General features: G+C 64.1%; 53 protein-coding genes, 2 pseudogenes and 1 riboswitch. Of the genes and pseudogenes, 21 read left to right on the top strand and 34 right to left on the bottom strand.

The window, feature by feature from the left end; genetic code table 11:
- Positions 1-232 precede the first annotated feature (232 nt).
- Both cra and ACLEJP_RS13060 read left to right on the top strand, forming a co-directional pair.
- Positions 233-1,228, top strand: a complete 996-nt coding sequence (gene cra, locus ACLEJP_RS13065) for a catabolite repressor/activator (RefSeq protein ID WP_225780446.1) — start codon at positions 233-235, stop codon at positions 1,226-1,228.
- Between the two features lie 2 nt (positions 1,229-1,230).
- Entirely contained in the window at positions 1,231-2,007 is a 777-nt protein-coding gene (locus tag ACLEJP_RS13060) for a TatD family hydrolase (RefSeq protein ID WP_440806957.1), read from the top strand.
- A gap of 57 nt (positions 2,008-2,064) precedes the next feature.
- On the opposite strand, the gene ampE is transcribed toward ACLEJP_RS13060, so the two are convergent.
- The 3 genes from ampE to ACLEJP_RS13045 form a co-directional block, all read right to left on the bottom strand.
- Entirely contained in the window at positions 2,065-2,895 is an 831-nt protein-coding gene (gene ampE, locus ACLEJP_RS13055) for a regulatory signaling modulator protein AmpE (protein ID WP_440806955.1), read from the bottom strand.
- Positions 2,892-3,464 (bottom strand): 1,6-anhydro-N-acetylmuramyl-L-alanine amidase AmpD, encoded by a 573-nt coding sequence (gene ampD / locus ACLEJP_RS13050; RefSeq protein WP_440806954.1) that lies wholly within the window; start codon positions 3,462-3,464, stop codon positions 2,892-2,894. The genes ampE and ampD overlap by 4 nt, the downstream gene beginning before the upstream one ends.
- 88 nt (positions 3,465-3,552) lie before the next feature.
- Positions 3,553-5,712: a DUF1631 domain-containing protein gene (locus tag ACLEJP_RS13045; RefSeq protein WP_440806953.1), complete on the bottom strand. Its 2,160-nt coding sequence runs from the start codon at positions 5,710-5,712 to the stop codon at positions 3,553-3,555.
- 243 nt (positions 5,713-5,955) lie between these two features.
- Here ACLEJP_RS13045 and nadC point away from each other — a divergent pair, with 243 nt between their 5' ends.
- A complete protein-coding gene (nadC, locus tag ACLEJP_RS13040) occupies positions 5,956-6,804 on the top strand; it encodes a carboxylating nicotinate-nucleotide diphosphorylase (RefSeq protein ID WP_170028295.1) in 849 nt (282 codons plus the stop codon).
- A 125-nt stretch (positions 6,805-6,929) separates the two neighbouring features.
- Here the strand turns inward: nadC and trxB are convergent, their stop codons facing one another.
- Complete coding sequence (trxB, locus tag ACLEJP_RS13035) at positions 6,930-7,892, bottom strand: thioredoxin-disulfide reductase (protein WP_440806950.1); 963 nt, start codon at positions 7,890-7,892, stop codon at positions 6,930-6,932.
- Positions 7,893-8,222: 330 nt separating this feature from the next.
- On the opposite strand from trxB, the gene cysZ reads away from it, so the two are divergent.
- Entirely contained in the window at positions 8,223-8,951 is a 729-nt protein-coding gene (cysZ, locus tag ACLEJP_RS13030) for a sulfate transporter CysZ (protein WP_440806949.1), read from the top strand.
- A gap of 52 nt (positions 8,952-9,003) precedes the next feature.
- On the opposite strand, the pseudogene ACLEJP_RS13025 reads toward cysZ, so the two are convergent.
- Positions 9,004-9,423 (bottom strand): annotated as a pseudogene (locus tag ACLEJP_RS13025) (methyl-accepting chemotaxis protein); the annotation flags it as partial.
- A gap of 174 nt (positions 9,424-9,597) precedes the next feature.
- A pseudogene (locus ACLEJP_RS13020) lies at positions 9,598-10,191 on the bottom strand (PAS domain-containing protein); the annotation flags it as partial.
- A 307-nt stretch (positions 10,192-10,498) separates the two neighbouring features.
- Between ACLEJP_RS13020 and ACLEJP_RS13015 the strand changes: the two are divergent.
- Positions 10,499-11,689 carry a glycosyltransferase family 4 protein gene (locus ACLEJP_RS13015; protein ID WP_440806948.1) on the top strand — a complete coding sequence of 397 codons (1,191 nt, stop codon included), beginning with the start codon at positions 10,499-10,501 and terminating at the stop codon, positions 11,687-11,689.
- A gap of 97 nt (positions 11,690-11,786) precedes the next feature.
- On the opposite strand, the gene ACLEJP_RS13010 is transcribed toward ACLEJP_RS13015, so the two are convergent.
- The gene (locus ACLEJP_RS13010; RefSeq protein WP_170028290.1) at positions 11,787-12,269 is read right to left on the bottom strand and encodes a glutathione peroxidase; all 483 of its coding nucleotides are present in this window, start codon (positions 12,267-12,269) and stop codon (positions 11,787-11,789) included.
- Between the two features lie 143 nt (positions 12,270-12,412).
- Complete coding sequence (locus tag ACLEJP_RS13005; RefSeq protein ID WP_170028289.1) at positions 12,413-12,898, bottom strand: FKBP-type peptidyl-prolyl cis-trans isomerase; 486 nt, start codon at positions 12,896-12,898, stop codon at positions 12,413-12,415.
- Here ACLEJP_RS13005 and ACLEJP_RS13000 point away from each other — a divergent pair.
- Positions 12,897-13,199 carry a DUF3565 domain-containing protein gene (locus ACLEJP_RS13000; protein WP_289133858.1) on the top strand — a complete coding sequence of 101 codons (303 nt, stop codon included), beginning with the start codon at positions 12,897-12,899 and terminating at the stop codon, positions 13,197-13,199. The genes ACLEJP_RS13005 and ACLEJP_RS13000 overlap by 2 nt on opposite strands.
- 31 nt (positions 13,200-13,230) lie before the next feature.
- Positions 13,231-15,318 carry a phosphate acetyltransferase gene (gene pta, locus ACLEJP_RS12995; protein WP_440806946.1) on the top strand — a complete coding sequence of 696 codons (2,088 nt, stop codon included), beginning with the start codon at positions 13,231-13,233 and terminating at the stop codon, positions 15,316-15,318.
- A 33-nt stretch (positions 15,319-15,351) separates the two neighbouring features.
- Here the strand turns inward: pta and ACLEJP_RS12990 are convergent, their stop codons facing one another.
- From ACLEJP_RS12990 to ACLEJP_RS12955, 8 genes are all read right to left on the bottom strand, one after another.
- Entirely contained in the window at positions 15,352-16,071 is a 720-nt protein-coding gene (locus ACLEJP_RS12990; RefSeq protein WP_225780436.1) for an OmpA family protein, read from the bottom strand.
- A gap of 108 nt (positions 16,072-16,179) precedes the next feature.
- On the bottom strand, positions 16,180-16,824 hold the full coding sequence (locus tag ACLEJP_RS12985) for an MBL fold metallo-hydrolase (protein WP_440806942.1): 645 nt from the start codon (positions 16,822-16,824) through the stop codon (positions 16,180-16,182).
- Positions 16,825-16,923: 99 nt separating this feature from the next.
- Positions 16,924-17,616, bottom strand: coding sequence for a sensor histidine kinase (locus tag ACLEJP_RS12980; RefSeq protein WP_440806939.1), 693 nt, complete (start codon positions 17,614-17,616; stop codon positions 16,924-16,926).
- Entirely contained in the window at positions 17,613-19,220 is a 1,608-nt protein-coding gene (locus tag ACLEJP_RS12975) for a tetratricopeptide repeat-containing response regulator (RefSeq protein ID WP_289133855.1), read from the bottom strand. The genes ACLEJP_RS12980 and ACLEJP_RS12975 overlap by 4 nt, the downstream gene beginning before the upstream one ends.
- A gap of 159 nt (positions 19,221-19,379) precedes the next feature.
- The gene (locus tag ACLEJP_RS12970) at positions 19,380-22,097 is read right to left on the bottom strand and encodes a LuxR C-terminal-related transcriptional regulator (protein WP_440806937.1); all 2,718 of its coding nucleotides are present in this window, start codon (positions 22,095-22,097) and stop codon (positions 19,380-19,382) included.
- 277 nt (positions 22,098-22,374) lie between these two features.
- The gene (locus tag ACLEJP_RS12965) at positions 22,375-23,739 is read right to left on the bottom strand and encodes a DUF1329 domain-containing protein (protein WP_440806936.1); all 1,365 of its coding nucleotides are present in this window, start codon (positions 23,737-23,739) and stop codon (positions 22,375-22,377) included.
- 25 nt (positions 23,740-23,764) lie between these two features.
- Positions 23,765-25,651, bottom strand: a complete 1,887-nt coding sequence (locus ACLEJP_RS12960) for a DUF1302 domain-containing protein (RefSeq protein ID WP_440806933.1) — start codon at positions 25,649-25,651, stop codon at positions 23,765-23,767.
- Between the two features lie 332 nt (positions 25,652-25,983).
- The gene (locus ACLEJP_RS12955) at positions 25,984-27,666 is read right to left on the bottom strand and encodes a fatty acid--CoA ligase (RefSeq protein ID WP_440806932.1); all 1,683 of its coding nucleotides are present in this window, start codon (positions 27,664-27,666) and stop codon (positions 25,984-25,986) included.
- 225 nt (positions 27,667-27,891) lie between these two features.
- Between ACLEJP_RS12955 and ACLEJP_RS12950 the strand changes: the two genes are divergently transcribed.
- From ACLEJP_RS12950 to ACLEJP_RS12940, 3 genes are all read left to right on the top strand, one after another.
- Positions 27,892-28,857, top strand: a complete 966-nt coding sequence (locus ACLEJP_RS12950) for a 2-hydroxyacid dehydrogenase (protein WP_440806929.1) — start codon at positions 27,892-27,894, stop codon at positions 28,855-28,857.
- Between the two features lie 52 nt (positions 28,858-28,909).
- Complete coding sequence (locus ACLEJP_RS12945; protein ID WP_440806928.1) at positions 28,910-29,908, top strand: methyltransferase; 999 nt, start codon at positions 28,910-28,912, stop codon at positions 29,906-29,908.
- A 39-nt stretch (positions 29,909-29,947) separates the two neighbouring features.
- A riboswitch (yybP-ykoY riboswitch) is annotated at positions 29,948-30,087 on the top strand.
- An 87-nt stretch (positions 30,088-30,174) separates the two neighbouring features.
- Positions 30,175-30,759 carry a TMEM165/GDT1 family protein gene (locus tag ACLEJP_RS12940; protein ID WP_186673688.1) on the top strand — a complete coding sequence of 195 codons (585 nt, stop codon included), beginning with the start codon at positions 30,175-30,177 and terminating at the stop codon, positions 30,757-30,759.
- Positions 30,760-30,849: 90 nt separating this feature from the next.
- Here ACLEJP_RS12940 and ACLEJP_RS12935 read toward each other — a convergent pair whose 3' ends face one another.
- From ACLEJP_RS12935 to ACLEJP_RS12920, 4 genes are all read right to left on the bottom strand, one after another.
- Positions 30,850-31,665, bottom strand: a complete 816-nt coding sequence (locus tag ACLEJP_RS12935; protein ID WP_440806925.1) for a M48 family metallopeptidase — start codon at positions 31,663-31,665, stop codon at positions 30,850-30,852.
- 114 nt (positions 31,666-31,779) lie between these two features.
- Positions 31,780-32,400, bottom strand: a complete 621-nt coding sequence (locus ACLEJP_RS12930; protein ID WP_440806924.1) for an SOS response-associated peptidase — start codon at positions 32,398-32,400, stop codon at positions 31,780-31,782.
- A 15-nt stretch (positions 32,401-32,415) separates the two neighbouring features.
- Complete coding sequence (locus ACLEJP_RS12925) at positions 32,416-32,676, bottom strand: putative signal transducing protein (protein ID WP_440806921.1); 261 nt, start codon at positions 32,674-32,676, stop codon at positions 32,416-32,418.
- A complete protein-coding gene (locus tag ACLEJP_RS12920; protein ID WP_176516808.1) occupies positions 32,676-32,861 on the bottom strand; it encodes a CPXCG motif-containing cysteine-rich protein in 186 nt (61 codons plus the stop codon). The genes ACLEJP_RS12925 and ACLEJP_RS12920 overlap by 1 nt, the downstream gene beginning before the upstream one ends.
- Positions 32,862-32,983: 122 nt before the next feature.
- Between ACLEJP_RS12920 and ACLEJP_RS12915 the strand changes: the two genes are divergently transcribed.
- Entirely contained in the window at positions 32,984-34,153 is a 1,170-nt protein-coding gene (locus ACLEJP_RS12915; protein ID WP_289133848.1) for a 1-acyl-sn-glycerol-3-phosphate acyltransferase, read from the top strand.
- Between the two features lie 33 nt (positions 34,154-34,186).
- On the opposite strand, the gene ACLEJP_RS12910 is transcribed toward ACLEJP_RS12915, so the two are convergent.
- A complete protein-coding gene (locus tag ACLEJP_RS12910) occupies positions 34,187-34,447 on the bottom strand; it encodes a hypothetical protein (RefSeq protein ID WP_289133847.1) in 261 nt (86 codons plus the stop codon).
- A 156-nt stretch (positions 34,448-34,603) separates the two neighbouring features.
- Between ACLEJP_RS12910 and ACLEJP_RS12905 the strand changes: the two genes are divergently transcribed.
- The gene (locus ACLEJP_RS12905; protein WP_440806920.1) at positions 34,604-34,810 is read left to right on the top strand and encodes a hypothetical protein; all 207 of its coding nucleotides are present in this window, start codon (positions 34,604-34,606) and stop codon (positions 34,808-34,810) included.
- A gap of 103 nt (positions 34,811-34,913) precedes the next feature.
- Here the strand turns inward: ACLEJP_RS12905 and ACLEJP_RS12900 are convergent, their stop codons facing one another.
- On the bottom strand, positions 34,914-35,498 hold the full coding sequence (locus tag ACLEJP_RS12900) for a YajG family lipoprotein (RefSeq protein WP_170028271.1): 585 nt from the start codon (positions 35,496-35,498) through the stop codon (positions 34,914-34,916).
- Between the two features lie 145 nt (positions 35,499-35,643).
- Here ACLEJP_RS12900 and ACLEJP_RS12895 point away from each other — a divergent pair, with 145 nt between their 5' ends.
- Positions 35,644-35,877 (top strand): hypothetical protein, encoded by a 234-nt coding sequence (locus ACLEJP_RS12895; RefSeq protein WP_440806917.1) that lies wholly within the window; start codon positions 35,644-35,646, stop codon positions 35,875-35,877.
- Between the two features lie 599 nt (positions 35,878-36,476).
- On the top strand, positions 36,477-37,985 hold the full coding sequence (gene mqo, locus ACLEJP_RS12890; RefSeq protein WP_440806916.1) for a malate dehydrogenase (quinone): 1,509 nt from the start codon (positions 36,477-36,479) through the stop codon (positions 37,983-37,985).
- Positions 37,986-38,163: 178 nt separating this feature from the next.
- Here the strand turns inward: mqo and ACLEJP_RS12885 are convergent, their stop codons facing one another.
- The 4 genes from ACLEJP_RS12885 to ACLEJP_RS12870 all read right to left on the bottom strand — a co-directional run bounded on the left by ACLEJP_RS12885 (position 38,164) and on the right by ACLEJP_RS12870 (position 40,095).
- On the bottom strand, positions 38,164-38,454 hold the full coding sequence (locus ACLEJP_RS12885; RefSeq protein WP_170028268.1) for a PA4642 family protein: 291 nt from the start codon (positions 38,452-38,454) through the stop codon (positions 38,164-38,166).
- 68 nt (positions 38,455-38,522) lie between these two features.
- Positions 38,523-38,993 carry a hypothetical protein gene (locus ACLEJP_RS12880; RefSeq protein ID WP_440806914.1) on the bottom strand — a complete coding sequence of 157 codons (471 nt, stop codon included), beginning with the start codon at positions 38,991-38,993 and terminating at the stop codon, positions 38,523-38,525.
- Positions 38,994-39,061: 68 nt separating this feature from the next.
- Positions 39,062-39,535, bottom strand: coding sequence for a WbuC family cupin fold metalloprotein (locus ACLEJP_RS12875; RefSeq protein WP_440806912.1), 474 nt, complete (start codon positions 39,533-39,535; stop codon positions 39,062-39,064).
- 2 nt (positions 39,536-39,537) lie between these two features.
- Positions 39,538-40,095, bottom strand: a complete 558-nt coding sequence (locus ACLEJP_RS12870) for a hypoxanthine-guanine phosphoribosyltransferase (RefSeq protein WP_225780413.1) — start codon at positions 40,093-40,095, stop codon at positions 39,538-39,540.
- A gap of 158 nt (positions 40,096-40,253) precedes the next feature.
- Between ACLEJP_RS12870 and upp the strand changes: the two genes are divergently transcribed.
- Complete coding sequence (gene upp / locus ACLEJP_RS12865; RefSeq protein WP_225780412.1) at positions 40,254-40,892, top strand: uracil phosphoribosyltransferase; 639 nt, start codon at positions 40,254-40,256, stop codon at positions 40,890-40,892.
- Between the two features lie 2 nt (positions 40,893-40,894).
- Positions 40,895-42,166: a uracil-xanthine permease family protein gene (locus ACLEJP_RS12860; RefSeq protein ID WP_440806907.1), complete on the top strand. Its 1,272-nt coding sequence runs from the start codon at positions 40,895-40,897 to the stop codon at positions 42,164-42,166.
- A 64-nt stretch (positions 42,167-42,230) separates the two neighbouring features.
- Here the strand turns inward: ACLEJP_RS12860 and hemH are convergent, their stop codons facing one another.
- Positions 42,231-43,247, bottom strand: coding sequence for a ferrochelatase (hemH, locus tag ACLEJP_RS12855; RefSeq protein WP_440806906.1), 1,017 nt, complete (start codon positions 43,245-43,247; stop codon positions 42,231-42,233).
- A gap of 13 nt (positions 43,248-43,260) precedes the next feature.
- Complete coding sequence (locus ACLEJP_RS12850; protein WP_440806903.1) at positions 43,261-44,166, bottom strand: TIGR01777 family oxidoreductase; 906 nt, start codon at positions 44,164-44,166, stop codon at positions 43,261-43,263.
- Positions 44,167-44,353: 187 nt separating this feature from the next.
- Between ACLEJP_RS12850 and ACLEJP_RS12845 the strand changes: the two genes are divergently transcribed.
- From ACLEJP_RS12845 to ACLEJP_RS12825, 5 genes are all read left to right on the top strand, one after another.
- Positions 44,354-45,340, top strand: coding sequence for an NAD(P)/FAD-dependent oxidoreductase (locus tag ACLEJP_RS12845; protein WP_440806901.1), 987 nt, complete (start codon positions 44,354-44,356; stop codon positions 45,338-45,340).
- A 97-nt stretch (positions 45,341-45,437) separates the two neighbouring features.
- Positions 45,438-46,406 carry a YbgA family protein gene (locus tag ACLEJP_RS12840; protein ID WP_440806899.1) on the top strand — a complete coding sequence of 323 codons (969 nt, stop codon included), beginning with the start codon at positions 45,438-45,440 and terminating at the stop codon, positions 46,404-46,406.
- Positions 46,396-47,295 (top strand): MerR family transcriptional regulator, encoded by a 900-nt coding sequence (locus ACLEJP_RS12835; RefSeq protein ID WP_440806896.1) that lies wholly within the window; start codon positions 46,396-46,398, stop codon positions 47,293-47,295. Before ACLEJP_RS12840 ends, ACLEJP_RS12835 begins: the two co-directional genes overlap by 11 nt.
- Positions 47,286-48,722, top strand: coding sequence for a deoxyribodipyrimidine photo-lyase (gene phrB / locus ACLEJP_RS12830; RefSeq protein WP_440806895.1), 1,437 nt, complete (start codon positions 47,286-47,288; stop codon positions 48,720-48,722). Before ACLEJP_RS12835 ends, phrB begins: the two co-directional genes overlap by 10 nt.
- On the top strand, positions 48,719-49,429 hold the full coding sequence (locus tag ACLEJP_RS12825; protein WP_440806893.1) for an SDR family oxidoreductase: 711 nt from the start codon (positions 48,719-48,721) through the stop codon (positions 49,427-49,429). Before phrB ends, ACLEJP_RS12825 begins: the two co-directional genes overlap by 4 nt.
- A 41-nt stretch (positions 49,430-49,470) precedes the next feature.
- Here ACLEJP_RS12825 and ACLEJP_RS12820 read toward each other — a convergent pair whose 3' ends face one another.
- From ACLEJP_RS12820 to hemA, 6 genes are all read right to left on the bottom strand, one after another.
- Entirely contained in the window at positions 49,471-49,989 is a 519-nt protein-coding gene (locus tag ACLEJP_RS12820; protein WP_440806890.1) for an acyloxyacyl hydrolase, read from the bottom strand.
- Positions 49,990-50,094: 105 nt separating this feature from the next.
- Positions 50,095-50,892 (bottom strand): glutamate racemase, encoded by a 798-nt coding sequence (murI, locus tag ACLEJP_RS12815; RefSeq protein ID WP_440806889.1) that lies wholly within the window; start codon positions 50,890-50,892, stop codon positions 50,095-50,097.
- The gene (locus ACLEJP_RS12810) at positions 50,885-51,640 is read right to left on the bottom strand and encodes a molybdopterin-synthase adenylyltransferase MoeB (RefSeq protein WP_289133827.1); all 756 of its coding nucleotides are present in this window, start codon (positions 51,638-51,640) and stop codon (positions 50,885-50,887) included. The genes murI and ACLEJP_RS12810 overlap by 8 nt, the downstream gene beginning before the upstream one ends.
- Positions 51,634-52,464 (bottom strand): peptide chain release factor N(5)-glutamine methyltransferase, encoded by an 831-nt coding sequence (prmC, locus tag ACLEJP_RS12805; RefSeq protein ID WP_440806888.1) that lies wholly within the window; start codon positions 52,462-52,464, stop codon positions 51,634-51,636. Before prmC ends, ACLEJP_RS12810 begins: the two co-directional genes overlap by 7 nt.
- A complete protein-coding gene (gene prfA / locus ACLEJP_RS12800; RefSeq protein WP_170028253.1) occupies positions 52,464-53,546 on the bottom strand; it encodes a peptide chain release factor 1 in 1,083 nt (360 codons plus the stop codon). The genes prmC and prfA overlap by 1 nt, the downstream gene beginning before the upstream one ends.
- A complete protein-coding gene (gene hemA / locus ACLEJP_RS12795; RefSeq protein ID WP_440806885.1) occupies positions 53,543-54,820 on the bottom strand; it encodes a glutamyl-tRNA reductase in 1,278 nt (425 codons plus the stop codon). Before hemA ends, prfA begins: the two co-directional genes overlap by 4 nt.
- Positions 54,821-55,047: the final 227 nt, after the last annotated feature.

Raw genomic sequence — 55,047 nt, 5'->3', positions numbered from 1 at the left:
CCACAGGAACGGCCAGTTCGACAGCCTTGCACGAATGGCAGCCGAGGCAGAAAATTCGGCAGCTGAAACGTTTAACCTGACCAGGCGGCCACGTTACTCGATAATCTGCCGGGGAAAAAGCCCCATCCTGTCGGACAATTGCGACAATGGTCGTCTGCGCGTGGCGCCGCTGCCGGGTCAAACTACCCGGTCAGGCTTCACAGCCAGCCCCGGTAATAACAAGGAAAATTCGGTGAAACTCAGCGATATCGCCCGTCTGGCCGGTGTGTCCGTGACCACTGCCAGCTACGTCATCAATGGCAAGGCCGAACAACAGCGCATCAGCAACAGCACCGTCGAGCGGGTACGTGCGGTGGTCGAGGCCCATGGCTTCACCCCCAACCCGCAGGCCGCTGGCTTGCGCAGCCGGCACACCCGCACCCTGGGCTTCATTCTCCCCGATCTGGAGAACCCCAGCTACGCCCGCATCGCCAAGCAGCTCGAACAAGGCGCCCGCGCCCGTGGTTACCAGTTGCTGATCGCCAGCAGCGACGACCAGCCCGACAGCGAGCGCCAGTTGCAGCAGCTGTTCCGCGCACGCCGGTGCGACGCACTGTTCGTCGCCAGCTGCCTGCCCCCGGGAGACGACAGCTACCGCGAGCTGCAAGAGAAAGGCTTGCCGGTGATCGCCATTGACCGCCGCCTGGACCCGGCGCACTTCTGTTCGGTCATCAGCGACGACCGCGATGCCAGCCGCCAGCTGGCCGCCAGCCTGCTCGCCACCAGCCCGCGCAGCATCGCCCTGATCGGCGCTCGCCCGGAGCTGTCGGTCAGCCAGGCCCGTGCCGGCGGCTTCGACGAAGCCCTGCAAGGTTATGCCGGCGAAGTTCGCCGCTACCAGGGCGAAGCATTCAGCCGAGAATGCGGCCAGCGCCTGATGCAACAGCTGATCGACGACCTTGGCGGCCTGCCGGACGCCCTGGTGACCACCTCGTACGTGCTGCTGCAAGGGGTGTTCGACACCCTGCAGGCGCGCCCGGCGGACTCCCGCCAGCTGCAGTTGGGTACCTTTGGCGACAACCAGTTGCTCGATTTCCTGCCACTACCAGTGAACGCCATGGCCCAACAACATGGCCTGATTGCCGCCACCGCCCTGGAACTGGCACTGGCCGCGATCGAGGAAAAACGTTACGAACCTGGCGTGCACGCAGTCGGTCGAACCTTCAAGCAACGCATCACAGCGGCCTGAACATGCGCCTGATCGACACCCACACCCACCTCGACTTTCCCGATTTCGACGCCGACCGCCCGCGTCTGCTGGCCAGTGCGGCGGCGCGCGGGGTGGAGCGAATGGTGGTGCTGGGGGTGTATCAGGCGAATTTCCAACGCGTGTGGGACCTGGCTTGCAGCGATCAGCGCCTGTTCGCCGCGCTCGGCCTGCACCCGATCTACCTCGACCAACATCGCCCGGAGCACCTGGCGCAATTGCGCGAGTGGCTGGAGCGCCTGCGCGGCCACCCCAAGCTCTGTGCCGTGGGCGAATTCGGCCTGGACTATTACCTCGAAGGCCTGGACAAGGCGCGCCAGCAAGCCCTGTTCGAAGCGCAACTGCAAATGGCCTGCGACTTCGAGATGCCTGCCCTGCTGCATGTGCGCCGCAGCCACGCCCAGGTGATCGCCACGCTCAAGCGCTACAAGCCGGCGCGGGCGGGGGTGATTCATGCCTTTGCCGGCAGTTACGAAGAAGCCCGGGAATACATCAAGCTGGGCTTCCGGCTTGGGCTGGGCGGAGCCGGTACCTGGCCGCAGGCGCTGCGGCTGCGCAAGACCCTGGCGCGCCTACCGCTGGACAGCGTGGTGCTGGAAACCGATGCACCGGACATGGCCCCGGTGATGTACCCGGGAGAGCGCAACAGCCCGGAGCACCTGCCGGAGATTGCCACGGTGCTGGCAGAGGTCATGGAAGTGGACGTCAGCGAGCTGGCAGAAGCCAGTAGCCGCAATGCGTGCGAGGTGTTTGGCTGGTAGCCGCTGAATCGCCCCTGTCCCGGGATTTCACGCTCCGACAAAGGGACGCGTCTGGCTTCAGGCCAGTACCGTCCACAGGGCAAACCCGGCATACCACAGCACTGCACAGCGCAGCAGCAATTCCCACAGGCTGTCCAAGCGCCCCAACCCACGCTGGTCGTCTTCTTCCTCGGGAATGTCATCGGCAATGCGCCCCACCCGAGCCACCAGGTGCGCGGCGCTGATGTGCCAGTTCAGCAATTCACGCAGCATCACCCGCGTCACCGCGACGAAATTGCCCACCAAGGCAAAGCTCAACGCCAGAACCCGCACCGGCAGCCAGTCCATGGCATGCCGTAGCTGCTCGGCACGTGCCTTCAGCGCCGGCTGCCTGCTGTGCTCACCACACAGCGCCAGCAGGCGGTAGGCCAGCGCTGCACCCGGGCCGAGCACGAAGTACCAGAAGATCACCGCGAAAAAGCCCTGGTACACCTGCCACAACAGGTTGCCCTGAACGCTCACCAGCAGGCTGCGTGAATCGTCGGCGGCCAGCCCCAGGTCGCGCTCTGCCACGTGCAACGCAGCCTGGTCATCGCCCCTGCGCCAGGCATCGCGGAACGGCCCCAGCGATGCCTTGGCATCGCCGCGGCCCAGGCTGTATATCAGCACCAGCAGGTGCACCGGCAAGGCCAGCAGGCCATAGGCCACAGGGTCCAGCACGTGCAACAGCAACACCAGCAATGCGACCGGGGCCAGCACCAGAATGGCCAGCGTCCACCACGGGTGTACCTTGCCGCTACGCTCCAGGCGCACCAGTTCGCCGATGAAGAACCCGTCACGCTGTACCTGATGACGCAAGGCCGAGAACTTTTCGACCCACAGCGCCAACAACAACACCAGAAAACTCATGCCTTGTCCTCGTTGTGCAGCAGCGCTGCGCGGTAACGCGGCCAGTCGAAGGCCGGGCCAGGGTCGCTCTTGCGTTGCGGGGCAATGTCGCAATGGCCCTGGATGCGGTCCAGGCCGATGGCCGGCCAGGCGCGGCGGATATGCCGGGTAAGTTGCTCCAGCACCGCGTACTGGGCATCGGTGTAGGGCAGGTGGTCGGTGCCCTCCAGCTCGATACCGATGGAGAAGTCGTTACAGCCCTCGCGCCCGTCGAAGCACGACACGCCGGCATGCCAGGCACGCTCGAGCAATGACACGAACTGGGTCACCGCACCGTCGCGCTCGACGAACAGGTGTGCCGACACGGTCAGGTGGTTGATGCTGGCGAAATAGGGATGCTCGTCAGGGTCCAGGCGGTTCTGGAAGAACTGCTGGACCTTGCCGGTGCCGAAACAGGCCGGGGGTAGGCTGATGTTGTGGATCACCAGCAGGGAAATCGATTCGCCTTCGGGGCGGGCATTGAAGTTCGGCGAGGGGCAGTGGGTGATTCCGTTTCCGTGGAACCAGCCAGTGGCACGGTCCAATTGCATGAGGCGAATCCTGAAAGTGCCGTGAACAGAGCACCAGTATGCCCTGCGGCCAAGGCCGTTTGCATGTGAATGATTGTAATGTTTACGCCTACAGGCCCCGTGCTTGGCGCAGCTCGTCGAGCACCGCCTCCAGCGCACGCTCGAACAGCAAGCCGTCGTCCAGCACGCGCACCTCGCCCCGGTGCAATGCCTGGGCCAGGCTGGCGGCGTTCCACTCCCGCACTTTCATGCCGGTGCGGTTGGAAAACACCAGCCTGTCGCTGCTGTCGACGCGCGCCACCAGCTTGCACCGCAGCGGCTCATCCTCGTCGAGCACCTCGACCCAGGTACCGATGCGCAGGCGCTGCACCTGGCGCAACGCAGCGGCCTGGCCATGGGCAATGTGCAACGGTGCGCAGGCAGGTTCTTCGGCAATGGCCAGCACGATGTCCTCGGCCACCAGCACTTCACCCAGGCGCTGGCCTTCCCCACCAGGCTGCCCGGTTGTACCTGCGCAGGCCCGCAGGTGCAATTGCTCCAGTTGCAGGAAGAATTCGCGGGTCGCAGCTGAGTCCAGAGCCACGCTGGCCAGGCCATCGCGCAATGCCTTGAGCAGGCCCGGCACCTTTTGCAGCAAGGCTTGTGGCTCCTGCGGCGGGGTGATGCTGGCCAGCAGCGTGTCCATGGTCTGCAACGCGTCCCGCCAGGCCTGGGAAGCCGCGCCCTGCTTGAGCCAGGCCAGCAGCAGTACCTGGCTCCACGACTGCACCAGCATCTGCACCACCACCTGCGGCCACACCTGGCCGCGCAGGCGCCGGTTGAGCGCTTGCTGCACCTGTTGCCTGGCCTGCTGGGCACGGGCACGGCCTTCTTCCGCATCGCGGGTGCGTTGTTCGAGCAGTTCGTTGCGCCGACGCTCGTCCTGGTTGAAGGCCAGGAAGTCTTCAAGCAACTCGGCAAACAGGCTGGTGTCTTCGGCAAAATCATTGAGCAGGCGCTGGATGGTCCGCTCCACCCGCAAGTGCAGGCTGTCGCGCAGGCTGGTGCCGGTGCATTCCCAGCCAATGGCTGCGCCGGCGATCTCGTTGAGCAGCCGCCGGGCCGGATGACTGGCCCGGCTGAACAACCCCTTGTCCAGCAGGGCGACTTTCAGCAGCGGAATATGCAGGCGCACGATCAACGCGCGCAGGCTGGCTGGCAGGTTGTCGTCGTTGCGGATGAACGCGAACAGCAGCCCTACCAGGTTGATCAGGTCCTCGTCGGCCACCTCGATGCGCCGACGGGTGCCGCTGCGCACGCTGACCCGCAACAGCAACTGTTCAAGCTGCTGGCCGAGTTCGAAATCTTCATCTTCGTGGGTAGCCGGCACGTAGTGCTGCAAATGCGACAGCAGGCGCAGCAGGTCGGCGGTGCTGATCGGCTGGGCCGTGGCCACGGCTTGCAGGCGAGGCGCGAACTGCCCGCGCAGCGGCGCCAGCAGGGTTTGCAGCGAGGCGAAGAAGGCCTGCCCTGCCGCGTCCGCGCCGACTTCCTGGCCCAGCTTCGCCGCCCCACGTCGGGCCCGCATGCGCCGGTCCTCGGCGCGCCGGCGCAGGGCCGGCGGCAGCTCGGGCAGCACGCCCGCAGCCGCCAGCAACTGGTTGGCCTCGCCATAGATGATGTCGGCATCGCGCAGTACGTAGCGCTCGAACAGTTTGAGCAGCACCAGTTTCACCCGCAGGCCAACCCCCAGGTTACGTCCTGCCTCGAGGAAGTAGCCACACAAGGCGGCAGGCCCAAGCGGGTTGTGCTGCTCGTACAGGGGGCGGTCGAGCAGTGCCTGCAAGCGCAGGCCCAGTTGCTGCAGGGCGATGCCGTCGCGCGACAGTACCCGCGCGACCATGCCTTCGATCGCGGCGGCGCGCTCTACCTGGGCCTTGCTGCGCAAGTCGCCGGGCTCGGCCAGGTGTGCCAGCAGGTCGACCTGGCCCATACGCGCATAGGCATCGTAGAAGGTATCGAGAAAGCCACGCTCGATGCTCTTGCGCTTCAGGCGCAGGTCGCGCATGGCCTCGAAATAGAGGTTCTGGTCACCGCGGTCGAACGCCTTGTCGGCCATCTCGAAAAGGGTATCGTCAGCGTTGTCGAACAGGTCCTGCAGCCCTTGGCGCAATTGCAAGGCCGCCTTGTCGCGCACCTGCAGCAGCAATACCGGAAGGCAAGGGAGAGGCGTACGCCCCCCTCGATCGATGGTTGCCACCAAGGGCACCACCTTGCCTTCTTTTTGCATCCTGGACTCCTTGCAGGGTGTCTCGCCCTAAGGGGCTGGAGATCGTCAAAGCTATGACGCCAAATACTGGTCGCCATTATCGGCAAAAATCCGTATCGCTGCCAGCGCCGTTTCCACTCGTTGGCTAATGACCCTGATTTGCCTCATTTGCTCAATGCCACTGACCAAAGGTCGCTGCCAGGGCGGCTGTACACAAAAGCCCCCTGCCCTATAATCGCGGGCATCTAGCTTGTGGAGCCGACCATGCCGAACCTACGCCTCGCCGACCTGACCGCTGAAATCGAAGCCAACGTGCGCCGCGCGCTGTTGGAAGATATCGGCAGTGGCGATATAACCGCGCAGTTGATCCCGGCCGAGCGCCTGGCCAAGGCGACCATCATCACCCGGGAAGACTGCGTGATCGCCGGCACTGCCTGGGTCGATGCGGTGTTTCGCCAACTCGACCCGCGCGTGGCGGTGCATTGGCAGGTAGCCGATGGGGAACGCGCCACGGCCAACCAGGCGTTGTTCCACCTGGAAGGCCCGGCACGCTCGCTGCTCAGCGGTGAGCGCAGTGCGCTGAACTTCCTGCAGTTGCTGTCGGGGGTGGCCACCCGTGCCCGCTTCCTCGCCGACCTGGTGCAAGGCACCCAGGTACGCCTGCTGGATACTCGCAAGACCTTGCCCGGCCTGCGCCTGGCGCAGAAATATGCCGTCACCTGTGGCGGTTGCGACAACCACCGCATCGGCTTGTACGACGCCTTCCTGATCAAGGAAAACCACATTGCCGCCAGTGGCGGCGTGGCCGAGGCAGTGGCCGCCGCGCACCGTATTGCCCCGGGCAAACCGGTGGAAATCGAAGTGGAAAGCCTGGACGAACTGCGCCAGGCGCTGGCCGCCGGTGCGGACATCATCATGCTCGACGAGCTGAACCTCGAGGAAATGCGAGAAGCAGTGCGCATTACTGCCGGCAAGGCCAAGCTCGAGGCCAGCGGCGGGGTCAACGAGCAGACCTTGCGCGTGATTGCCGAGACCGGGGTGGACTACATCTCGATTGGTGCCATGACCAAGGATGTGAAGGCAGTGGACCTGTCGATGCGACTGAGCCTGTAATCGAATTGCAGGCAATAAAAAAACCGGCCTGTGGCCGGTTTTTCATGCGACATCCGGGGCGTAGCCATTCTGCAGGAGTGGCCTTGTGTCGCGATGGGCCGCAAAGCGGCCCAGGCATCCCCGGATCAGAACGAGGCGTTGGCCAGACCGTCCAGGTAACGTTCGACGTCCAGCGCCGCCATGCAACCGGCACCGGCCGAGGTGATGGCCTGACGGTAAACGTGGTCAGCCACGTCACCGGCGGCGAACACGCCCTCGACGTTGGTGGCGGTGGCATTGCCTTCACGGCCACCGTTGACCACCAGGTAGCCGTCCTTCAGGGCCAGCTGGCCTTCGAACAGCGAGGTGTTCGGGGTATGGCCAATGGCGATGAACACGCCGTCGACCTTGATTTCGTCGCTGCTGCCGTCGTTGTTCTTCAGGCGCGCACCGGTTACCCCCATGTTGTCACCCAGGACTTCATCCAGGGTGGCGTTGAGCTTGAGCTCGATCTTGCCTTCGGCGACACGTGCATGCAGCTTGTCGACCAGGATCTTCTCGGCACGGAAGGTATCGCGACGGTGCACCAGGGTCACCTTGCTGGCGATGTTGGCCAGGTACAGCGCCTCTTCAACGGCAGTGTTGCCGCCACCAACCACGGCAACCGGCTTGTTGCGGTAGAAGAAGCCGTCACAGGTGGCACAGGCCGAGACACCTTTGCCCATGAACGCTTCTTCGGACGGCAGGCCCAGGTAGCGGGCGCTGGCACCGGTGGCGATGATGAGTGCATCGCAGGTGTACTTGCCGCTGTCACCCTGCAGGGTGAAGGGCTTGTTGGCCAGGTCGACAGCGTTGATGTGGTCGAAGACGATCTCGGTTTCGAAACGCTCGGCGTGCTCCTGCATGCGCTGCATCAGTGCCGGGCCGGTCAGGCCATGGGGGTCGCCCGGCCAGTTGTCGACTTCGGTGGTGGTGGTCAGCTGGCCGCCGGCCTGCATGCCGGTGATCAGCAGCGGCTTGAGGTTGGCCCGGGCGGCGTACACCGCGGCGCTGTAACCGGCAGGGCCGGAACCGAGGATGATGACGCGCGAATGACGTACTTCAGACATGTCGAACTCCTGTCGAGCGGGCCGCATGGGCCGGCATCGTGTGCGCCGGCTGCGCCAGCTGGAATTTAAAAAGGACCCACGCAGCACTTGGGGAAGGCTACTACGCGCAGGCCCGAAAAGCGGAAAGTTGAACGCACTGTAGCGAGGTGGCAAAGATTAAGGAAATATCCTTAGACAATCCACCTCATAGGCATCGCCTATCCACCGATTTGTTCGGATAGCCATGGGCTGCCCTTTTGTTACACCCCGTTTCCCTGCCGCTGCCCGCCTTTCGTCGGCGCGGCAAACTCGGTAAGGTCAGCGCGTTTAACTTCTCTGCGGAGTCTCCCGATGCAAGCCCCTGTCCTGTCCGGCCCCCAGTACCTGCGCGAAGGCCTGAAACTGGTGCTGAGCCCCAACCTGCGGTTGTTCGTACTGCTACCCCTGGCGGTCAACCTGCTGCTGTTCGGTGGCCTGATCTACTTCGCCGGCCACCAGTTCAGCCTGTGGGTGGACGCCCTGATGCCCACCCTGCCGAGCTGGCTGAGTTTCCTCACCTACATCCTCTGGCCGCTGTTCGTCGCCCTGGTGGTGCTTATGGTGTTCTTCACCTTCACCCTGGTGGCCAACATCATTGCCGCGCCGTTCAATGGCTTCCTGGCGGAAAAGGTCGAGGTGGTGCTGCGTGGCCAGGACAACTTCCCGGCCTTCAGCTGGGGCGAGCTGGTCGCCATGGTGCCACGCATCTTCGGCCGCGAAATGCGCAAGCTGGGCTACTTCCTGCCACGGGCCATCGGCCTGTTCATCCTGTCGCTGGTACCGGTGGTCAACGTGGTGGCGGCGCCGCTGTGGCTGGTCTTCGGGGTCTGGATGATGGCGATCCAGTACATCGACTACCCGGCGGACAACAACAAGATGAGCTGGCAGGACATGCTCGCCTGGCTGCGCAGCAAGCGTTGGCAGTCGCTGGGCTTTGGCGGCATCACCTACCTGGCACTGATGATACCGCTGGTCAACGTGCTGATGATGCCGGCGGCGGTGGCCGGCGCCACCTTGTTCTGGGTGCGGGAGCGCAACTGATCGCGCTGTAACGCCGCCCCTGTGGGAACGGCTTCACCCGCTCCCACAGGCTTCACTGCCCCAACCGGCTGGAGAACTGCCCCACCACGTCTACCACCCGCTTCGCGCCTTCCTGGATCTCGACAATCACCCCGCCGGTTTCATCAGCCAGCGCCAGCCCCTGCTCGGCCTGGCGCTTGCTGGTGTCGATGATGGCCACCGCCGCCTGGGCCAGCTGCTCGTTCTGCTGCACCACCCGGGCGATTTCCTCGGTGGCGGTGCTGGTGCGCGAGGCCAGCTGGCGCACTTCATCGGCAACCACGGCAAAGCCACGGCCCTGCTCGCCAGCGCGGGCCGCTTCGATGGCCGCGTTCAGCGCCAGCAGGTTGGTCTGCCCGGCAATGTCGCTGATGGTCTTGATGATCGAGCCGATCACCCGCGATTGAGTGTCCAGTGCCTGGATGCCTTCGGCCGCTTCTTGCATCGAGGCTTCCAGGCCGCGCATCACGCTGACGGTCTGGGTGACCACTTCGGTGGCCTTGCGCGCACTGGCGTCCGTGCCTACCGAGGTGTTGAAGGCCACGTCCGCCGCCTCGGCCACCGCCAGCTCCTGGTTGACCTGGTCGGTAATCACGGTGGCAAACTTGACCACTTTGTAAAGCACGTCGTGGGCGTCGAAGATCGGGTTGTACGAAGCTTCCAGCCAGATCACCCGCCCGTGGGCATCGATACGCTTGAAGCGATCGGCAATGTACTCGCCGCGGCGCAGCTTTTCCCAGAAAGCCTGGTAGCCCGCCGAATTGACCTCCTCCGGCTCGCAGAACATGCGGTGATGCTTGCCACGGATCTGTTCCAGGCGATAGCCGACGGTGGCCAGGAACCGTTCGTTGGCGGTGAGGATGGTGCCATCGAGGTCGAACTCGATCACCGCGGTCGAGCGCATCAGCGCCTTGATCAGGCTTTCATGCTCGCGCGAGGTCTCGATGGTGCGGGTAAGGTCACTGGAGTGCAGCGTGAAGTACTTGATACGCCCGTCACTGTTCTTGACCGGCTGCAGGATCGAGCGCAACCAGGCTTCCTGGCCGTTGCCACGCAGCAGACGGAAGGCGCCGTTGAGGTGTTCACCGCGGCTGATTGCGCCTTTCATGCGCTGGTAGAAATCCAGCGACTTCACGTGTGCCGGGACAATTTCCTCGATGTTGCGGCCAAGCAGTTGATCGGCACGGTAAAGCATTTCGCTTTCGAAATTGCCGTTGACCATCTCGATCCGCCCCTGGGGGTCGAGTTGCAGCACCAACATCTCGTTGTCGAGACTACTCTTGACCTGTTCGATGGACATCAGGTCTTCGCGCAACTGGCGGATTTCTTGCTTGAGCTTGTTGTTGAACATCACCGCTCTCCCGGAGCGCATCAGGTCGTCGAATGCATCTTCATCGGCTGCCCGTGAAGCCTTCTTGAGCGCCCTGAAAGGAAAATTTCACAAAGCGAAAGGCGTCAGCGAGCAGGCGTCATCTGGACGTCACGCAGCGGTCACATCGGCGCAACCTGGCAGGTGGAAACTTTTTGTCATGAATACACCCGCCCTACGCATTACCCTGGTCAGCGAAACCTTCCCACCCGAAATCAACGGCGTGGCCAACACCCTTGGCCGCCTCAGCGAGGGCCTGCGCCAGCGCGGCCACAAGGTCGAGGTGGTGCGCCCGCGCCAGGCCGGTGAAGGGCCGCTGTACGACGCCCCTGAGCTGATGCTGTGCCGTGGCTGGCCGCTGCCTGGCTACCCTGGCTTGCAGTGGGGCGAGGTATCGATGCACAAACTGTTGCGGCATTGGCGCCGGCAACGCCCGGACGTGCTCTACATCGCCACCGAGGGGCCGCTGGGGCTCAGCGCCCTGCGCGCCGCCCGCCGCCTTGGCGTGGCAGTGGTGAGCGGCTTTCATACCAATTTCCCGCAATATTCCGGCCAGTACGGGCTGGGCCTGCTGACACGCTTGCTTACCCATTACCTGCGCTGGTTCCATCGGCGTACAGCCATCACCCTGGTTCCCAGCCTCAGCCAACGCCTGGAGCTTGAACGCCGTGGTTTCGAACGCCTGGCGCTGTTGGCCCGCGGGGTCGATGCCTGCCTGTTCAGCCCGGCGCGGCGTCGCCAGGCATTGCGCGACAGCTGGGGACTTGGCCCGGACGATATCGCCGTGCTGCATGTCGGCCGCTTGGCAGTGGAAAAGAACCTGGGCTTGCTGCGCCCCTGCCTCGATGCCTTGCAGAAGGCTTATCCACACAAGCGCCTGCGCCTGATACTGGTGGGCGATGGCCCGCAACGCACCGCCCTCCGCCAGCAGCTGCCCGAGGCCGTGTTCTGCGGCGCCCAGCGCGGCGAGCTGCTGGCCGAGCACTATGCCAGCGGTGATCTGTTCCTGTTCCCGAGCCTGACCGAGACCTTTGGCAATGTGGTGCTCGAAGCCATGGCCTCGGGGTTGGCGGTGGTCGCCTATGACGAGGCGGCCGCAGCGCAGCATATCCGCCATGGCCACAGCGGTGCACTGGCCATGCCGGGGGACCCGGCGGCATTCGTCGATGCCGCCTGCTGGCTGCTGGAAGAAGCGGAAACCTTGCGTCGGGTGCGCCTGAACGCACGGCAGCACGCCAGCCGCCAGGGCTGGCCGGCGATTGTCGAGCAGTTCGAGGGGTATCTCCATGCAGCCCGGAACCCGGCTGCGAGTTCACCAGCTTCGAGGCTGGGCTCTACGCGATCCGTGTAGCAGCGGCCTGGTGTCGCGACCGGGCTGCAGAGCAGCCCCTCGCACTTCGCGGCCCGGTCACGACACAAGCCGCCCTGCATACATCGCGTCAGGCGCTTCAGGCCAAGGCTTTCTCGATGGCCTGCACCACCGCTGGGTCATCCGGTGCCGTGCGCGGCGAGAAGCGCGCCAGCACCCGCCCGTCCTTGCCAACCAGGAATTTCTCGAAGTTCCAGGTGATGTCGCCGGGGAACTCGGCGCCCTCGCCGGCCAGCAGGCGATACAGCGAATGGCGGTGTGGCCCGTTGACTTCCAGTTTGGCCCCCAGCGGGAAGCTCACACCATAGTTGAGGCTGCAGAACTCCTGAATTTCCTTTTCACTGCCCGGTTCCTGACCGGCAAACTGGTTGCACGGCAGGCCAAGCACGTTGAAGCCCTTGTCCTTGTAGTCCTGGTAAAGGTTTTCCAAGGCCTTGTATTGCGGCGTCAGGCCACACTTGGAAGCAACATTGACCACCAGCACCACTTGGCCCTTGAAGGGTGCGAGAGGCAGCTCCCCGCCGTTCAGCGCGTCCAGTTTCAGGTCGTGAAATGCACTCATGATGAATCCCTCTCAGGTTGCCGGTTGCCGCGCAGGCGAATTCCGCCCACTAAAAAGGCGCTCGTCCAAGCCGTCCACCTCCCGAAGGAAGGCAAATCGGCTTGCCCGAGCGCCTGGCGACTTTCTGAGCTTAGCGCAGAAAATCAGTGGTGATGGCCACCTTCACCGTGGATGTGACGGTGAGCGATTTCTTCGTCGCTGGCGTCACGCACGTTGACTACCTTGACCTGGAAGGTCAGGCGCTGGCCGGCCAGCGGGTGGTTGCCGTCAACAGTGATGTCATCGCCGTCGATGTCGCGAATAGTGACGATCTGCATCTGGCCATCCGGCGCCGAAGCGTGGAACTGCATGCCCACTTCCAGCTCGTCGACGCCTTCGAACAGGCTGCGGTTCAAGGTGCTGACCAGCTCGGCCAGGTATTCACCGTAGGCATCTTCCGGCTCGACGGAAACGTTCAGCTCGTCACCGGCCTGCTTGCCTTCCAGGGCCTTTTCCAGGCCCGGGATGATGTTGCCGGCACCGTGCAGGTAAACCAGCGGCGCGCCACCGGCGGAGCTGTCGATGGTCTCCCCGGCGTCGTTGGTCAGGGTATAGTCGATGGAGACAGCCTTGTTGGCGGCGATCAGCATGGGGCAAGACCTTTTGCAAAAGAATGTAGAGCGGACAAGTGTAACCAAGCCATCGTCCGATTGCGACCGCACTGCGGATGAGCAGCGGCCCATCAGTCGGATCACCGGCTTCCACCAGGATGAGGAAGGCCACTGGGTGGCCGAACTGTCCTGCGGCCATACCCAGCATCTGCGCCACCAGCCGCCGTGGCAGGCACGCCCCTGGGTGCTGGACCCGGCCCAGCGCGCGCAACGCATCGGCCAGCCTTTCGCTTGCGGCTGGTGCGCACAGGGGGCCGATAGCGCTACCCTTGGCCGTTAATTTCTTGCACCGCTTATTTCGAGAAGCACGCATGCAGACATTTTTCATTGCGCCGACCGACTTCGGTGTCGGCCTGACCTCCATCAGCCTCGGCCTGGTACGCACCCTGGAACGCGCCGGCCTGAAGGTTGGCTTCTTCAAGCCGATCGCCCAGCCCCACCCCGGTGATACCGGCCCCGAACGCTCCACCGAACTGGTCGCCCGCACCCACGGCATCAAGCCACCGGTACCGCTGAGCCTGGCCCACGTCGAGCGCATGCTCGGCGAAGGCCAGCTGGACGAACTGCTCGAGGAAATCATCCGCCTGTACCAGCAAGCCTGCATCGGCAACGACGTGGTAGTGGTCGAAGGCATGGTGCCCACGCGCCATGCCAGCTATGCGGCGCGGGTCAACCTGCACCTGGCCAAGAGCCTGGATGCCGAGGTGATCCTGGTCTCGGCGCCGGAAAACGAAGTGCTCAGCGAGCTGTCTGGCCGGGTCGAACTGCAGGCGCAGCTGTTCGGCGGCCCGCGTGACCCGAAAGTGCTCGGGGTAATCCTCAACAAGGTGCGCACCGACGAAAGCATGGCGGAGTTTTCCGCGCGCCTGCGCGAGCACTCGCCGCTGTTGCGCGGCGACGACTTCCGCCTGCTCGGTTGCATCCCCTACCAACCGGAACTGAACGCCCCGCGCACCCGCGACGTGGCCGAACTGCTCGGTGCCCAGGTACTCAACGCCGGTGACTACGAGCAGCGGCGCATGAGCAAGATCATCATCTGCGCACGCACCGTGGCCAACACGGTGCCGCTGCTGACTTCGGGCACGCTGGTGGTGACCCCGGGCGACCGCGACGACATCATCCTCGCCGTCAGCCTCGCGGCGATCAACGGCGTACCGCTGGCCGGCCTGCTGCTGACCAGCGACAGCAAGCCTGACGCGCGCATCCTGGGCCTGTGCCGTGGCGCCCTGCAGGCCGGCCTGCCGATCCTGTCGGTCAGTACCGGTTCGTACGACACCGCCAACCAGCTCAACTCGCTGAACCGGGAAATCCCGGTGGACGACCGCGAGCGTGCCGAGTTCATCACCGATTTCGTCGCCAGTCACCTCGACGCGGCCTGGTTGCACCAACGTTGCGGTACCCCGCGCGAACTACGCCTGTCACCGGCGGTGTTCCGCTACCAGTTGATCCAGCGCGCGCAGCAGGCCAACAAGCGTATCGTCCTGCCGGAAGGCGCCGAGCCGCTGCTGGTACAGGCTGCGGCCATCTGCCAAGCCCGCGGCATCGCGCGCTGCGTGCTGCTGGCCAAGCCCGAGGACGTCGACGCCGTGGCACGTGCGCAGGGCATCACCTTGCCGCCAGGCCTGGAAATCCTCGACCCGGAGCTGATCCGCGGGCGCTATGTGGAACCGATGGTCGCACTGCGCAAGAGCAAGAACCTCAATGCGCCGATGGCCGAGCAGCAACTGGAAGACCCGGTGGTGATCGGCACCATGATGCTGGCGCTGGACGAAGTGGATGGCCTGGTCTCGGGCCTGGTGCACTCGACTGCCAACACCATCCGCCCGGCCTTGCAACTGATCAAGACCGCACCCGGTTCGAGCCTGGTGTCATCGGTGTTCTTCATGCTGTTCCCGGAACAGGTGCTGGTGTACGGCGACTGCGTGATGAACCCGCACCCGAGCGCTGCCGAACTGGCCGAAATCGCCCGGCAAAGCGCCGACTCGGCGCAGGCGTTCGGCATCGCCCCGCGGGTGGCGATGATCAGTTACTCAAGCGATTCGGCCAGCGATGAGGAAGTCGAGAAAGTGCGTGAAGCGACCCGCCTGGCGCAGGCCGCGACAGAGGCGCTGCTGATCGACGGGCCGTTGCAGTATGACGCCGCCGCCAACCCGGCGATTGCCCGGGAGCTGGCGCCAGAAAGCCCGGTGGCCGGGCGTGCCACGGTGTTCGTGTTCCCCGACCTGAATACCGGCAACACCACGCACAAGGCGGTGCAGCGCAGCACCGATGGCGTCAGCCTGGGGCCCATGCTGCAGGGGCTGCGCAAGCCGGTGAACGACTTGCCGCGTGGGGCCCAGGTAGACGATATCGTGCATACCATCGCCCTTACGGCGATTCAGGCCAGCGTGACGGGTTAGAAACCGGGGCTGCGCTGCAGCCCCAGGTATTGGTCAGGGATACTGCTGAACCTGACCCTGCTGGTCATATTGCTGGCCGGGAATCGGCTTCAGGTTCACTTCCACCCGACGGTTCTGCGCACGGCCGTTGGCATCGGCGTTGCTGGCGATCGGCTGATCCGGGCCCATGCCACGTACCGAAATACGCGAGGCGTCCACGCCCTGCGAGGTCAGGTAGGTGCTGACCGCCTGCGCGCGACGCTGGGACAGGTCCATGTTGTGCTGGCGGCTGCCGGTGCTGTCGGTGAAGCCGACCACTTCGATGGTGTTCTGGTTGAACTGCTTGAACGAGCTGGCCAGGTTGTTAAGCGGCGAGTAGAAGCTTGGCGCGATGTTGGCCGAGTCGGTGGCGAAGGTGATGTTGCCCGGCATGATCAGCTTGATCTGGTCACCCTGGCGCTGCACTTCCACACCGGTGTTGGCCATTTGCGCGCGCAGCTCGGCTTCCTGCTTGTCGGCGTAGTAGCCATAACCGGCTGCAGCGGCACCCACGGCAGCGGCGCCGATCAGCGCACCCTTGCCGCGGTTGTTGTGGTCGATGGCGGCACCGGCAATGGCGCCGGCCAGCGCGCCCAGGCCGCCGTATTTGGCGGTCTTGCTCATCCCTGTGGAGCCCTGCGCCTGGCCCTGGCTGTCATAAGGGTTCTGACCGGCACAGCCAGTCATCAGGGCAGCGGCGGTTGCGACGATAATCAGACGACGCATGGTGAACATGGACAAGCTCCTACTGAATTCATGAATGCGGCAGATCGCGAACGGATCTATGCCAGCCTTGGATTGCACAGGCAACGAAAAATTCCATGAAAGTGCCTTCATGTGCCATCACGCACGTACGAAGGGGTTTTCACGCATCTCGTCACCCAGCCGGGTATCGGGCCCATGGCCCGTCACCACGATGGCTTGTTCATCCAGCCGGTACAGCCGTTCCTTGATCGAACGCACGATAGCCCGCTGGTCGCCGCCCCACAAATCGGTGCGGCCGATGCCACGGCGGAACAGGGTATCACCGGCGATCAGCAGCTTGGCATCGGCAAACCAGAAACTCATCGAGCCGGGGGTGTGGCCTGGCGTGTGCAGGGCTACGCCACAACCGCAGGCCAGCTCTTCGTCGTCACCCAGCCAGCGGTCGGGCGCGGGTACCGGGGTGTAGGGCACGCCGAACATCTGGCATTGCATTTCCAGGTTGTCCCACAGCACCTGGTCGTCCTTGTGCAGGTGCAGGGTCGCGCCGGTCAGCTCCTTGAGCTTGCCGGACGCCAGGAAATGATCGAAGTGCGCGTGGGTGTGAATGATGCTCACCAGGATAAGGCCATGGGCCTGCAGGCGGGCAAGAATCTTCTCTGGATCACCGCCCGGGTCGACGACGATGGCTTTCTTGCTCAGCGGGTCGCCAATCAGGGTGCAATTGCATTGCAAGGGGCCGACAGGGAAGGTTTCGCGAATAAGCGCTGACGAAGGATTCTGCATGGGAGTATAGAGACCGGTTAGGCGAAGAACGTTTGCACGTGTGTCAGTGCGTCGAGCATGACAAATTCGCAAGAAGTTCGCACTGCAATCCTGCCCGTTTCACGGCAGGAACAGTTTGAACAGCCCGCCTCCAAGCGCCCCACCATTGGCGATCTCGATGCGCCCGCGCACCCCACCACTTTCATGCAACGCCGCGATGCGCGCGGCAAAATAAAGGCCAAGGCCAGTGCTGCCGCTGTTCGAATCGATGCCCTGGATGAACTCTTCCTGGCGTTCAAGCATGCGCTGTGGATAACCCGGGCCGTCATCATTGACACAAATAGCCAGCTGGTTGTCCGCTTCCTCGATGGTGATCAGCAAGGCATGCGCAGCGAAGCGGGTGGCGTTGGTAATGACGTTGGAGACCACCGAGGCCACCAGTTCGCGGTCGAAGAAGCCCAGTGGGTTGTCAGTGTCGATGCGCCAGGTGGCAAGGATGTCCTTGTGCCTGAGCACTTCCTCGTGGGCAGCCAGCTGGGCCTCGATGAAGTCGTCAAGTTCGTGGTAGTCCGGGCACACCGGCAGCTGGTTGACACCCAGCTTGTACAGCCCCAGCAGCTGCACCAGCATGCCGTTGAGGTGACGAAACTCGTGCTCCATCACACCCTGCTCGGTGCCCCCGCGCAGCTCCTCGGGCAAGCGCTCCATCCACTGGTTGTGCGACTGGATCAGCGCTGACAGGGAATTCTTCAGGTCGTGCACGGTGGAGGCGATCACCGTGGAAAAATCCAGCCCCTGGTTGTCTTGATTCATGCGCCGAACACCCGGATATGCAATTTGCGGTAACGGTCGTAACGGTTGTCGCTGGCAGGGATACCGGCCACGCTGGTCAGGGCGTCGCGACACTCCTGCATGATTGCCGCCTGCGGGTTGTCACCGCCGATGCGCAGCAGCGCCTGGGCAGTATTCAGGGCGATACTGATGTTCTTCGGCTGCAACCCCAGCGCCTTGCGGAACAGCTGCAGCGCCTCGCCGAGCTGCCCGCCCTGGTAACTGCGCACGCCCTGACGGTTGAGGGTGACCGCTTCGGTAATGGCGTTGAGCACGCTCGGGTCGTCGGTCAGCTTGCCCACTTTCTCCATGACCTTGGGGTCGTCGCCGTAACTTTCCACACAGCCCCTCAGCACGCCGATGGCGGCGGCTTCCTGACCCATGGCCTGCAATTGCGCGGCGACGGTCAGGGCCGAATCGACCGAGAAGAACTGGTTCATCTTGTCCAGGCGCTGGATCGCCTGTTCGGTCAGCTTGGCCGCCGTTTCCGGGTCCCCGGCCTGTTGCAGGCTGGCGGCCTTCATCATCCGCGCGCGCACTTGCAACCCCTGGTCTTCCGGGTTTTCCTTGGCCACCTCGCTGAGCGTGGCGTTGATCTCGACCCGGGTGCGCGCATCCAGGCCAAAACCGGCATTCTTGCTCATCAGCGCCTGCACCAGGCCGAGATTGTTCTCGGCGTCCTTGTAGCGTGAGCTCTGGCCCTGGCTGACGGCATGGCGAAACGCTTTCGAGGCGCTCTCGAAGTCTTCGTTTTCCAACGCCAGCTTGCCCAGCGTCGACTGGCGGCGCACCGACAACGGCGACAGCCGCACGGCTTCTTCCAGCATGTTCTGCGCACGCCTGGTTTCGCCCTGGGCCACCAGCACCTCGGCCATGCCATCGTACAGGCTCGGCATGATCGGGAAAGCCTTGAGCGCCTGCTCGTACACGCCCTGGGCCTGGGCATTCTGGCCACGCTTGTGCATCAGGCTGCCCAGTGCCGCGTACACCCACGGCTGTGGGCGGCTGGCAAGAATGGCCTTGAGGAACTTCTCAAGTTCCTCGAAGCGGCTGAGATTGCGCAAGGCATCGGCCCGATACCGCAGGCACAGCGGCGCCAGGCGTGGGTCGCGCTTGCACAGTTCGGCGCAGGCCGCCAGCACTTCGGCCGGCCGATTGCGGTCCAGGGCCTGCAGGATCGGCTTCAGCAGGTTCTTGCGCTGGTACAGCTTCTCCACGCGCTGGGCCAGGCCAACCCGGTTGAACGGCTTGGTCAGGTAGGCATCGGGCTCGTGCTCGATGGCGCTGAGGACAATGGCCTGGCTGCTCTCGGCCGTGACCATGATGAATATGCACTCATGGCTGATGTGCTTGTCGAGGATCAGGTCTTCGAGCACCTGCTGGCCGTTCTTCTTGCCGTCGCCCAGGTGGAAGTCCTGCAGAATCACGTCATAGCGCTTCTGCGCGCACATGCGCAACGCCTGCTCGCCGCTGTCGGCGGTGTCCACGTCACGAACACCCAGCTCGCGCAACATGGAACGGGTCGACGTGCGAAAGTCGGTAAAGTCGTCGACGATCAGAAAGCTCTTTTGCCCGTACTGCAGCATCAACACGACCTGCCTTGGAATAATTGAAAAATCGCGCGAAGCGATGCCACCGCTAGCTGTATCGGCAGCTGGCCGGGAAAGATGAGGATAGAGCATTGGACGGCCGGTAACCCGGGCCTCGGTCACGACTTTAGCGGGCAATACCCGAGGCGACCAGTATCAGGCCAGCAGCCCCAGCGATTTGGCCTTGGCCACTGCCTGGGTGCGCCGTTCTACGCCCAGCTTGCTGTTGATATGACTGGCGTGGGTCTTCACCGTGTGCAGGGAAATGAACAACCGCTCGCTGATCTGCTGGTTGGAACAACCCTGGGCAATCAGTTCGAGCACCGCCAATTCGCGGCTGCTCAGCGCTTCGCTGCTGTTGTTGCCGGCGTTGGGCATCGGCGGCAGGCGCTTGAGCAGCTCGGCCTGCACCGGGCTGGCGGCGGTTGCCTGCAACTGTTCGTGAAGCCATTGCGGATGTTGTTCCAGCAGTGGCTGGAACGGTTGCAGCACGCCGCCGTGGGCGGCTTCCAGCAGCCTGGGCAGCAACTGGGCGGCCTGCCCTTCGCGGCCTTCGCCCAGCAGCAAGGCAAGCCACTGGCACAGGGCATTGACGCTCAGCAGCATGCCGCCACTGGCCTGGCCGCGCTCGACCAGGCCGGCCAGGCGTTGCTCGGCTTCGTCGCGACGCGACTGGGTACGCTCCAGCAACGCTTGTTGCAAGGCAATGTGCAACGGCAGCAACGGGTGGAACTCTGGCGCCGCCGCCGGCTGCTCGCCGCCATAGGTCTGGCCCAGGCGCAGCAGCCAGGACTCGGCCAGGTCCATGCGCCCCTGGGCCAGCCACAGCTCGCATTTGACCAGGGTGATCATGGCCAGGTAGTAGACCGGCGGCACATCCCAGATATGCATCAGCCGTTCGGCCTCGGCCAGTTCGGCAAAGGCCTCGGCAAACTGCCCGTCACGGCCATCCAGCGTGGCAATCACGCAGTGGCCGATGAGCACGCTGATATCGCGGCAGGCGCGCGCCTCGCCCAGCCCCGCGCGCAAACGGGCACGGCCCTGGGCCGGCTGCAGACGCGAGACCAGCAGGTAGCCTTCGTACAGCGTCAGGCGCGCACGCACGGCATACAGGCGCTGCGCCGAGAGCCCTTGCAGGCGTTGCAGCCCCTGGCGCACCTCGTCCAGCGCACGCAGCACCTCGCCACGGGCGTGCAGCACCCGTGCGCGGTCGTAGTGGGCCAGGGCCTCGAACAATGGGTTGCCGACGCGCTGCGCCAGCTCCAGGGCCTCGCGGTTCCAGCCACGGGCGCGCCAGAAATCACCATCGGCGATTGCCAGGTTGGACAACGTCGACAGGCACACCAGGCGCTGACCATAACGCTTGCTCGGCAAGCTTTGCAGCGCCTCGCCGCAATAGGCCAGGGTGCGCTCGCGGTCGCCACGGCCACGGGCGATCACGCCGCTGAGCGCCAGCCACTGCGCCAGCATGGACTTCTGCGCGGTCGCCGAAGGCGCGGGCAGGAAGCGGCTGAGGTAACCCGCCAGCTCCTCTGCCGCGTCCAGCTGGCAGGCCAGGCCCAACGCCCAGCTGTACAGCACGATCAACCGCGGAGTGCTGATCAGCAGGCTGTCGGGCAGGTCCATTTTCCAGCGCAGCAGCATGCCGACGTTCTGTTCGGCCAGCAATTGCTCCTCGGACAGGCTCTGCACCAGGTTGGCGGCGACATCGAGGTGGCCGGCCCGCAGCGCCTGTTCCACCGCCTCGTCCAGCAGGCCCTGGCTCTCGAACCAGCGGCAGGCGCGCAGTTGCAGCCCTGCCAGCGGCTCGCTGGCCTGGCGGCTGCGCAACAGGTCGGAGAACAGGTGATGGTAGCGAAACCAGTGGCCATGTTCGTCCAGCGGCACCAGGAACACCTGGTGCGCCTGCAGGAAGCGCAGGATCGCGGCACTGTCGTGACGGCCACGCACGGCATCGCACAGGGGGGCGCAGAAGCGCTCCTGGCAGGCCGTGTCGTACAGGAACGCCTGTACGTCGGCGGGCAGCATGTCGATGACTTCTTCCAGCAGGTAGTCGCGGATCAGGCCCTCGCCGCCATGCAGCGCCTGCGGCAGGGCCTGCTCGTCAGACGATTCGCTGGCCGCCAGCTGCCAGAAGCGCAACCCGGCCACCCAGCCGTCGCTGCGCTGGATCAGGTTGTCCAGGGCCTGGCCACGCAGGCCGGTGGGCTGGCGGCCGATCACCGCCAATGACTCCTCGGGGGTAAGGCGCAGGTCCTGCTCACTGAGCTCGACCAGTTGCCGCGACAGGCGCAGGCGCGCCAGGTGCCAGTCCGGGCGTTGACGGCTGGTAACCAGCAACACCAGCCCGGGCGGCAGGTGATTGAGGAAGAACTGCAGGCAGCGGTCGAGCACCGGCCCCTGGGCCAGGTGATAGTCATCCAGCACCAGCAACAGCGGCGTATCGGCCTGCAGGTACAGCGCCAGCTCGTCGAGCAGGCCATCGAGCCATTCCTCGAAGGCGAACGGCTGGTGGCGCTGGCGCATCTTCAGCAGGCCCATGGCCTGACCGCCCAGCGCCGGGCAATACTGCTGCAGGCCTTCGAGCAGGCGCTCAAGGAAGCGGCCAGGGTCGGCATCGCGTTGGCTCAGGCCCAGCCACAGGCTGCGCCAATGCTCGGGTAGTGCTTCGCAGAATTCGATGGCCAGCGAGCTTTTGCCAAACCCCGCAGGCGCGTTGACCAGCAGCAGCCGCCCGCCGAGGCCGGCTTGCAGCCGCTGGCACAGGCGCAGGCGCGGTACATGGCCGTCCGGCAAGGGCGGGCGGAAGAAACGCCCGTCCAGCAGGCCCAGGGCCTGGCTGGCGAATCCATGCGTACGGGACAGATCTGTCATGGCCGGCTCGTTCTGTTTGGAAGACTACGGCGGTATGGATGCTTGCGAGACTAGCCGGTAACGCTGCGCATTTGAAGATGATGGGCGCAGTTGCGCCGGAAAAGACTACGACAAAAAGCAACAAGGCTGATGGACATTGGCTGGGGCGGGGGTTTGGCGAGGTATTCAGCAGGTTTATTACCGGTTCCGGCGGCTAGGCGAGCGTGCCCGCGAAGCCGCCAAAACCACCAATGCAAACGCCCCGGACAAGCCGGGGCGTTTTGCAGTAACGCAATGCTTAGCGAATACCCGACTGGCGCAATGCCGCTGGCTGGAAGTCCGCCTTGCTGGCGCTGAAGCCGAAGTCGTAGGCGCGTTTCTCTTCGTTCTTCATGCCCAGGGCCAGGTAGCGACCGGACTGCAGGTCGTAGATGGCTTCCAGGGTGTACCACGGCACGTCCACGTTGTAGTACGGCTGGGCATGGGCCTCGGACACCCGCCACAGCTGGCCACGGCCGTCGTACTGGTCGATCACCGCTGCCTGCCAGGTGTCTTCGTCGATGTAGAAGTCACGCTTGGCGTAGATGTGCCGCTGGCCCGGCTTCAACGTCGCGACCACGTGCCACACGCGGCGCAGCTCGTAACGGGCCAGGTCCTGGTTGATGTGCCCGGCCTTGATGATGTCGGTGTACTTGAGCTTGGGGTCGTCCAGCTTGAAGGCGTTGGAAGCGATGTACAGCTCCTTCTTGCCTTCGAGCTTCCAGTCATAGCGGTCTGGCGCGCCGTTGAACATGTCCAGGTTGTCCGACGTCCGCAGGCCGTCGGCGGCGGTACCCGGGCCGTCATACGACACCTGCGGCGCCTGGCGCACGCGGCGCTGGCCAGCGTTGTAGATCCACGCCTTGCGCGGTTCCTTCACCTGGTCGAGGGTTTCGTGCACCAGCAGCACGGTCCCGGCCAGGCGTGCAGGCGCGGTCACTTCCTGCTTGAAGTAGAACAGGATGTTGCCCGGGTTGTTCGGGTCGTAGTCCTTCATCCTTTCGCGGAAGACGAACTGGTCGGAGAAGTACACCGGGTTGAACGAGCCATTCTGCTGTGGGGTGGCCTGGGTCACCAGGCGGCTGACGCTGCCGCCGCGGTAGCGGGTGATATGGTTCCAGATCACTTCCAGGCCGCTTTTCGGGATCGGGAACGGCACGGCGGTGCGGAAGTTGTTCAAGCCGTTGCCGCCTTCCACCAAGGTGGTCTTGGTGGCGTTTTCCTTGATGGCGGCGAACACGTCAGCCGGTACCGTGGAACCACGGTGGGTCTTGTATACCGGGATCTTGAAGGTGTCCGGGTAGCGCTTGAGCATGGCCAGCTGGCCTGGCGAGAGCTTGTCCTTGTACTGCTCGGCATTCTGCGCGGTGATGGTGAACAGCGGCTTTTCACTGCCGTACGGGTCGGACAGGAAGCCCCTGCCGTCGGCGCTGCCGGCGCTCTTCGACAACGGTTCCCATGGGCCGATCGAGCCATCGGCGTTGCCGGACTTTTCGGCGCCCATCGGGGTCAGGGTGCTACCCAGCTTGGCCGCCTCGTCGGCGGATACCGCAGCCATGACGCTGGTCGCCAGCAGGGACAGGCCCAGTACACCGGCCTGCAGCAGACTTCTGGTCTTGTTCATGTCGTGTCGTCCTGGATCTGTGTGCTTAGAAGTTCACGCCGAAGCTGAGCGCGACGAAGTCACGGTCATCCACGGTGGTGTACTCGCCATCGAAGAAGTTGGTGTACGACAGGCTTGCCGTGTAGGTGTTCTGGTACTCGGCGTCGAGGCCCAGGCTGACCGCCTTGCGGCCTTCCTCGAAGTTGGCGCCTGGGCCCGGCGAGTAGCCGGAAACGTCATGCGACCAGGCCACGCTGGGTTTCAGGTTGACCCCGGCGAAAACGTCGTTGTAGTCCCAGATGACCCGAGCGCGGTAACCCCAGGAAGTACTGGTGGTAAAGCCATCGTTCTCGCAGTTGCGCGACAGGTTGGCGGTAGAGGCTCCAGCGCCTGCGCCCGCGATGGTGCTGGCATTGAGTGCCTGGCAAGTATTGGCCCCACCGGTGGATGGCAGCGGGCCGGGGCCGTAGACAGGGTCACGACCGTAGCGGGTATCGTGTGCGCTCTCCAGGCCGCCGACGTGAGTGACACCCACCTCACCGACCACCGTCATGCGGCTGGCGCCCATCACCTGGTCGAAGAAGTGCGTCAGGGTGGTCTGGAACTGGGTGATTTCCTTGCGCCGGTAGCCGTGCAGGTCCTGCCCTGGCGTACCGCTCAGCAACGATGCATTGCTCAAGGCCCCGCCAATCGGGCGGACCCCGGCGAACAGGATATCCGTGGTATTGAGCTGCACGGGTGCGTTGGGGCGATAGCTGAGTTCGCCGCTCCAGGCGGTCCCGGTGGGCAAGGTGGTGGAGAAGCTCAAGCCATAAAGGCGAATATCTTCGGGATACTCGACGAAGTACTCGGAATTGCCGGCCACGATCAGCGGTGCCAGCGCACGCAGTTGTGCAGGCAAGGCGCTCAGCCCGGCAAACACCGAAGGCGGTGCACCTGTGGCGCTGAAGATTGGCGCACGGCTGTGGTAATTCATGAAATAAGCGCCGAATTCAGTGTCCAGCGGCTCGAACATGTAACGCATCGCTACGCCGAACTGGCCACTGTCGCGGGCATCACGGTCAGCGCCACGGCGTACCATCACCCCCTCTTCGTTGATGTTCACGCCCCGGCTGGCCAGGAACTGCTGCGCCGCGCCCGGCACCGTGCGGCTGCTGTTGAGCACGCGCAGGTTGTCGGTACAGCCATCGGCAATGATGTCCGGCTGGGAGAAGAAGGTGCCGCAGTTGTCGACGACCGTCTGGTCCCATTCGATCTGGTAGAAGGCCTCGGCCGACAGGTTGTCGGTCAGGCTCTGCGAGATGTAGAACATGTTGACCGGGATCAGGCCTTCCTTGATCTCGGCCCCCGGGCGGCGGAACGCCGACACGTCGATCGGGTTGATCGAGTTGATGCCGCCACCGATGAAGGTACTTTCACCCCAGCTGACTACCTGCTTGCCCAGGCGTACCGAACCCGGCTGGTCGCCGATCGAGTAGTTGTGGTAGACGAAGGCGTCGAGCAGCTCGGCGCCGGACGACTTGGCGCCTTCCTTGCGGTTGGAGTCGCTGATGTCCTTGAACTCGCGGCCTTCGTCCTTGAGCTCGAAGTCGTACCAGTACTTGCCACGCACGAATACGCCGGTGTCGCCGTACTTGAGCTCCAGGTCATGGATGCCCTTGAAGATCTTGGAGAAGGTCTCGCCCTTCTTGAAGTTCAGGTGGCCATCGTCCGATGTCTGCGACAGGCCCTTGCCGCCGTTGTTCACCCCGATCAGGTTCTTGTTGGGATTGGCTGTCGACCAGCTGGCGCCGATGGAGAGCGACGAGTCGAACTGGCCTTCGATTTCACCAATGTTGAAGCTGACAGCGAAAGCAGGACTTGCGAGCGTGGAAGCAAGGCTGACGGCCAGGGGCAACTTGGCCCGGCGCCAGAACAGGTTTGCAGATTTCATCGACGCTACTCCATGTACTTTTTTTGTTATGGCAGTGAGTCCTTTCAAGAACGGCCCGAACGACCGGATGCAGGCTTGCGCCCGCGACGACATGGCTTGCGCATGCCGCCAACCCCCATTCCTGAAAATCCCCTGGCCCCGACTATAGCCAGCAAGGCACAGGCGCTTGATCCCTCTAAAGTGTGATTTGCGCTCCGTGCTGCCAACACGCTGCCATCTGGTACCGGTAGCGGGCTGGCAGTGCTAAAGGATGGCGTATTTCCGCCATTTGGCAAGACGTTGACCGCTCTAGGATGCGGGCCGCGCGCTGGGCAGCGCGACCCGCTGGGCGGTTACAGCGTGGAAAGGAACGCGCTGTTGCTGGCCTGCCACTGGACGATGTCCTGGCGGATACGTTTCTTGTCGAGCTTGCCGACACTGGTCTTGGGAATTTCAGTAACAACGGCGATCTGGCTGGGAATCGCCCATTTGTTGATATGCCCTTGCTCGACGAACGGCTTGAGGTGCTCCTTGAGCGTCCTGGCGTCGATGGCCTGGCCCTCCCGCACCACCAGCAGGGCAAACGGCCGCTCGCCCCACTGCGGGTCGGCCACCCCGACCACCGCCACTTCGCGCACTGCCGGGTGGCGGCTGACCAGGTCTTCGAGGTCGAGTGAAGATATCCACTCGCCGCCGGTCTTGATCACATCCTTGATGCGGTCGCGGATGTCGATGTAACCCATGCCGTCCAGCGTGGCGACGTCACCGGTGTGCAGCCAGCCCCCCTGCCACAGCTCCTCGCTCTTCTCCGGCTCCTTGAAATAGCCCTGGGTCAGCCACGGCGCACGCAGCACCAGCTCGCCCTGGGTTTCGCCATCGGCGGGCAGGAAGTTGCCCTCGCCATCGACGATCGCCGCCTCGACCAGCGGTACCGGCACGCCAGCCTTGATGCGGTAGGTGACACGCTCATCCTCGCTGCCGGCCTGCAGCTCGTCGTTCAGGTGCGCGGCGGAGATCAGCGGGCAGGTTTCCGACATGCCATACGCAGCGGTCAGCTGGATGCCGCGTGACAGGGCGGCCTGATACAGCGAACGGTTGAGCGCGCTGCCACCGATGATGATTTTCCAGCCGGCAAAGTCCTGCCCCTGCGCGGTCGGGCAGTTGAGCAGCATCTGCAGGATGGTCGGCACGCAATGGGAGAACGTGACTTTTTCCTCACGCCACAGCCTGACCAGCATCTCCGGCTCGTAGCGCCCGGGGTACACCTGCTTCATGCCAAGCATGGTCGCGGCGTAAGGGATGCCCCAGGCATGCACGTGGAACATCGGGGTGATCGGCATGTACACGTCGTTGCTGCCCAGCAGGCGCACGCTGTCGATGCTGCCGGTCACCGACGCTTCGGCCAAGGTATGCAGCACCAGTTGCCGGTGGGTGAAGTAGACACCCTTGGGGTTGCCGGTGGTACCCGTGGTGTAGAAGGTCGTGGCCACCGAGTTTTCGTCGAAATCGGGGAAGTCGTAGCGCGGGCTGGCGGCGGCCAGCAGCTGCTCATACTCGCCAACCAGGCCAGGCAACTCGGCGGTCTTGTCCGCGCCATCGGTCAGCAGCAAGGTCTTGTCGACAGTGGTCAACTGCCCGGCAATGGCCTGGTACAGGCCGACGAAATCGCTGTTGACCAGCACCACGCGGTCTTCGGCGTGGTTCATGGTGTAGAGGATCTGCTCGGGCGACAGGCGCACGTTGATGGTGTGCACCACCGCACCGATCATCGGGATGGCGAACATGCATTCCAGGTAGCGGTGACTGTCCCAGTCCATCACGGCCACGGTGTCACCCGCCTTCACGCCGGCTTCGGTGAGCACGTTGGCCAGGCGCGCAATGCGTTCGTTGAGCTGTGGATAAGTCAGCCGCAACCGGTCGCGGTAGACGATCTCGCGGGTCTTTTCATAGCGGCTGCCGGACATCAGCAGGCGTTTGATCAGCAGCGGGTAGGCGTAGGCGCCCTCGGCGGGCTTGATGATGCGGGTCTGCAACATGGGTATCCCTTTTCGGAAAAGGCGGGCCGGACAACTCTGGCAATTACTGTAGTCCGCCAATGTGACGGCCAAATCAGCCGAAGGAATGATTTGCGCGCCAAAGGTATGAGTGGAGACGTTGACGGGCGGTCACCGCGGGCTAGACACTGCGCCGACAGCTTCAGGATCTGCAGCCCCTTTCGCGGGCCAGCACACCGACACCCCTGCCCTGCAACGGAGAGCCCCATGCCCAGCCCGCGTCGCGCCGTGTTTCTCGATCACCAGTCCCTGGACCTGGGCGATCTCGACCTCTCGCCACTGAAACAGCAATTCGACGAATTCGAGCTCTACGCCGCCACCCGCCCGGAGCAGGTTGCCGAGCGGCTGCAGGGCGCGGTGGCAGTGATCAGCAACAAGGTCATGCTCGACGCTGCCACACTGGCCGCCAACCCGCAGTTGAAGCTGATCCTGGTTGCCGCCACCGGCACCAACAATGTCGACCTGGCGGCAGCGCGCGCCCAGGGTGTCACCGTGTGCAACTGCCAAGGCTACGGCACACCGTCGGTGGCCCAGCACACCCTCGCCCTGCTGCTGGCCCTGGCCACCCGCCTGTGCGACTACAACCAGGCGGTAGCCGACGGCCAGTGGGCCAAGGCCAGCCAGTTCTGCCTGCTGGACTTCCCTATCGTCGAGCTCGAAGGCAAGACCTTGGGCCTGCTCGGCCACGGCGAGCTGGGCGGCGCGGTGGCGCGGCTGGCCGAAGCCTTTGGCATGCGCGTGCTGAGCGGGCAGATCCCCGGCCGCCCGGAACGCCCCGACCGGCTGCCGCTGGACGAATTGCTGCCGCAAGTCGATGCCCTGACCCTGCATTGCCCGCTGAACGAGCACACCCGGCACATGCTCGGTGCGCGCGAACTGGCGCTGCTCAAGCCCGGCGCACTGGTGGTCAACACGGCTCGCGGCGGCCTGATCGACGAGCAGGCGCTGGCCGACGCCCTGCGCAGCGGCCACCTGGGTGGCGCCGCCACCGACGTGCTCAGCGTAGAGCCGCCGATCAATGGCAACCCGCTGCTTGAACCCGGCATTCCGCGCCTGGTCATCACCCCGCACAGTGCCTGGGGCGCGGTGGAGTCGCGCCAGCGCATCGTCGGCCAGCTGAGCGAAAACGCCCAGGCCTTCTTCACCGGGCAGCCGCGCCGCGTGGTCAGCTGAGCGCGGCGCCCGGCTCTGCTACACTGCGCCACTTTTTCAGGAGGCGTCGTCCATGGACCCGCGCAGTGAAGTGTTGCTCCGCCAGGCAGAGCTGTTCCAGGGGCCGCTGCTGATCGCCGGCGCCCCCGCCGACGACCTGCTCGGCCACTTGCCCCAGGCCCAGGCCTGGACCTGGCATGCGGGCGATCAGGGCATGCTGCAGGGCCGTTACGCCGGCCGCAGCCACTACGGGGTCGAACCCCCGGACGTGGCCTTCGACAGTGCCGTGCTGTTCCTGCCCAAGTCGCGCGAACTGGCTGGCTATCTGCTCAATGCACTGGCGTCGCGCCTGGCCGGCCGTGAACTGTACCTGGTCGGCGAGAAGCGCGGCGGCATCGAAGGCGCTGCCAAACAGCTGCAGGCCTTCGGCAAGCCGCGCAAGCTCGACAGCGCCCGCCATTGCCAGCTTTGGCAAGTGACCATCGCGCAGGCGCCCCAGGCAACCCCCCTGGAAAGCCTGGCCGAACGCTTCGAGCTTGCCCTGGAAGACGGCCCGCTGCAGGTGGTCAGCCTGCCGGGCGTGTTCAGCCATGGCCGCCTCGATCGCGGTACCGCCCTGCTGCTCAAGCACCTCGACGGCCTGCCCGGCGGGCATGTGCTGGACTTCGGTTGCGGTGCCGGGGTGCTCGGCGCCACGGTCAAACGCCGTTATCCACAAAGCCGGGTAAGCCTGCTGGACGTGGATGCCTTTGCGGTGGCCGCCAGCCGGCTGACCTTGGCCGCCAACGGCCTGGAAGGTGAAGTGATCAGCGGTGACGGCATCGACGCCGCCCCTACCGAGCTGAGCCTGATTCTGAGCAACCCGCCGTTCCACACGGGGGTCCATACCAATTACCAGGCATCGGAGAACTTGCTGAAAAAATCGGCCAACCACCTGCGAAGAGGCGGCGAAATGCGCCTGGTTGCCAACAGCTTCCTGCGTTACCAGCCGCTGATCGAAGGTGCGCTGGGCAACTGCCAGGTGCGTGACGAGGCCGATGGCTTCCGCATCTACCAGGCAACACGCGGATAAAAACAGCGCTTGCCGAAAGCGTTTTGCCTAGGCAGAATCCGCACCGTCCTAGGGGAGTAGTCTCCCGCGAGCGCCCAGCTCGCCCGGTACGCGTCAACATACTTGGTCCACAGACCATGGCGCGTGCGACCCACCATGCAGCCTGCATGGCGAGATCCGCATAGACGGATCCAGGGTTTGACAAGACCTATGACACGCACACCTTACCCGGGGCGGGGAGGCTGTACGTGTCATAGCCGTGTCGACCCGCCCCCGTAGGAAACCTGATGCTGGAATCTCTGCTGGTCCCCACCGCAATCGTTGCGCTCGCCGAAATTGGCGACAAGACGCAACTGCTCGCGCTCATTCTCGCTGCCCGCTTCCGCAAGCCGTGGCCGATCATCGCCGGCATCATCGCCGCGACCCTGGCCAACCATGCTGCGGCTGGTGCCGTGGGGGCATGGGTCGGCAGCTTCTTCAGCGATTCGGCATTGCACTGGGTCCTGGCCGCCAGCTTTACCGCCACCGCGCTGTGGACCCTGGTGCCGGACAAGATGGATGACGACGAGAGCCCGGCACGCCGCTTCGGGCCGTTCCTGACGACGCTGATCGCCTTCTTCCTGGCGGAGATCGGTGACAAGACCCAGGTCGCCACGGTGATGCTGGCGGCTCAGTATCCACACCTGATCATGGTCATCATCGGCACCACCCTGGGCATGCTGATTGCCAACGTGCCGGTGGTTCTGGCAGGTAACTTCGCAGCGGACAAGCTGCCGCTGACGCTGATTCGTCGCCTGGCAGCGACGGCGTTCTTCGTGCTGGCGATCGTGGCCGTCTACTCGGCGATGAAGGCCAGTGGCTGGGTCGGATAACCAGGCAAGCGGGGGCTGCTGCGCAGCCCGTCGCGAAGTAGCAGCGGCCTTGTGTCGCGATAGGGCCGCGAAGCGGCCCCATGACAGCAATTACTTCTTGGCCGCCTGGTACAGCGGCATCACCTTCGGAATCGCTGCCTGCAACGAAGCGATACGGCTCGACGACGCCGGGTGGGTGCTCATGAACTCAGGCGGTGCACCTTCGGAAGCCTTGGTCATCTTGTTCCACAGGGTGATCGCGGCGTTCGGGTCGTAACCGGCACGTGCCGAGAGTTCCAGGCCAATCAGGTCGGCCTCGTTCTCGTTGGCCCGGCTGTTGGGCAGGGTCATGGCATAGTTCACCACAGTGTCGGCCAGGGCCATGCTGCTCTGGCCCAGGCCGAAGATGGCACCGGCACCCTGGCGGGCCATTTCCACGCCGTACGCCTTGGACATGGCTTCGCGGCTGTGTTCACGCAAGGCGTGGGCGATCTCGTGGCCGACCACCGCGGCGATTTCCGCATCGGTGAGCTGGAGCTGGTCGATCAGCCCGGTGTAGACGATGATCTTGCCGCCCGGGCCGCAGTTGGCGTTGAGCTCGTCGCTCTTGATCACGTTGACCTGCCAGTCCCACTGCGCGGCATCCGGGCGGAACTTGGGGGCCTGGGCGATCAGGCGGTTGGCGATGGCCTGCACACGCTTGGCATCGGCGCTGGACTTGTCGAGCACGCCTTTGCTGGAGGCCTCGCCAAGGGTCTGCTGGTACGACTGGGCGTACATCTTGTTGACTTCATCGGCCGAAAGCATGCTGAACATGTATTGCTGGCGTTCGACGCCGACAGCACCGCCGCTGGTGGTATTCACCGCCTGGCAGCCGGCCAGCAGGATGCCAGCACTCAAGAGGCTGACGACAAAAGACTTACGCATGAAAACACTCCCTTTCCTACATGCGCCGTATCCTAGGCTGACTGGCCTGTGGGCCGCCATAGCCGTAGAGAAGATTTCACACTGAAGCCGAAAACGCGGGGCCCGGACCGGCCATCAGGCCGGGGTCAGGCACTCCGGTGCATCCAGCTTCGGGTCATTGACAAAGTTGGCCAGCGCCCGCTCACGCAACTGTGCCGACGGGCTGGCCAGCAGCTCGTGCAGGCGCGTCAGTGGCGTGTCCGGGTCAAGCCAGGCCGCCTGCCCTGCTTCATCCAGGATCAACGGCCGACGCTGGTTCATGGCCGCCTGGGTCACCACCGCACAACTCAGCCACACCTGGCCCTGCACGGGGTAAGCCTCCCAGACAGCGGCGAAGTATAGCGACGCGCCCTCCCCCGGGGTCAACCAGTACGGGCGCTTGCGCACACTGCCACGCCATTCGTAGAAACCGTTGGCCGGCATCAGGCAGCGCCGCTGGCGGAATGCATCGCGAAACATCGGCTGTTCGGCCAGGGTCTCGGCGCGGGCATGGGCCGGGGTACGAGACAGGTCGGTGAGCCAGGCCGGGGTCAGCCCCCAGCGCGCCTTGGCCAATTGCAACTGGCCGTCCAGCTGCCGCTGGATCAGTACCGAAGCCCCTGGCGAGATGTTCCATTGGGCTGGTTGCCCGGCAGGAAAGCCCGGCAGGCAGGCCAGCGCCTGGGGCCAGCGAAACAGCGCGTAACGTCCACACATGGGCGAATTCAGAACCTAACAGATCAAGGTACCGGGAAAACTCTCCGGTTCGTCGCCAACCAGTGGCTGGGCGTCATTGTACGCATCGATCAGCTGTCGTGCGTATGCGGCCTGCTCATCAGCCACGGCCAGCCCCAGCAGGCCTTGCAGCGGCAGCTCGCCGGCGGCGCCGATCAGGTCGCGGCCGACCACGTGTACTTCAACGCCTTCGCTGGCCAGCATGCCTGCCAGCATTTCCGCCTCGAGCAGGCTTTCCGGTTCGTAGATTCGCTGCATCAGGCGTCATCCTCGCGGCGGACTTCGAGCATCCATTCGTCGCCATGCACCTGCAGAATGAACACCACAGGCTGGCAGCACACCTGGCAATCCTCGGTATAGACCTGGTCGCCAGCCGACAGATCGACGGTGGTTTCCACCCGTTCGCCACAATACGGGCAATCATAGAAGTCGGTTTCCAGCATCGCGGCCTCCGCAGTGACTTATGCGTATAATTGCCGGTCTGTTTACAGGGCCTGTGTGCGTCCGAGCCGTTTTTCGGAGCCCGTCCCTACCTTATTACCCTAGCCGTTTCCAACAAGAGAGCATGATGGGCGAATTCGATGCCATCCGACCGTACGACGACGCTGAGGTCCCTGCCGTTCTGGCACGCCTGCTCAGCGACCCGGCATTCCTCGATATCCTCACCCACTTCCGCTTCCCGCGTGCGGCCGGCGCCCTGGGCTGGTTGCTCAAGCCGCTGATCGCGCGCCGCCTGCGCAAGGAATTCGCCGGCGTCAGCTGTGTCTCGACGTTGCAGGACAAAGTCGAATACTACGTCGACCAGACCATCGACCGCGCCACCGACGGCGTCACCTATTCTGGCGTCGAGCAGCTCAAGGCCGGTACCGCCTACCTGTTCCTGGCCAACCACCGCGACATCGTCATGGACCCGGCCTTCGTCAACTACGCGGTTTACCACGCCGGCCTGCCCACGCCGCGCATCGCCATTGGTGACAACCTGCTGCAGAAACCCTTCGTCAGCGACATGATGCGCCTGAACAAGAGCTTCATCGTGCACCGTTCGCTCAGCGGGCGACGCGAGAAGCTGGCCGCCTACCAGTTGCTTTCGGCGTACATCAACCACTCGATCCGCAACGACGTGACATCGATCTGGATCGCCCAGGCCGAAGGCCGCGCCAAGGACGGTGACGACCGCACCGACTCGGCGATTCTCAAGATGTTCCACATGAGCCGCAAGGACGAGCCGTTCGGCGCGGTGATCCAGAGCCTGAACCTGACGCCGGTGTCGATCAGCTACGAATACGACCCGTGCGACCAGGCCAAGGCCCGCGAGCTGTATATCCGCGCCACCACCGGCACCTACAAGAAGGCGCCGGGTGAGGATGACAACAGCATCGCCAAGGGCATTACCGGCTACAAGGGCAGGGTACATATCAACTTTGCCCCTCCGGTGACCGAATACTACGAGGACACCAAGCAACTGGCAGCGGAAATCGACCGGCAGATCCTCGGCGGCTACCGGCTGTTCCCGGTGCACTACCTGGCCTATGCGATGTGGGAAGGCAAGGATGAATCCTTGCAGGTACCGAGCGCCGAGAAGATGTTCCCGGCCGATGAGCTGGCCCGGGCCAGAGAGGAATGGCAACGCCGCCTGGATGCCTGCCCTGAAGAGCAGCGGCCGTACCTGGTGTTGCAGTATGCGACGCCGGTGCGTAACCAGTATCAGGTCAGGCAGCAGGCACCGGTTGCCTGATGGAACCGGGGCTGCTTCGCAGCCCCGTTTTTTTCACACCCAGGTACTGAACCAGGACAGTAGCAACGCCATCGCCAGGCACGAAAAACCGAGAATGTAGAAGTAGCGCGGCACCCGCAGGTCGAATGCGTCCACTACCCCCTCGCCCATTGCCATGTACTCGCGGGTCTCGGCCTCACGCCGCCGTGCACCGTGCAGCAAAAGCCCGCCCGGGCAGGTCAGCAGCAGCGCCAGCAGATTGATCAGTTTGGTCGGGTGGGCGGCCAGGAACCCCCAGAGCACTTGCAAGGACATCACGCAACCTCGGTGTGAGCGACGAGGCCCGCATTCTACCCAAGTCAAGCCCTGATACCCGGCCCGGGCGACAAAGTGTCATTAAATTTCATCTGTCATGTGCTCGTCATCTGAACAGGCCACCCTGTCGGCCTTTCCATGATCCGGAGCTAGTTCATGCTGCACGCCGAAAACCAGGACCGCCTCTACCTCGTCGCCCAGAGCGACGAACAGCAGGCGCTGATCGATGGTTTTGCCATCAACGTGCAGGACCGCCAATGGCTGGTGTATTGCGCGCTGGGCGGGCACTTGCATGAGGATTTACCGGATATCGATACCCATACCGGCCTCAGCGTGCTGGATTTCCAGATACAAGCTGCATGAGCCTGGACTCTTCGCGGTTTCACCCGCAAAAGGCCGCTACAGCCAACAAAAAACCCGCTGCCTGGAATACAGGCAGCGGGTTTTCTTCATGCCACCAAAAGGTTTACTGCCCCAGCACCTGCCCGATGCTCGGGTCCTTGAACAGGCGGGTCAGGGCATCGCTCAGCACATCGCCCACCAGCTGGTTGTTGGTTTCCTGGTTCGGCGCCATGCCGAAACGCTGGTCCAGCGAAGCGCCGTAACGGCCGCTGTAGGTACGGCCGCCGTTGGCAACGTCGGCACGGAAGGTAGCGCCGATGGTCGCCTCGGTGACGTACAGGTTGTCTTTCGGCGACTGGTACTTCAATTCGGCCAGGGTCACGGTCAGCTGCGGCGCGTTATAGGCGTTGGGCGTCGGGGTGAAGCCGAGCAGACGCACGGCGGCTTCCGCCTGGGCCTGCAGCTTGGGCACGATGTCGTTACCGCTGACGCTGATGGTGCTGGTTTCGGGGTACATGCCACCACGAGTACCCAGGGACTGCGACGCCCGGCCGTCCACAACCCGGACCACTACCGGCTGGCCATGGCCGACCGGGGCGAGCTGGGCCTTGAGCGTGGGTTGCGGGTTGAGTTGTTGCGGGCTGTGGGCACAACCAACCAGGCTGAGGCTGGCCACGGCGATCAAACCGAACAACAGACGTTGCAACATGCGCGTTACTCCAGAAAATGCGGCGAAGGCCCACAGTATACCCAGCGACACAGCGACCAGTCATCGGCCTGGCCCGGTTGTCACAATGGTTTCATCGCCGCGCCCTTATCCTTGCGCCAAGCCCTAACGCACAGGACCCGCTGCCATGGCCTCGCTCTGGACCCTGCTCTTCCAACGCCCGCGCCACCACGCCTATGCGCGCCTCGATGCCGACGGCAAATGCCTGGCCTTCAAGCAATGCAGCCAGGCCCCCAGCGGCAGCGGCTGGGTCCGGATCGGGGAAATCCAGCTCGCCTGGCTGGGCCGCGAGCTGCCCGCCAGTGCCCGGGTTTGCGCCCGCGCAAGCCGCCGCTGGCACCAGCGCATCCTCGCGGCCTGACAAACGCTGCAATAAAAACCACGAATGGCGACATTTCTGCGCGCGACCTCGCTATAATCTCCCCCCGATTATAAGGACGTCTCCTGATCGGGCCCCGCATCGCCGATTGACCCCGGCAACTTCACCGCTTCGCCCACAGAGAGCCTTCCATTCAGGTCTTGCATCGGCTGTCGTGCCTGCTTTTCCGGCCCTTCACACTGCATGAACCTGCGGGTTGCCATCGCGCAGTCCCCTTTTGAGGTTCACGTCTCCAAAAGAGCGTGAAAAAACGGTTTTCACAACTTCACAAGAGTGTGGCGAGCAAATGAACAGTCTGGCATGTGCAAAAGCGGCAGATGTGTCCCGAACAGCCCTGAACAGGCGGCAAATGCGCTCATCCCGGATGAGTATCTGAGCCGTTCCATAACGCACGCACGACACCTTGACCATAAGTCGAATTGCCGCACCCGTGGCAAACGGCGTTCAATAGCCGAACCCGAAGACTGATTGGCGGTGCCCGCGGAAGTTGCAAGAACTGCGAGAAGTCGGACATGGCGATCCTGGCGACCCCAGGTCCTATGCTGTCAATTAGGTAGCTGTAGATTGTGGAGACGCGTTAAATGGCGCAGAACGAATCGGTTGATGTGGTACTGGTAGGCGCGGGCATCATGAGTGCCACCCTGGCCGTACTGCTCAAGGAGCTCGACCCGGCCCTGAAACTCGAGGTGGTCGAGGCGATGGACTCCGGAGCCGCGGAAAGCTCCAACCCCTGGAACAATGCAGGTACCGGCCACGCCGGCCTGTGCGAGCTTAACTACACGCCGCAGGCCGCCGATGGCAGCATCGACATCAAGAAGGCCGTGCACATCAACACCCAGTTCGAGGTTTCGCGCCAGTTCTGGGCCTACCTGAGCAAGAAGGGCAACTTCGGCTCGGCGCGTGCTTTCATCAACCCTGTACCGCACCTGAGCTATGTCGAGGGTGACAAGGGTATTGCCTTCCTCAAGAAGCGCTTCGAGTTGCTCAAGCAGCACCACGCCTTCGCCGAGATGGAATACACCGAAGACAAGGCGGTGATGAAGGACTGGATGCCGCTGATGATGCCAGGCCGCCCGGCCGACCAGCGCATCGCCGCCACCCGCGTACTCAAGGGCACCGACGTCAACTTCGGCGCGCTGACCAACAAGCTGCTGAAGCTGCTGGGCGACACCGAGCACGCCCAGGTCAAGTACAGCAAGAAGGTCGTCGGCCTGCGCCGTAACGGCAGCGGCTGGACCGTGAGCATCAAGGACGTGAACAGCGGCGGCAGCCGCGAAGTGGACGCCCGCTTCGTCTTCCTCGGTGCCGGTGGCGCGGCCCTGCCGCTGCTGCAGATGTCTGGCATTCCGGAAAGCAAAGGCTTCGGCGGCTTCCCGGTCAGCGGCCAGTGGCTGCGTTGCGACAACCCGGAAATCGTCAAGCAGCACCAGGCCAAGGTCTACAGCCAGGCCGCGGTCGGTGCACCACCGATGTCGGTACCGCACCTGGACACCCGCGTGGTCGACGGCAAGAAATCGCTGCTGTTCGGGCCGTACGCCGGCTTCACCACCAAGTTCCTCAAGCACGGTTCGCTGATGGACCTGCCGCTGTCGGTGCGCATGGGCAACATCGGCCCGATGCTGGCCGTGGCCCGCGACAACATGGACCTGACCAAGTACCTGGTCAGTGAAGTGATGCAGTCGATGGAGCAGCGCCTGGAAGCCCTGCGCCGCTTCTACCCGCAGGCCAAGGCCGAAGACTGGCGCCTGGAAGTGGCTGGCCAGCGTGTGCAGATCATCAAGAAAGACCCGAAGAAAGGCGGTGTGCTGCAGTTCGGTACCGAGCTGGTCTCGGCCCAGGACGGCAGCCTGGCGGCACTGCTCGGCGCATCGCCGGGTGCTTCGGTGACCGTGTCGATCATGCTGGAACTGATCGAGCGCTGCTTCCCCGAGCAGGCCAAGGGTGCCTGGGCTGCCAAACTCAAGGAAATCTTCCCGGCGCGCGAGAAGACCCTGGCGACCGACGCTGCCCTGTATCACAAGATCAGTGCCGACAACGACGCGGCGCTGGACCTGGTGGAAAGCAGCCCGGCGGCCAAGCATTACGCTTGATTTGCAGCGGTAACGAAAAAACGCCCCTCGGGGCGTTTTTTTGTGCCTGGATACTCACCAACCTGTGCCGGCCTCTTCGCGGGCATGCCCGCTCCCCCAGGTTCGACGCCACCCTCAGGCTGTGTACTATCCCTGTGGGAGCGGGCGCGCCCGCGAAGAGGCCGGTGCAGGCTAACGATCAACCACGGGCGTTGGCGATGATCTCGATGTACTCCGCCGCATTGCGCTGGTCGGCAATCAGCTCGACGAAGGTCTTGCCATGCTCGTCCTTGCCATCCAGGTCCAGGCCCGCTTCGACGAAGAAGCCGACAAAGCGCGCGAAGTCGTCGACGCGCAGGCCCCGATAGGCCTTGACCAGCTTGTGCAGCGAAGGCGAGGTCACCCCATCGGCCGGCTCGAATTGCAGGAACGTCTTGATGTAGTCGTCGCTGATCTCGTCGCCGATTACCTGTTTCTTGTCTTTACGCATTGCCGACTCCAACTGGACCATCACGGGATTTCGAAGGCCGGCAGTGTACCCCCCTCAGCCCGCGCGCCTCAACGCGTACGTACGGTGCCGGTGTGCAGGTCGGCCCAGATATGGCCGTTACCGTAGGTGAGGAACTGCACATACAGCGTTTCATTCCGCAGCAGGTCCATGATCACCCGGTAGTCGCTGACCGGGTAATTCAGGCTCAGGGTGCGGGTTTTCTCGTCATACACGGGTTTTTTCAGGCTCTTGGCCGCTTCGCCGTCGAAGGTCAGCAGCACCTGGGCGATGGTCGCGCCCTTGCTCAGCGGCTTGCCCTTGAGGCGCACCTGCAGCGACGAGGTGATCGGGATCGGCTGCTGGTCGGACTGGCGCTGAGCCCCGACTACCACCGAATACTCGGTCACCTGCAGCAACTGCTGGCCGGTCGGCGCTTCCTGGCGCAGGGACTGGTCGTCAGGTGGCAGGAACTGGCTGTGCAGCGGTGCGGCAGCAAGCGGCAGGCTGACCGCCAGCAGAAGGGGAAGAAACGCACGCATGTGAGGCTCCTTGTATGAAGAGGCACTCTAGCACGGCGTGCACAGCCTCTTGTAGGAGCGGCCTGCCATCAATCGAACTGCGCAAGCATCCAGGCCTGGTACGCGGCAACCCCCGCTTCACCCTCGCGCGGCGCCCAGTGCGCGTGCTCGCCCTCGCCCACCGGACGGTACGGCCCGGCCTTGCACTCGAACAGGATGCTGTCCGGCTCCAGCACTACCAGCCCGTGGTAGATGCCGGGCGCCAGGTCGACCCCGAGGCAGTCACCGCCCGCCTGCAGCACGCGCTTGTCGGTTACCACGCCTTGTTCATCGAACAGCAGCAGGCCGAAGCGCCCCTTGAGGGCCAGCAGCGTTTCCGCCTTGTCGGCGCTGAGGTGGCGGTGCGGCGGGATGTAGGTACCCGGTTGCAGGCCGACAGCCATGCGGTGGCAGGGTTCTTCCATCTCGTGGAAGGTGTGGTGTTGCCGCTGCCGCGGGTTGGCGGCAGCCTGCGCGGCCAGCCCGGCGAACAGCGATTGGTCGATGAACGCAGGCTGGCGCATGGTCACAGCCCCTTGACGGCGAAAATGCCGTTGGCGTTGCGCCAGTAGCCTTTGTAGTCCATGCCGTAGCCGAAGATGTAGCGGTCGACGCAGGGCAAGCCCACGTAGTCGGCCTTGAGGTCCGGGCTGGCCTTGCGCTCATGGTCCTTGTCGATCAGCACTGCGGTGTGCACCGAACGCGCGCCGGCATGCTTGCAGAACTCGATGATGGCGCTGAGGGTGTGACCTTCGTCGAGAATGTCATCGACGATCAAGACGTCACGGTCGATGAACGACACTTCCGGCTTGGCCTTCCAGAACAACTCGCCGCCGCTGGTCTGGTTGCGGTAGCGGGTGGCGTGCAGGTAGCTGGCCTCCAGCGGGAACTGCAGGTGGGTCAGCAGTTTGCCGGCGAAGATCAGTCCGCCGTTCATCACGCAGAACACCACCGGGTTCTTGTCGTGCAGGTCGTTGCAGATCTGCGCGCCGACTTTGGCGATGGCCGCTTCGACTTCGGCTTCGGTGTACAGGCAGTCAGCTTCACGCATGACTTGACGGATATGCTCGAGATCGGCGGACATGGCGCTCTCCGGGTGGCATTTTGGAAAAGCGGGCAAAGGTACGCATCCGCTCGTCACAGATCAAGCATTTATGGACTAACGTCCAAATGACCAGACGACAGCACAGGCTGAATAGATTAATCTAGCGCGGTTTTTTTGCCCGCCTTTCGGAGCCCCCTATGCCCACTCGTGAGATCCGCCATCCGCTGATCCGCCACAAGCTCGGCCTGATGCGCCGTGCCGATATCAGCACCAAGAATTTTCGCGAACTTGCCCAGGAAGTCGGTGCGCTCCTGACTTACGAAGCGACCCAGGACCTGCCGCTGGAAAGCTACGAGATCGACGGCTGGTGTGGCAAGGTGCAAGTTGAAAAGATTGCTGGCAAGAAGATTACCGTGGTGCCGATCCTGCGTGCCGGCATCGGCATGCTCGACGGGGTGCTCAGCCTGATCCCGGGGGCCAAGGTCAGCGCGGTGGGTGTTGCCCGCAACGAAGAAACCCTCGAAGCCCACACCTACCTGGAAAAGCTCGCGCCGGACATCAACCAGCGCCTGGCCCTGATCATCGACCCGATGCTGGCCACAGGCGGTTCGATGGTTGCCACCATCGACCTGCTGAAGAAGGCGGGCTGCAAGGAGATCCGTGCCATGGTCCTGGTGGCCGCGCCAGAAGGCATCGAAGTGGTGGAAAAAGCCCACCCGGACGTGCAGATCTACACCGCTTCGATCGACCAGCACCTGAACGAACACGGCTACATCGTGCCAGGCCTGGGCGATGCCGGTGACAAGATCTTCGGCACCAAGCAAAAGGACGCCTGACCATGCAGGACGGCTTCAACGACCCGCTCTGGCGCCAGGTCGTTTCGGGCGCACAGATGCTCTTCGTGGCATTCGGCGCGCTGGTGCTGATGCCACTGATCACCGGCCTCGACCCGAACGTCGCGCTGTTCACCGCCGGCATCGGCACCCTGCTGTTCCAGCTGGTCACCGGCCGCCAGGTACCGGTGTTCCTGGCCTCGAGCTTTGCCTTCATTACCCCGATCATCCTCGCCAAGGGCCAGTTCGGCCTGGCCGAGACCATGGGCGGCGTGATGGCCGCCGGCTTCGTCTACACCTTCATGGGCCTGATGGTGAAAATCAAAGGCACCGGTTTCATCGACCGCATGCTGCCGCCGGTGGTGATCGGCCCGGTGATCATCTCCATCGGCCTGGCCATGGCACCGATCGCGGCGAACATGGCGATGGGCAAGGCCGGGGACGGCAGCGTGCTGCTGCCGTACAAGACGGCGATGATGATCTCCATGCCCGCCCTGCTGACCACACTGATCGTCGCCGTGTTCGGCAAGGGCATCTTCCGCCTGGTGCCGATCATCGCCGGCGTGCTGGTAGGCTTTGCCCTGTCGTTCGCCTTTGGCGTGGTCGACACGGCCAGGATCGCCGCCGCCCCGTGGCTGGAACTGCCCAACTTCACCGCGCCGGCGTTCAACTGGCAGGCCATCCTGTTCATCGTCCCGGTTGCCCTGGCACCGGCGATCGAGCACATCGGCGGGGTGATTGCGGTGGGCAGCGTGACCGGCCGCGACTACCTGAAGAAGCCCGGCCTGCACCGCACCCTGCTGGGTGACGGCCTGGCCACCACCGCCGCCGGCCTGTTCGGCGGCCCGCCCAACACCACCTACGCCGAAGTGACCGGCGCAGTGATGCTGACCAAGAACTACAACCCGAAAATCATGACCTGGGCGGCAATCTTCGCCATCACCCTGGCCTTCATCGGCAAGTTCGGCGCGCTGCTGCAAAGCATTCCGGTGCCGGTGATGGGCGGCATCCTGTGCCTGCTGTTCGGCTCGATCGCAGCAGTGGGCATGAATACCATGATCCGCCACAAGATCGACCTGGCCGAAGCGCGCAACCTGGTGATCGTCTCGGTCACCCTGGTGTTCGGTATTGGCGGCGTGCTCATCGGCAGCGGCGACGGCCCGGATGACTGGGGCCTGAAAGGCATTGCCCTGTGTGCCATCGTGGCCATCGCCCTGAACCTGATTCTGCCGGGCAATGATGGCTGGAAGCACAAGAAGCCGGATGATCAGCCTTGACCTGATTCGGCCTCTTCACGGGTCTACCCCGCGAAGAGGCCGGCACAGACAGACGCCCTGAGAATCAGGCCTTTTCGCACATATCGGCCAGCACCCTCACCCACTCCGGATGATCATTGAGGCACGGCACCAGCACCAGTTCCTGCCCCCCCGCCTCGACAAACTGCTCACTGCCACGCATGCCGATCTCTTCCAGCGTTTCGATGCAATCGGCGACGAACGCCGGGCACATCACCAACAGCTTCTTCACCCCGGCCCTGGCCAGCTCGTCCAGGCGTGTCTCGGTATAGGGTTCGATCCACTTGTCCCGGCCCAACCGCGACTGGAACGATACCGACCATTTGCCATCGGCAATGCCCATTTTCCGCGCAAAAGCCTTGGCCGTGGCCAGGCATTGGCCACGGTAGCAGACCGCCCGCACTTCGGCGGGCGCAGCGTGACAGCAATCGGCAGCCCGCAGGTCGTGCTGGCTACCTTTCGGGAACAACTTCTTCAGGTGGCGTTCCGGCAGGCCGTGGAAGCTGAGCAGTACGTGGTCATAGGCCTGCTCCAGATAGGGACGGGCGCTGGCGGCCAGTGCCTCGATATAGTCCGGGTGTTCATAAAACGGCTGCAGCACGCGCATCTGCAACGGTAGCCGCTGCTCGGCAATGGTCTGCCTTGCCTGCTCCACTACCGTGGTCACCGTGCTGTCGGCGAACTGTGGGTAGAGCGGTGCCAAGGTCACCTTGCGCACGCCTTGTTGCGCCAGCCGCCCCAGTACTTCAGGCAATGCCGGCTGGCCATAGCGCATGGCGATTTCCACCGGGCCGTGCGGCCAGTGCCCGACCATCGCCGCCTGCAGACGCCGGGTCAGCACCACCAGTGGCGACCCCTCGTCCCACCAGATAGAGGCATAGGCGTGCGCCGACTGCTCCGGTCGCTTGATCAGGATCAGCGACACCAGCAGTCGGCGCAGCGGCCAGGGCAGGTCGACCACATACGGGTCCATGAGAAAATGGTCGAGGTAGCGGCGCACATCGGCCACCGAAGTGGAAGCAGGGGAACCCAGGTTGACCAGCAGCAGGGCGTGATCGGTCATGCAGCGTCCTATGTCAGAGTTGGCCGGACAGGTTGTCCAGGGCCGATTGCAGATCGTTGAAGCGGAAGGTAAAGCCTGCCGCCAGCAAGCGTACCGGGCGGGCGCGCTGGCCGCCGAGCAGCAGGACCGACAGCTCGCCCAGACCGGCCTTGAGCAGCAGTGCCGGCAGCGGCAGCAGCGCCGGGCGGTGCAAGGTGCGGCCCAGGCGCGTGGCGAATTCACGGTTGCGCACGGGCTCCGGAGCGCAGGCATTATAAGGACCGCTGGCGTCCTTGTGCTGCAAGAGAAAATCAATCAGGGCGACCTGGTCGTCTATATGGATCCAGGGCATCCACTGCCGCCCGCTGCCCAAAGGCCCGCCCAACCCCAGCTTGAAGGGCGTGCGCAGGCGCGACAAAAAGCCGCCATCAGCGGCCAGCACCAGCCCGGTGCGTACCAGCACCACGCGAATGCCCTGGGCCTGGGAACGCAGCGCAGTTTCCTCCCAGGCAATACACAACTGGCTGGCGAAATCTTCCCGCACCGGTGGCGAAACCTCGCTCAGCTCGCGTTCGCCACCATCCCCGTACCAGCCTACCGCCGAACCGGAAATCAGCACTTCCGGGCGCTGCTCACGGGTGCCCAGCCAGCTCAGCAACTGCTCGGTAAGGGTGACCCGGCTGGCCCACAACAGGTTGCGCCGGGCCGCCGTCCAGGGCCGGTCTGCAATCGGAGCGCCAGCCAGGTTGACCACCGCATCCAGCTGATCGTCCACCTCCAGCTGCTCCAGCCGGGCGATACCGCGCACACCGGCCCCGCAGATTGCCGGCACCTGTTCAGGCCGCCGGCTCCACACCGTCAGTCGATGCCCCTGGCCAAGCCAGTACCGGCACAGGTGCCGGCCAATCAACCCGGTGCCGCCTGTCAGCAATATATGCATGGCTGTGTCCTCGCAGAATGCGGCGGTGGTCTATTTTTAACGACAAGGCACTTTTTTGACCCGACGCTCTCGGATAAACATAGGCCAAGCTGCCCGCCAAAGCGGTATAACCTTATACAAAATTTGTGCATTGTACAGGTTTGTCTGACAGCGTAGTCTGCTTACAGCAAGGTTTGAAGAGGCCATCATGACAGTACCAATCGCCATCATCGGGGCCGGTATCGCCGGCCTGTCTGCCGCCCAGGCCTTGCAGAAGGCCGGGCAATCCGTGCACTTGTTCGACAAAGGCCATGGCAGTGGCGGGCGCATGGCCAGCAAGCGCAGCGAGGCTGGCGCGCTGGATCTCGGTGCCCAGTACTTCACCGCCCGTGACCGGCGCTTCGTCGAGCAGGTGCAGCAATGGGTGGCCGCCGGCTGGGCCCAGCAATGGAAGCCGCAGCTGTACAACTACCGCGATGGCGAACTCAGCCCCTCTCCGGACGAACAGACGCGCTGGGTCGGCGTGCCGCGCATGAGCGCCATTACCCGCGGCCTGCTCAAGGATGTGACGGTGAACTTCGGCTGCCGCATCGCCGAGGTGTTCCGCGGCAAGCAATACTGGCACCTGCAGGATACCGAAGGCTGCAGTCACGGCCCCTTCAGCCGCGTGGTCATCGCCGTGCCGGCCCCGCAGGCCACGCCACTGCTGGCTGCTACTCCGAAGCTGGCCGCAGTGGCGGCAGGGGTGCAGATGGAGCCCACCTGGGCCGTGGCCGTAGCTTTCCAACACCCCCTCGACACCCCCATGCAAGGCTGCTTCGTGCAGGACAACCCGCTCGACTGGCTGGCCCGCAACCGGAGCAAACCGGGCCGTGACGAACAGCTCGACACCTGGGTGCTGCACGCCACCTCGAGCTGGAGCCGGCAACATATCGACCTGCCCAAGGAAGAGGTGATCGAGCAGCTGTGGGGCGAATTCGCCGAGCTGGTCGGCTGCGTGGTGCCGGCGCCGACCTTTGCCTTGGCCCACCGCTGGCTGTATGCCCGCCCGACCAGCAACCACGAGTGGGGGGCGCTGGCCGATGCCGACCAGGGTTTGTATGCGTGCGGCGACTGGTGCCTGTCCGGGCGTGTCGAGGGCGCCTGGCTGAGTGGCCAGGAAGCAGCACGGCGGCTGCTTGAACACCTTGAGTGACGTAGCTATACAAAAATACTAGTTTGCATAACTTCTCGGCTGTGCTGGAATAAACCTGTACAAGATTTTGTTCTCGTACAGGTTTATGGAGACAGCCATGCACGACCCCTCCACTCTTCGCAAGCCGCGCATTGCCATCAGCGCCTGCCTGATCGGCCACAGCGTGCGTTATAACGGCGGCCACAAGGCCTCCGACCTGTGTCGCCTGCAGCTCGAGGAACACTTCGACTGGTTGCCGGTGTGCCCGGAGGTGGCCATCGGTCTCGGCACACCGCGCGACCCCATTCGCCTGGTCGGCGACCCCGAGCGACCGGAAGTGGTCGGCACCCGCAACCGCGACATCGACCTGACCGGCCCGCTGCGCAGCTACGGTGAGCAAATGGCTGCGCAACTCGATGGCATTTGTGGCTACATCTTCATGCAAAAGTCGCCGTCCTGCGGGCTGGAGCGGGTCAAGGTGTACCAGGACAATGGCCGCCCGGCCATCAATAGCGGGCGTGGCGCGTATGCCCAGGCGTTTTGTGCACAACGCCCGGACCTGCCCGTGGAAGAGGAAGGCCGCCTGCACGATGCCGTGCTGCGCGAGAACTTCATCAGCCGGGTGTATGCCTATGCCGACTGGCAACGCCTGCTGGCCGAGGGCCTGAGCCGCGGTGCGCTGGTGCAGTTCCATTCGCGCTACAAGTACCTGCTGATGGCCAACAATCCCCAGGCCTACCGTACCCTGGGGCGCCTGCTCGGCAGCATGCGCCGCGACGACGACCCGCAAAGCATAGGCCCCCGCTACTTCAGCCAGCTGATGCAGGCGCTGCGCCGCTGCGCCAGCCGCGGCACTCATGGCAATGTCCTGCAGCACCTGTGTGGTTACTTCAAGGACGCCCTGACGCCACAGGACAAGGCCGAACTGCAGGCCATCATCGGCCAGTACCAGCAAGGCGTGATACCACTGGTCGTGCCACTGACCTTGCTCAAGCACCATTTGCGCAAGCACCCCGATCCGTATCTGCTGCAACAGGCCTATCTGCAGCCGCACCCAGAGAGCCTGGGGCTGCGCAATGCTGTCTGAGATCCTCCTGCCCATCGGCGAGCTGGCCCGCCGTACCGGCGTCAACCCGGTTACCTTGAGGGCCTGGGAGCGACGCTACGGCTTGCTCAAGCCCCAGCGCACGGCCAAGGGGCACCGTCTGTACCCACTGGACCAGGTCGAACGGGTGGAGGCGATCCTCGCCTGGCTGCAACGTGGCGCATCGGTCAGCCAGGTCCGCGAGCTACTCGACAAGCCCACCGCCACACCGCCCAAAGGCGACTGGCAAACCAGGCAGTTCCAGCTGATCGATGCCATCGCCAATCTTTCGCAACGTGCGCTCGACCAACAGCTCAACCAGGCCATGGCGCTATACCCGGCGGTTACCCTGTGCGAACAATTGCTGCTGCCGCTGCTCGACATTCTCGAGCTGCGCTGGCGCAACTACTTCAATGCCGGGCTGGAGCAGATCTTCTTCAACACATGGCTGCGCAGCAAGCTTGGCGCCCGGGTCTATCACGACAACCAGTTGCTGCCAGGCCCGGCGGTGTTGCTGGCCGATGACTACCAGCGCGGCTTCAACCCCGAGCTGTGGTTATGCGCCTGGTTGCTGACCAACAATGGTATTGCGGTCGAAGTGCTGGAGCATCCAATCGGTGCTGCACAGCTCAGCCATGCCGCCACTTCCCTCAAGGTGCGCGCGGTCATCCTGCACCTTGGCCCGCGCATCGATGCCAAGGCGCTGCAACGCATGCTGCGCAGCCTGCCAGTTCCCGCCCTGCTGGGCGGGTCGACACTGGCCATGCACGAAGTGCCGCTGGCCAGCCTCGAGCATCGCGCCCTCTCCTTCTTCGATACCCCACAGGCAGCCCTGCGTTTGCTTCAGGGCACTGACAGGCCGCCCTCAGGACCGGACCCATCATGCACTTGACCTGGCTGCGCAGCGACCTGCGCATCGACGACAACACCGCCCTCAGTGCCGCCAGTGAACGTGGCCCGACCATCGCCCTGTGGCTGGTCAGCCCCGGGCAGTGGCGGGCTCACGACGACGCCGCCTGCAAGGTCGACTTCTGGCTGCGTAACCTGCGTGACCTGAGGCAATCGCTGGCGCGGCTGAACATCCCCTTGCTGATCCGCACCATCGATACCTGGGAGCAGGCGCCACAAGCGGTGCTCGAGGTATGCCGCCAGCATCGCGTTCACAGCGTGCACTGGAACGAGGAATACGGCCTCAACGAGCAGCGCCGCGACGACGCCACCCGCGCCCTGCTGGAGCGTTCAGCCATCCATGCCCACAGCCATCTCGACCAGCTGTTTTTCCGTCCCGGTACCCTCCTCACCCGCAGTGGCGACTACTTCCAGGTTTTCAGCCAGTTCAAGAAGAGCTGCCTGGAGCAACTGCACCGCGGCCTGCCTGCCCTGGCCCGACAGGTGCAGCGCCAGGCACCGCTACAGGTCACCAGCGACCCCATACCCGAGCATGTGGATGGTTTCGAAAAGCCGGGCCACGCCCTGCGCGAACACTGGCCTGCCGGCGAGGCCGAGGCACAGGCGCGGCTGGCCCGCTTTGTCGACGAAACCATCGACGACTACCAGCAACTGCGCGACCTGCCTGCCACGCCCGGCACCAGCCAGCTTTCCCCTTACCTGGCCGCCGGGGTGATCTCGCCGCGCCAATGCCTGCATGCTGCCCTGGCCGGCAACCGGGGCGAATTCGACAGTGGCAGCAGCGGCGTGCAGACCTGGATCAGCGAACTGCTCTGGCGTGAATTCTACAAACACATCCTGACCGGTTATCCACAGGTCTCGCGCCACCGTGCCTTCCGGGCCCAGACCGAGGCCTTGCCCTGGCGCGACGCACCGGCCGATTTCGAAGCCTGGGCACAGGGACGCACCGGCTATCCGATCATCGACGCCGCGATGCGCCAGTTGCTGCACACCGGGTGGATGCACAACCGCCTGCGCATGATCGTGGCCATGTTCCTCAGCAAGAACCTGTTGATCGACTGGCGCAAGGGCGAACGGCACTTCATGCGCCACCTGATCGATGGCGACCTCGCCGCCAACAACGGCGGCTGGCAGTGGAGCGCGTCCACCGGCACCGACGCCGTGCCATACTTCCGCCTGTTCAACCCGGTCTCGCAGTCGCAGCGTTTCGATCCCAAGGGGCACTTTATCCGCCACTGGTTGCCAGAATTGCAGGGCCTGGATGAAAAATCCATTCATATACCGATGAAATCAGCCGATCTTTTTGCTAAATATTCCTATCACAGTCCGATTGTCGATCTCGATAGTAGTCGCCAGCGTGCACTGGAAGCATTCAGAAGCCTCCCGCACCGGCAGGGTCAGAGGGCATGATCGTGTACAACGCGCGTAGAATCTGGGTAACCGGCGCCAACAATGGATTGGGTTTGGCGTTAGTGGAAAGCTTGCTCGGCCAAGGACACTGGGTAGCGGCAAGCGGCAAGCATGGCGAGGCACTGGATGCCCTGGCGGTACGCCATGGGCGCCGGCTGCTGCTTCTGCCCTGGCAGTTGCATGAGGAACAGCAGGCGGCGCAGGCCGGCCAGCTGATCTGCCATGCCTGGTGCGCGCTGGATGGCCTGATCCTCAATGCGGGGACCTGCAACTACCTGCCGGCTGACGTGGCCGACAGCGAGCTGTTCGAGGCGATAGTCACCAGCAACCAGTTGGCTGGCGAATATTGCCTGGCCCATGCGTTGCCCTTGCTGGCCAACGGCGACTCGCCGCAGGTAATGGCGGTTTTCAGTCGTTATTCGGCGTTGCAGTTGTATGCACCGACGCAGCCGAGCGCAGGCTGGAACAACATGCCGAAGTGGCTGCGCGAGCAGCGCCAGGCATTGCAGGCTCAGGGGGTCGCGCTGACCGTGGTGGGGCCACAGTCGTTCAAGGCACCCGTGACTTCGGCGCAGGCAATACCCGACGCCTGGACGCCGCAGAGCGCGGCAGAAGAGCTGTTGCGGCGGTGGCCGCAGAATGACCCGGAGCTGGTACTGGAAGCTCTGGACCCGGCCAGCCTGTGGCCGCTGCCCACTGGTAGATGAATCTGCTTGCGGGCGGCGGCCACAGGGCTGCTATTGCTGGCTTACAGCGCCATGCGGTAATGCAGGCTGTAGCTTTCCACCCCGTCGTTCGGTTGCTTGATGCCGGCGTTGGAATAATGGATCGCCCGTACCCCGATTTCATGCCCACCGGCAAAACGCAGACCAAAGCCGATACGGTCTTCGAACTGGAACGACGAGCCTAGCTGGTTGTCTTCCAGCTCGGTGCTGGAGAACGCCGCCACGCCGATCCCCGCCTCGATGTAGGGCTTCACCGAGTCGCCGGCAAACTCATAGACGAATACCGGCGCGAACGAGAGGCTGTGGTTACTCGCGGTCTCGTCACCGTCCCAATAGCTGTAGGCCCCATCCCAGTAGCCGGTCAGGCGACCGACACTGGTTTGCCACCAGCTCGCCTCCCAGTTCGATTGCAGCCCCAGCCGGTAGACCATGGTCGAGTCGCCGGTCTGCCCTACCGAAAACGAAACGTCGGCGGCCTGCACCGACAGTGCATGCCCCAGGGTCACGACGGCAGCCGCCGCCAAGCACAGCAGTTTCTTCATGAGAAACATCCTTCTTCCTGATGCTGTTGTTAGTGTCCGCCTCATCTCAGGCAAAGGGTAGAAAGCGGCATTAGTACGATAGTTCAGCTTGATTTCACGTTTTTTTCACAACGCAAAGCTTTGCACACTGTCGGGCTTATGCCACAGCAAAGGTAGGATTTTTCTCATTAACTGCGGATCAGCGCTGGTCCAGAAGCGGGTAGCGGCTGCCGGCCCTTCGGCTAGCAGGTCGTGGGCGCCCAGCAAACGCTGCAGCTGACGGGCGACTGCGGCACCCGTGTCGATGATCGCCACGTCGGCTGGCACCAGGTCAGCCAGCAGGGGGCGCAGGAAGGGATAATGGGTGCAGCCGAGGATCAGGGTATCGCAGCCCGCCGCCAGCAACGGCTGTACGTAGCCTTGCAACAACTGGCGCAATGCCGGGCTGGCCAGGTCGCCTGCTTCGATCCGCTCTACCAGCCCGGGGCAAGGCTGGGTCACGACCTGCACGTCGCTGGCGAAACGGTCGAGCAAGGCGGCGAACTTGGCGCTCTGCAGGGTACCGGTGGTCGCCAGCACACCCACCACCCCCGAGCGTGTGGCAGCCGCAGCGGGCTTCACCGCCGGCTCCATGCCGACCAGCGGCCAGGTCGGGTACAGTTCGCGCAAATCGGCCACCGCCGCCACCGTCGCCGTGTTGCAGGCCAGCACCATGGCCTTGGCGCCTTGTTCATGAAAGAACCCGGCAATTCGTCGGCAGCGCTCACGGATATAGTCCGGGGTCTTTTCGCCATACGGCACGTGACCGCAATCGGCCACGTACAGCAGCGTCTCGCCAGGCAGCAGGCGCTGGATCTCGGCGAGCACCGACAAGCCACCGACCCCCGAATCCATCACGCCGATCGGCGCCGAGCGCTCAGCCATCGCGCTTGCCACATACTGCACAGGCGGGATCACGCTTGACCCGCAATTCACGGATGCGGGTGCCGAGGGCATCGATCAGCAGCAGGCGCCCGACCAGCGGCTCGCCAAAGCCAGCCAGCAGTTTCATGGCCTCCAACGCCTGCAGGCTGCCCACCAGGCCAACGAGGGGCCCAATCACGCCGGCTTCGCTGCAAGTCAGTTCGGCTTCGCTGCCATGGCCGTACAGGCAGTGGTAGCAAGGGCTGTAGTCGCGCCGTGGGTCGAATACGGAGAGCTGCCCTTCCAGGCGGATCGCCGCACCGCTGACCAGCGGCTTGAGCGCCGCGACACAGGCGGCATTGACCGCCTCGCGGGTGCTGAAGTTGTCCGAGCAATCCAGCACCAGGTCGACTGCCGCCACGGCCGCGGCCAGCGAGTCCTCGTCCAGGGCCTGGCGATGGGCGACCAGGCTGATTTCCGGGTTGATCGCCTGCAAGCGCTGCAGGGCTGAATCGACCTTGCTCATGCCGACGCTGGCATTGTCATGAATTACCTGGCGTTGCAGGTTGGTCAGGTCGACGGTATCGAAGTCGGCCAGGTGCAGCTCGCCCACACCAGCGGCGGCCAGGTACAAGGCGACCGGCGACCCCAGGCCACCGAGCCCGACGATCAGGGCCTTGCTCCGCTTGAGGCGCAACTGGCCGTCGATGTCGATCTGGGCCAGCAATACCTGCCGGCTGTAACGCAGCAGTTCCTGATCACTCAGCATGGCAGGCGCCCCAGGGTAATACGTTCATGGCCACCCAGGTCGGTGCGGCTGGCGACCTCGATGAAGCCTTGTTCAGCCAGCAAGGCGCGGACCGCCGCTGCCTGATCGTAGCCGTGTTCCAGCAACAGCCAGCCGCCCGCAACCAGGTGGGCGGGGGCCTGGGCGGCGATGACGCGCAGGTCGTCCAGGCCATCGGCGCCGGCCACCAGGGCGCTGCTGGGCTCGAAACGTACATCGCCGACGGCCAGGTGCGGGTCGGCGGCGGCGATATAGGGCGGGTTGCTGACAATCAGGTCGAAACGCTCGCCGGCCAGGCTGTCGAACCAGTGGCTGACTCGCACCTGGGCGTTTGCCAGGCCCAGGCGCTGGCGGTTGCGCTCGGCCAGGGCCGCGGCCTCCTCCACCCGGTCGACGGCAGTTACCTGCCAGGCCGGGCGATCGCTGGCCAGGGCCAGGGCAATCGCGCCGGTACCGGTGCCCAGGTCAAGGATCCTGGCCGGCGTGGCGGGTTGCAGTTCAAGGGCGGTTTCGACCAGCAGCTCGGTATCCGGCCGCGGGATCAGGGTGTGGGGGGCCACCTCCAGGTCGAGCGTCCAGAAGCCTTGCTGCCCGAGGATATAGGCGACCGGCTCGCCGTCGCGCCGGCGCTGCAGGTAACTGGCATAGGTCTCGGCATCTTCGCTGCTGACGATCCGCTCGGGCCAGGTGTGCAGGTAGCTGCGTGACTTGCCGATGGCAGCAGCCAGCAACAGCTCGGCATCCAGCCGCTCGGTGGGCGATTCTGGCAACTGCGCGTTGCGCAGCAGGCTGGCGATGATGGTCATCAGTCCCCCAGCGCGGCCAGCTGATCGGCCTGGTATTCGGCCAGCAGCGGTTCGATGACGGCCTCCACGCCACCGGCGAGGATGTCGTCCAGCGAGTACAGGGTCAGGTTGATACGGTGGTCGGTGACCCGGCCCTGTGGATAGTTGTAGGTACGGATGCGCTCGGAGCGGTCGCCCGACCCCACCAGCAGCTTGCGCTCGCTGGCGATGGCGTTCTGCGCGGCGCTGGTCTGCATGTCGTTGAGCTTGGCCGACAGCCAGGACATGGCGCGGGCACGGTTCTTGTGCTGCGAACGCTCTTCCTGGCACTCGACCACGATGCCGGTCGGCAAGTGGGTGATGCGGATCGCCGAGTCGGTCTTGTTGACGTGCTGGCCGCCGGCACCGGATGCGCGGTAGGTGTCCACGCGCAGGTCGGCCGGGTTGATCTCGATGGCGGCCTGTTCGTCCGGTTCGGGCAGGACCGCCACGGTGCACGCCGACGTGTGGATACGGCCCTGGGACTCGGTCTCGGGCACGCGCTGTACACGGTGCGCGCCGGACTCGAACTTGAGCTTGCCGTACACGTTGTCACCCTCGACGCGGGCGATGATTTCCTTGTAGCCGCCGTGCTCGCCTTCGTTCTCGGAGAGGATTTCCAGGCGCCAGCCGCGCTTTTCGGCGTAGCGCGAATACATGCGGAACAGGTCGCCAGAGAAAATCGCCGCCTCGTCGCCACCGGTACCGGCGCGGATTTCGAGGAACACGTTGCGGCCGTCGTTGGGGTCTTTGGGCAGCAGCATGCGTTGCAGCTGCGCCTCCAGCGTCAGCAGTTGTTCCTTGGCTTCACGCACTTCTTCCACGGCCATTTCGCGCAGGTCCGGGTCACTGTCCTTGAGCAGCGCCTGGGCGCCTTCGAGGTCGTCCTGGACTTTGCGCCACTCTTTATATGCAGCGTAGACCGGCTCGACTTCGGCGTATTCACGGGAATAGGCGCGGAAGCGCGTCTGGTCGGAAATGACCTCGGCATCACCGAGCAATGCGGTGAGTTCTTCGAAGCGGTCCTGGAGGATTTCCAGTTTGTTCAGCAGCGACGCTTTCATTGCGGGGATTTGTCCGTCGAGCCCTCGTTGAGGGCAAAGAGTTCCTGGGCCATGGCCAGCGCATCGAGGCGGCCCTCGGCCGAGAGCCTTTTCAGTTGCACGCTGGGCGCATGCAGGAGTTTGTTGGTCAGCCCCCGGGCCAGCTGGGCCAGCACCTCCTCGGGGTTGCCGCCGTTGGCCAGCAGGCGCTGGGCCTTTTGCAGTTCTTCGTCGCGCAGGCGCTCGCTTTGCTGGCGATAGGCCTTGAGCACGTCCACTGCGGCCAGCTCGCGCAGGCGCAGCATGAAATCTTCCGCCCCGACCGCCACCAGCTCTTCGGCGGCCTGGGCTGCGCCCTGGCGGCTCTTGAGGTTTTCCGCCACCACGTCGTGCAGGTCATCGACAGTGTACAGGTAGACATCGTCCAGCTCACCGACTTCGGTTTCGATGTCGCGTGGCACGGCGATGTCGACCATGAAGATCGGCTTGTGCCGGCGCTGCTTCAGCGCGCTCTCTACCGCGCCCTTGCCGAGGATTGGCAACTGGCTCGCGGTGGAGCTGATGACGATGTCGCTGTTGGCCAGCTCCTGGGGGATGTCGGCCAGCAGCACCGCATGCGCGCCGAACTGTTCGGCGAGGATGCTGGCCCGCTCCAGGGTGCGGTTGGCGACGACGATGCGGCGCACGCCCTGCTCGTGCAGGTGGCGGGCGACCAGGGTGATGGTTTCACCGGCACCGATCAGCAAGGCCTGGCTGCGGCCCAGGTCGCTGAAGATCTGCTTGGCCAGGCTGACTGCGGCAAATGCCACCGACACCGGGTTTTCGCCGATGGCGGTGTCGGTGCGCACTTGCTTGGCGGCGCTGAAGGTGGCCTGGAACAGACGCCCGAGCAGCGGGCCGACGGTACCGGCTTCACGCGCCACGGCATAGGCGGACTTCATCTGGCCGAGGATCTGCGGCTCGCCGAGCACCAGCGAATCCAGGCCCGAGGCCACGCGCATCATGTGCTTCACCGCCTCGTGTTCTTCGTGCACGTAGGCGCTGGCGCGCAGCTCGTCCAGGCTGAGCCGGTGATAGTCGGCCAGCCATTGCAGCACAGCATCGGCAGACAGCTGTTCCTGCTCTATGTAGAGCTCGCTACGGTTGCAGGTCGACAGGATCGCCGCTTCGCGGCTGGATGTCAGCCGGCAGAGCTGCTGCAGGGCGTCTACCAGCTGCTCTGGGGTAAACGCCACGCGCTCGCGTACGTCTACCGAGGCAGTCTTATGGTTGATACCAAGTGCAAGAAAGGCCATGCAAGGTCGCTGGTTGTGACGGGAAGCCGATAATTGTCCTCTTTCGCAGGTTTCAGGACAACCACCGTTCGCTATTGCGCTGGTAGCGCTGCGGCTATCGCCGCCTCCAGGCCTGCACCAGCAGCGATTTCAGGCCTGCTCCGCTCTTGCTTTGCTCCGCTCTTGCTCTTGCTCTTGCTCTGCTCTGCTCTGCTCTGCTCTGCTCTGCTCTGCTTTTGATCTTGCTT

It is taken from the genome of Pseudomonas sp. SMV7 (assembly GCF_052041995.1).
Taxonomy (GTDB): Bacteria; Pseudomonadota; Gammaproteobacteria; order Pseudomonadales; family Pseudomonadaceae; genus Aquipseudomonas.
This window is presented reverse-complemented; position numbering and strand designations above follow the sequence as displayed.

Excerpts from the sequence above, each read along its gene's own strand:
- ACLEJP_RS13045 (WP_440806953.1), bottom strand. The coding sequence starts at position 5,712 with ATGCAAAAAGAAGGCAAGGTGGTGCCCTTGGTGGCAACCATCGATCGA.
- ACLEJP_RS12860 (WP_440806907.1), top strand. The coding sequence starts at position 40,895 with ATGCAGGACGGCTTCAACGACCCGCTCTGGCGCCAGGTCGTTTCGGGC.
- ampE (WP_440806955.1), bottom strand. The coding sequence starts at position 2,895 with ATGAGTTTTCTGGTGTTGTTGTTGGCGCTGTGGGTCGAAAAGTTCTCG.
- ACLEJP_RS12965 (WP_440806936.1), bottom strand. The coding sequence starts at position 23,739 with ATGAACAAGACCAGAAGTCTGCTGCAGGCCGGTGTACTGGGCCTGTCC.
- ACLEJP_RS12980 (WP_440806939.1), bottom strand. The coding sequence starts at position 17,616 with ATGAATCAAGACAACCAGGGGCTGGATTTTTCCACGGTGATCGCCTCC.
- ACLEJP_RS12920 (WP_176516808.1), bottom strand. The coding sequence starts at position 32,861 with ATGCTGGAAACCGACTTCTATGATTGCCCGTATTGTGGCGAACGGGTG.
- ACLEJP_RS12940 (WP_186673688.1), top strand. The coding sequence starts at position 30,175 with ATGCTGGAATCTCTGCTGGTCCCCACCGCAATCGTTGCGCTCGCCGAA.
- ACLEJP_RS12905 (WP_440806920.1), top strand. The coding sequence starts at position 34,604 with ATGCTGCACGCCGAAAACCAGGACCGCCTCTACCTCGTCGCCCAGAGC.
- hemA (WP_440806885.1), bottom strand. The coding sequence starts at position 54,820 with ATGGCCTTTCTTGCACTTGGTATCAACCATAAGACTGCCTCGGTAGAC.
- ACLEJP_RS12915 (WP_289133848.1), top strand. The coding sequence starts at position 32,984 with ATGATGGGCGAATTCGATGCCATCCGACCGTACGACGACGCTGAGGTC.
- ACLEJP_RS12990 (WP_225780436.1), bottom strand. The coding sequence starts at position 16,071 with ATGTTCACCATGCGTCGTCTGATTATCGTCGCAACCGCCGCTGCCCTG.
- ACLEJP_RS13005 (WP_170028289.1), bottom strand. The coding sequence starts at position 12,898 with ATGCTGATCGCCGCCAACAAGGCTGTCTCCATCGACTATACCCTGACC.
- prmC (WP_440806888.1), bottom strand. The coding sequence starts at position 52,464 with ATGACCATCATCGCCAGCCTGCTGCGCAACGCGCAGTTGCCAGAATCG.
- ACLEJP_RS12910 (WP_289133847.1), bottom strand. The coding sequence starts at position 34,447 with ATGTCCTTGCAAGTGCTCTGGGGGTTCCTGGCCGCCCACCCGACCAAA.
- ACLEJP_RS12985 (WP_440806942.1), bottom strand. The coding sequence starts at position 16,824 with ATGCAGAATCCTTCGTCAGCGCTTATTCGCGAAACCTTCCCTGTCGGC.
- ACLEJP_RS12875 (WP_440806912.1), bottom strand. The coding sequence starts at position 39,535 with ATGCGCCAGCCTGCGTTCATCGACCAATCGCTGTTCGCCGGGCTGGCC.
- prfA (WP_170028253.1), bottom strand. The coding sequence starts at position 53,546 with ATGAAAGCGTCGCTGCTGAACAAACTGGAAATCCTCCAGGACCGCTTC.
- ACLEJP_RS13060 (WP_440806957.1), top strand. The coding sequence starts at position 1,231 with ATGCGCCTGATCGACACCCACACCCACCTCGACTTTCCCGATTTCGAC.
- ACLEJP_RS12970 (WP_440806937.1), bottom strand. The coding sequence starts at position 22,097 with ATGACAGATCTGTCCCGTACGCATGGATTCGCCAGCCAGGCCCTGGGC.
- ACLEJP_RS12930 (WP_440806924.1), bottom strand. The coding sequence starts at position 32,400 with ATGTGTGGACGTTACGCGCTGTTTCGCTGGCCCCAGGCGCTGGCCTGC.
- ACLEJP_RS12955 (WP_440806932.1), bottom strand. The coding sequence starts at position 27,666 with ATGTTGCAGACCCGCATCATCAAGCCCGCCGAGGGCGCCTACGCCTAC.
- murI (WP_440806889.1), bottom strand. The coding sequence starts at position 50,892 with ATGGCTGAGCGCTCGGCGCCGATCGGCGTGATGGATTCGGGGGTCGGT.
- ACLEJP_RS12820 (WP_440806890.1), bottom strand. The coding sequence starts at position 49,989 with ATGAAGAAACTGCTGTGCTTGGCGGCGGCTGCCGTCGTGACCCTGGGG.
- ACLEJP_RS12950 (WP_440806929.1), top strand. The coding sequence starts at position 27,892 with ATGCCCAGCCCGCGTCGCGCCGTGTTTCTCGATCACCAGTCCCTGGAC.
- ACLEJP_RS13000 (WP_289133858.1), top strand. The coding sequence starts at position 12,897 with ATGGGGCAAGACCTTTTGCAAAAGAATGTAGAGCGGACAAGTGTAACC.
- ACLEJP_RS12840 (WP_440806899.1), top strand. The coding sequence starts at position 45,438 with ATGCACGACCCCTCCACTCTTCGCAAGCCGCGCATTGCCATCAGCGCC.
- ACLEJP_RS12945 (WP_440806928.1), top strand. The coding sequence starts at position 28,910 with ATGGACCCGCGCAGTGAAGTGTTGCTCCGCCAGGCAGAGCTGTTCCAG.
- ACLEJP_RS12870 (WP_225780413.1), bottom strand. The coding sequence starts at position 40,095 with ATGTCCGCCGATCTCGAGCATATCCGTCAAGTCATGCGTGAAGCTGAC.
- ACLEJP_RS13010 (WP_170028290.1), bottom strand. The coding sequence starts at position 12,269 with ATGAGTGCATTTCACGACCTGAAACTGGACGCGCTGAACGGCGGGGAG.
- pta (WP_440806946.1), top strand. The coding sequence starts at position 13,231 with ATGCAGACATTTTTCATTGCGCCGACCGACTTCGGTGTCGGCCTGACC.
- ACLEJP_RS12885 (WP_170028268.1), bottom strand. The coding sequence starts at position 38,454 with ATGCGTAAAGACAAGAAACAGGTAATCGGCGACGAGATCAGCGACGAC.
- ACLEJP_RS12850 (WP_440806903.1), bottom strand. The coding sequence starts at position 44,166 with ATGCATATATTGCTGACAGGCGGCACCGGGTTGATTGGCCGGCACCTG.
- ACLEJP_RS12935 (WP_440806925.1), bottom strand. The coding sequence starts at position 31,665 with ATGCGTAAGTCTTTTGTCGTCAGCCTCTTGAGTGCTGGCATCCTGCTG.
- ampD (WP_440806954.1), bottom strand. The coding sequence starts at position 3,464 with ATGCAATTGGACCGTGCCACTGGCTGGTTCCACGGAAACGGAATCACC.
- upp (WP_225780412.1), top strand. The coding sequence starts at position 40,254 with ATGCCCACTCGTGAGATCCGCCATCCGCTGATCCGCCACAAGCTCGGC.
- ACLEJP_RS12825 (WP_440806893.1), top strand. The coding sequence starts at position 48,719 with ATGATCGTGTACAACGCGCGTAGAATCTGGGTAACCGGCGCCAACAAT.
- ACLEJP_RS12900 (WP_170028271.1), bottom strand. The coding sequence starts at position 35,498 with ATGTTGCAACGTCTGTTGTTCGGTTTGATCGCCGTGGCCAGCCTCAGC.
- mqo (WP_440806916.1), top strand. The coding sequence starts at position 36,477 with ATGGCGCAGAACGAATCGGTTGATGTGGTACTGGTAGGCGCGGGCATC.
- hemH (WP_440806906.1), bottom strand. The coding sequence starts at position 43,247 with ATGACCGATCACGCCCTGCTGCTGGTCAACCTGGGTTCCCCTGCTTCC.
- ACLEJP_RS13015 (WP_440806948.1), top strand. The coding sequence starts at position 10,499 with ATGAATACACCCGCCCTACGCATTACCCTGGTCAGCGAAACCTTCCCA.
- ACLEJP_RS12975 (WP_289133855.1), bottom strand. The coding sequence starts at position 19,220 with ATGCTGCAGTACGGGCAAAAGAGCTTTCTGATCGTCGACGACTTTACC.
- cysZ (WP_440806949.1), top strand. The coding sequence starts at position 8,223 with ATGCAAGCCCCTGTCCTGTCCGGCCCCCAGTACCTGCGCGAAGGCCTG.
- ACLEJP_RS12895 (WP_440806917.1), top strand. The coding sequence starts at position 35,644 with ATGGCCTCGCTCTGGACCCTGCTCTTCCAACGCCCGCGCCACCACGCC.
- ACLEJP_RS12925 (WP_440806921.1), bottom strand. The coding sequence starts at position 32,676 with ATGCAGCGAATCTACGAACCGGAAAGCCTGCTCGAGGCGGAAATGCTG.
- phrB (WP_440806895.1), top strand. The coding sequence starts at position 47,286 with ATGCACTTGACCTGGCTGCGCAGCGACCTGCGCATCGACGACAACACC.
- ACLEJP_RS12960 (WP_440806933.1), bottom strand. The coding sequence starts at position 25,651 with ATGAAATCTGCAAACCTGTTCTGGCGCCGGGCCAAGTTGCCCCTGGCC.
- ACLEJP_RS12845 (WP_440806901.1), top strand. The coding sequence starts at position 44,354 with ATGACAGTACCAATCGCCATCATCGGGGCCGGTATCGCCGGCCTGTCT.
- trxB (WP_440806950.1), bottom strand. The coding sequence starts at position 7,892 with ATGTCTGAAGTACGTCATTCGCGCGTCATCATCCTCGGTTCCGGCCCT.
- ACLEJP_RS12810 (WP_289133827.1), bottom strand. The coding sequence starts at position 51,640 with ATGCTGAGTGATCAGGAACTGCTGCGTTACAGCCGGCAGGTATTGCTG.
- nadC (WP_170028295.1), top strand. The coding sequence starts at position 5,956 with ATGCCGAACCTACGCCTCGCCGACCTGACCGCTGAAATCGAAGCCAAC.
- ACLEJP_RS12835 (WP_440806896.1), top strand. The coding sequence starts at position 46,396 with ATGCTGTCTGAGATCCTCCTGCCCATCGGCGAGCTGGCCCGCCGTACC.
- ACLEJP_RS12880 (WP_440806914.1), bottom strand. The coding sequence starts at position 38,993 with ATGCGTGCGTTTCTTCCCCTTCTGCTGGCGGTCAGCCTGCCGCTTGCT.